The 42,756-nt window shown below is 61.0% G+C and carries 30 protein-coding genes and 1 pseudogene; 10 read left to right on the forward strand and 21 right to left on the reverse strand.

Going from position 1 to position 42,756, the window contains the following annotated elements; translation table 11 throughout:
• Window positions 1-194 (reverse strand): annotated as a pseudogene (locus AC1DX3_RS24035) (UDP-glucose 6-dehydrogenase); the annotation flags it as partial.
• Between the two features lie 178 nt (window positions 195-372).
• Between AC1DX3_RS24035 and AC1DX3_RS24040 the strand changes: the two are divergent.
• The gene (locus AC1DX3_RS24040) at window positions 373-1,137 is read left to right on the forward strand and encodes a hypothetical protein (RefSeq protein WP_476991897.1); all 765 of its coding nucleotides are present in this window, start codon (window positions 373-375) and stop codon (window positions 1,135-1,137) included.
• Between the two features lie 20 nt (window positions 1,138-1,157).
• On the opposite strand, the gene AC1DX3_RS24045 is transcribed toward AC1DX3_RS24040, so the two are convergent.
• The 9 genes from AC1DX3_RS24045 to AC1DX3_RS24085 all read right to left on the reverse strand — a co-directional run bounded on the left by AC1DX3_RS24045 (window position 1,158) and on the right by AC1DX3_RS24085 (window position 10,500).
• Window positions 1,158-2,084, reverse strand: coding sequence for an RDD family protein (locus tag AC1DX3_RS24045; protein ID WP_476991898.1), 927 nt, complete (start codon window positions 2,082-2,084; stop codon window positions 1,158-1,160).
• Window positions 2,077-3,114 (reverse strand): stage II sporulation protein M, encoded by a 1,038-nt coding sequence (locus tag AC1DX3_RS24050; protein ID WP_476991899.1) that lies wholly within the window; start codon window positions 3,112-3,114, stop codon window positions 2,077-2,079. Before AC1DX3_RS24050 ends, AC1DX3_RS24045 begins: the two co-directional genes overlap by 8 nt.
• Before the next feature lie 12 nt (window positions 3,115-3,126).
• Window positions 3,127-4,446 carry a DUF58 domain-containing protein gene (locus AC1DX3_RS24055; RefSeq protein WP_476991900.1) on the reverse strand — a complete coding sequence of 440 codons (1,320 nt, stop codon included), beginning with the start codon at window positions 4,444-4,446 and terminating at the stop codon, window positions 3,127-3,129.
• Complete coding sequence (locus AC1DX3_RS24060; protein WP_476991901.1) at window positions 4,446-5,402, reverse strand: AAA family ATPase; 957 nt, start codon at window positions 5,400-5,402, stop codon at window positions 4,446-4,448. Before AC1DX3_RS24060 ends, AC1DX3_RS24055 begins: the two co-directional genes overlap by 1 nt.
• Window positions 5,389-6,924, reverse strand: a complete 1,536-nt coding sequence (locus AC1DX3_RS24065; RefSeq protein ID WP_476991902.1) for a hypothetical protein — start codon at window positions 6,922-6,924, stop codon at window positions 5,389-5,391. The genes AC1DX3_RS24060 and AC1DX3_RS24065 overlap by 14 nt, the downstream gene beginning before the upstream one ends.
• Window positions 6,924-7,568, reverse strand: coding sequence for a hypothetical protein (locus AC1DX3_RS24070; RefSeq protein ID WP_476991903.1), 645 nt, complete (start codon window positions 7,566-7,568; stop codon window positions 6,924-6,926). Before AC1DX3_RS24070 ends, AC1DX3_RS24065 begins: the two co-directional genes overlap by 1 nt.
• 773 nt (window positions 7,569-8,341) lie before the next feature.
• Window positions 8,342-9,262, reverse strand: coding sequence for a replication initiator protein A (locus AC1DX3_RS24075; protein ID WP_476991904.1), 921 nt, complete (start codon window positions 9,260-9,262; stop codon window positions 8,342-8,344).
• A 195-nt stretch (window positions 9,263-9,457) separates the two neighbouring features.
• Window positions 9,458-9,811 carry a ribbon-helix-helix domain-containing protein gene (locus tag AC1DX3_RS24080; protein WP_476991905.1) on the reverse strand — a complete coding sequence of 118 codons (354 nt, stop codon included), beginning with the start codon at window positions 9,809-9,811 and terminating at the stop codon, window positions 9,458-9,460.
• On the reverse strand, window positions 9,808-10,500 hold the full coding sequence (locus AC1DX3_RS24085) for an AAA family ATPase (protein ID WP_476991906.1): 693 nt from the start codon (window positions 10,498-10,500) through the stop codon (window positions 9,808-9,810). Before AC1DX3_RS24085 ends, AC1DX3_RS24080 begins: the two co-directional genes overlap by 4 nt.
• Window positions 10,501-11,225: 725 nt before the next feature.
• Here AC1DX3_RS24085 and AC1DX3_RS24090 point away from each other — a divergent pair.
• Entirely contained in the window at window positions 11,226-11,924 is a 699-nt protein-coding gene (locus AC1DX3_RS24090) for a FadR/GntR family transcriptional regulator (RefSeq protein WP_476991907.1), read from the forward strand.
• A gap of 100 nt (window positions 11,925-12,024) precedes the next feature.
• Here AC1DX3_RS24090 and AC1DX3_RS24095 read toward each other — a convergent pair whose 3' ends face one another.
• From AC1DX3_RS24095 to AC1DX3_RS24105, 3 genes are all read right to left on the reverse strand, one after another.
• Window positions 12,025-14,823, reverse strand: coding sequence for a bifunctional diguanylate cyclase/phosphodiesterase (locus AC1DX3_RS24095; protein WP_476991908.1), 2,799 nt, complete (start codon window positions 14,821-14,823; stop codon window positions 12,025-12,027).
• A 102-nt stretch (window positions 14,824-14,925) separates the two neighbouring features.
• Window positions 14,926-15,327 carry a type II toxin-antitoxin system death-on-curing family toxin gene (locus AC1DX3_RS24100; protein ID WP_476991909.1) on the reverse strand — a complete coding sequence of 134 codons (402 nt, stop codon included), beginning with the start codon at window positions 15,325-15,327 and terminating at the stop codon, window positions 14,926-14,928.
• A gap of 2 nt (window positions 15,328-15,329) precedes the next feature.
• Entirely contained in the window at window positions 15,330-15,551 is a 222-nt protein-coding gene (locus AC1DX3_RS24105; protein WP_476991910.1) for an AbrB/MazE/SpoVT family DNA-binding domain-containing protein, read from the reverse strand.
• 111 nt (window positions 15,552-15,662) lie between these two features.
• Here AC1DX3_RS24105 and AC1DX3_RS24110 point away from each other — a divergent pair, with 111 nt between their 5' ends.
• Window positions 15,663-17,537, forward strand: a complete 1,875-nt coding sequence (locus AC1DX3_RS24110; RefSeq protein ID WP_476991911.1) for a sensor histidine kinase — start codon at window positions 15,663-15,665, stop codon at window positions 17,535-17,537.
• Between the two features lie 17 nt (window positions 17,538-17,554).
• Window positions 17,555-18,244, forward strand: coding sequence for a response regulator (locus AC1DX3_RS24115; protein ID WP_476991912.1), 690 nt, complete (start codon window positions 17,555-17,557; stop codon window positions 18,242-18,244).
• A 3-nt stretch (window positions 18,245-18,247) separates the two neighbouring features.
• Here the strand turns inward: AC1DX3_RS24115 and AC1DX3_RS24120 are convergent, their stop codons facing one another.
• From AC1DX3_RS24120 to AC1DX3_RS24145, 6 genes are all read right to left on the reverse strand, one after another.
• Window positions 18,248-18,673, reverse strand: coding sequence for a hypothetical protein (locus tag AC1DX3_RS24120; protein WP_476991913.1), 426 nt, complete (start codon window positions 18,671-18,673; stop codon window positions 18,248-18,250).
• Between the two features lie 24 nt (window positions 18,674-18,697).
• A complete protein-coding gene (locus AC1DX3_RS24125) occupies window positions 18,698-19,063 on the reverse strand; it encodes a hypothetical protein (RefSeq protein WP_476991914.1) in 366 nt (121 codons plus the stop codon).
• Window positions 19,064-19,162: 99 nt separating this feature from the next.
• Complete coding sequence (locus tag AC1DX3_RS24130; protein ID WP_476991915.1) at window positions 19,163-19,558, reverse strand: hypothetical protein; 396 nt, start codon at window positions 19,556-19,558, stop codon at window positions 19,163-19,165.
• 111 nt (window positions 19,559-19,669) lie between these two features.
• Window positions 19,670-21,037 (reverse strand): efflux transporter outer membrane subunit, encoded by a 1,368-nt coding sequence (locus AC1DX3_RS24135; RefSeq protein WP_476991916.1) that lies wholly within the window; start codon window positions 21,035-21,037, stop codon window positions 19,670-19,672.
• Window positions 21,034-24,231, reverse strand: a complete 3,198-nt coding sequence (locus AC1DX3_RS24140) for an efflux RND transporter permease subunit (RefSeq protein ID WP_476991917.1) — start codon at window positions 24,229-24,231, stop codon at window positions 21,034-21,036. The genes AC1DX3_RS24135 and AC1DX3_RS24140 overlap by 4 nt, the downstream gene beginning before the upstream one ends.
• A gap of 6 nt (window positions 24,232-24,237) precedes the next feature.
• Window positions 24,238-25,392, reverse strand: a complete 1,155-nt coding sequence (locus AC1DX3_RS24145) for an efflux RND transporter periplasmic adaptor subunit (protein WP_476991918.1) — start codon at window positions 25,390-25,392, stop codon at window positions 24,238-24,240.
• A 486-nt stretch (window positions 25,393-25,878) separates the two neighbouring features.
• Between AC1DX3_RS24145 and AC1DX3_RS24150 the strand changes: the two genes are divergently transcribed.
• The 5 genes from AC1DX3_RS24150 (at window position 25,879) to AC1DX3_RS24170 (ending at window position 36,732) form a co-directional block, all read left to right on the forward strand.
• Window positions 25,879-27,912, forward strand: coding sequence for an alpha-amylase family glycosyl hydrolase (locus tag AC1DX3_RS24150; protein WP_476991919.1), 2,034 nt, complete (start codon window positions 25,879-25,881; stop codon window positions 27,910-27,912).
• Window positions 27,913-28,114: 202 nt separating this feature from the next.
• Window positions 28,115-31,483: a glycosyltransferase gene (locus AC1DX3_RS24155; protein WP_476991920.1), complete on the forward strand. Its 3,369-nt coding sequence runs from the start codon at window positions 28,115-28,117 to the stop codon at window positions 31,481-31,483.
• Between the two features lie 92 nt (window positions 31,484-31,575).
• The gene (locus AC1DX3_RS24160; RefSeq protein WP_476991921.1) at window positions 31,576-33,747 is read left to right on the forward strand and encodes a glycosyltransferase; all 2,172 of its coding nucleotides are present in this window, start codon (window positions 31,576-31,578) and stop codon (window positions 33,745-33,747) included.
• A gap of 123 nt (window positions 33,748-33,870) precedes the next feature.
• Complete coding sequence (locus tag AC1DX3_RS24165) at window positions 33,871-34,938, forward strand: SGNH/GDSL hydrolase family protein (protein ID WP_476991922.1); 1,068 nt, start codon at window positions 33,871-33,873, stop codon at window positions 34,936-34,938.
• Window positions 34,939-34,989: 51 nt separating this feature from the next.
• Entirely contained in the window at window positions 34,990-36,732 is a 1,743-nt protein-coding gene (locus AC1DX3_RS24170; protein WP_476991923.1) for an HAD-IIIC family phosphatase, read from the forward strand.
• A 120-nt stretch (window positions 36,733-36,852) separates the two neighbouring features.
• On the opposite strand, the gene AC1DX3_RS24175 is transcribed toward AC1DX3_RS24170, so the two are convergent.
• On the reverse strand, window positions 36,853-38,016 hold the full coding sequence (locus AC1DX3_RS24175) for a glycosyltransferase (RefSeq protein WP_476991924.1): 1,164 nt from the start codon (window positions 38,014-38,016) through the stop codon (window positions 36,853-36,855).
• Between the two features lie 53 nt (window positions 38,017-38,069).
• Here AC1DX3_RS24175 and AC1DX3_RS24180 point away from each other — a divergent pair, with 53 nt between their 5' ends.
• A complete protein-coding gene (locus tag AC1DX3_RS24180; RefSeq protein WP_476991925.1) occupies window positions 38,070-39,716 on the forward strand; it encodes a glycosyltransferase family 2 protein in 1,647 nt (548 codons plus the stop codon).
• Here the strand turns inward: AC1DX3_RS24180 and AC1DX3_RS24185 are convergent.
• Window positions 39,713-42,756: glycosyltransferase (locus AC1DX3_RS24185; protein ID WP_476991926.1), on the reverse strand; the 3,044-nt coding region annotated here is incomplete at its 5' end. The genes AC1DX3_RS24180 and AC1DX3_RS24185 overlap by 4 nt on opposite strands.

The following is a 42,756-nucleotide window of genomic DNA, read 5'->3' on the forward strand; positions in this document are numbered from 1 at the left end:
GTCAGGCGGCCCGCCTTGACATTGTCATGGACCATTTCTTCAAGGCCAGGCTCGAAGATCGGGATCTTGCCCGCCCGAAGCCCCTCGATCTTGGCCACGTCCTTGTCCATACACACGACCTCATGGCCGTACTCAGCCAGGCAAACACCCGAGACAAGGCCAACATAACCAGAACCAATCATCGTAATCTTCATAAAATACAGCCCTCTTCAATAGGTCTGGCGCTGCTACGCCCTAAAAAGCATCGCCGGCACAAAGCCCAAAAACCGCGGCCAAGGCAAGCTAAAAATCGTGACAGTTTTGCTTTTGCTAACGGGGTTGGCAAACCGGACGATGCGGTCTAACCTGCCTCTATTCCAAGGGGGAAGGCTAATGACGGCATTTAGCTTCGGCGGGGTTTTCAACCGCTTTTTCAAAATCATCGGCGAGAATTTTCTGCTGTTCCTGGGCCTGGGCCTGATCGCCTACGTTCTGCCGGCCGCGATCATCAATTACGGTCTGTTCAATTTCGCGGGTGTGACCCAGGTCGACTGGCCCCAAAAAGTCCAGGGCATGGCGCCCGTCTATTGGGCCTGGATCGCCGGCGCCGGCATCCTGTTGGCCGCGTTTCAGCTCTTCAACCTGGCCGCCATTACCGAAGTCGCCATCCTGCGCGCGGTCGGCAAACCGGTCACCGCGGGTACCGTCATCGCCCACGCCCTCGGCAATATCATCCCCATCCTCATCATCTCGCTCATGGTCGGATTCCTTATGGCGCTGGGTTTCGTCCTTCTGGTCGTACCTGGGGTTATGTTCATGCTGGCCGCCTATGTCGCCATTCCGGCACGTGTCGGCGAACCCGGACTTGGCCTGTGGGGCAGCGTCCAGCGTTCGTTCGACCTTACACGTAATCACCGCTGGATGATTCTTTTGTTGCTGGTCGTCTTCGGTATGTTGATTGGCGCCGTCACCAGCGCCGCCACCATGACGATCATGCAGTTCAGCACGGTCGGCAGCCTGACCGCGACCATGGCCCAGGTCGTCGTCAACGGTGTCCAGAGCGTTCTCGACAACGTCCTGGTTGTCGCCATCTACGTCTCATTGCGTGAAAGCAAGGACAAGTCGACGCCGGACCAGACCGCCAATGTCTTTGCCTGATCAGGCCCAAGCTACGTCGGTCAGGACAGTGCCGGCTCGGTCTTGTCCTTGCGCCGCTTGCCCAGCAACATCTTGCTTTCCAGCCAGGCCCGCAAGGCGCCATAATAGGCCTTGAGGAAGACCTCGTCAGACGGTGCGTAGATATCGTTCTTCGGCGTCTGCCAGTGGATCCGCGCCTTGATCTTCTCGGCGACGGCGCGCATGACGGCGGGCTTGCGGTCGCGCAACACCTGCTCCAGCACGCCCAGCTCCATCTCACCATAGGCCAGTTGTTCCGGCGTGAAGGTCAGGCCCAATTGACGGTCGCTGTCCATATCGACAAGATCGTAGCTCAAGGCTGCCTTCGGCATATGGACGACGCGCGTGCCCGCCAGGAAGTCGCCCAGCCGCGCATGTTGTTTGTTGAACACCGGCAGCAACAGCAGAGCCAGGGCCCACAGAAACGAGATCAGCCCGATCCAGCCGCGGCCGGGCGTCCCGGCACCGGCCATCAGGATGCCGATCGGCATGAACAGCTCGACCTCACGCAAGGCGTTGCGGGTGAAAATCGCCGCCGGCGTCAACTGACCGCCATCATGGGCGATGACGCGCAGTTTCATAATGCGCTTGCCTGGCGTGGCGGCGTATTTGCCCATCTCGAAAGCCATGAAATAGCCCGAGCGCAGGAAGAAAAAGAAGGCATAGAGCGCCATGCCAAGAATCGACGCCGCGATCTTATGCTCCTTCATGAACTCTTCGTGGAAGGGCAAGGCAATATAGACGATAAAGACGACGATCGGTAGAACGGCCAGGATGATGAAATCGATGACGATGGCGCCGACGCGTTCGCCGAAACTGGCCTTGATGAAGGGCAGAACGATGCCTTCCGGGGTCAGGATTTCCGTCGCCGAACGACCGTATTCGCCATAGGGCGCGTCGGCCAGCAGGTCGCGTTTCGCCTTAGCCATCGACGGCCTCATCTTTTTTGCCGACGAAGAGGAAGTATACACACCACAAAGTCAGCATGGTGATGCCGATGGCGATACGGACAAACGGGTCGAGGATGGTCTGGCGTCCGATGCCTTCCAGGCAGCCGGCGATCGTCAGCATCAGGGCGACCCCGATCATCACCGTGCCGGTCAGTCGCCCGGCGTCGGCCATGGCGCTAAGGCGGGTGGCGTCGCCTGGGAAGACCAGTCGCCGGGCGATGTGGAACCCGCAACCACCGGCGACAATGATGGCGAGCAGCTCGGTCGTGCCGTGGATCGTCAGCCAGGCGGCGAATTCGAATCCCACCCCCTTGCTGAAAAACAGCCACAGCATGGCGCCCATGGTGACGCCGTTTTGCAGCAGCAGGACGATCGTCGGTAGGCCGAAAATGGCGCCCAGGGCAAAGGCCATGATGGCGACCTGGGTATTGTGCGTCATCAGGAAGACAGCAAACGGCGACAACAAGGCATCCTTGGGCGCACCGCCCAGGGTCTCACGCAACTGCTGGGCAGTGCTGGTAAGGTCGCGACCCTGGCTGTAACCGGGTGGGATAAAAATGTCGTACCAGGTGGATGAATGGGCGCATAGCAGCCAGCCCAATACCACGCCGGCGACGGTGAGCACGAAGGCCAAGCCAATTTCCATGCCCAGGGCGCGCACGCTTTTAGGCCAGTTACGCACGAAGAAGCTGTTGAGCACGTCTTTCAAGCGGGTGTGCGGGCCGTAGATATAGACATAGGCGCGGGCGCACAGAGCCTGCAGATAGGTGATCATGTTGCGGTCGAGTGAGATCGACTGCGCCATCGACAACGACGACATGGCCGAGCGGTAGAGCACCGGCAGATTCAGTAACTCGTCGATGCTGAAACTGCCCAGGCCCTGCTTTTCGACCTTGTCGAGCTGACTGTTGAGCGCCTTCCAGTCGGCCTGTCGCGCTTCGCGGAATTTTTGGCTCTTGAGCTGGAGGACGGGTTTCGGAGGCTCGGGCCTCAGCGGTTCGTCTAACATCTGACCCCTCCCCTACAATCGATCGGCGCGTTTAAGCGCCAGATATTTGCTGACGATCGCCGTCGCCATGGCTTCGGTCGGCGCTTCCAGCACCTCGACACCCTGACGGCGCAGTTGCGCAAACACGCGCTCGCGCTGGTTCGACAGGCGTTTGGCGAAGACGGCCCGCGTCACGTCCTCGGGCTGTTTCGGCGCGCGATTGAGCAGGTCGTCAACGACCTCGTCCTTGAAGGCGACGAACATGACCAGGTGCTTGCGACTGAGGCGGTTAAGGCCCTCCAGCATCAGGTCGGCGCTGATCTCGTCGATGAAGTCGGTGAAGAGGATGATCAGCGACCGTCGCGCCACCTTGGCGTTGAGATCGGCCAGGGCGAGTGTGTGGTTCGATTCCTCTGTCGAGTCGGTCAGGGACGACAACTGGTGTTTCAGGTTCTCGAAGCCATTGGTGCCGGAAATCATCGGCGCGGCATGATAGGGCTTGGAATCGAAAGCGAAGGTGCGAATATTGTCGCCGATCTTCAACGCCGTATAGCCCAGCAAAAGACCGGCATAGATGGCGCGGTCGATACGCTTCAGCCCGGCCAGGGGCTCGCCCATCAGACGGCCGGTATCGTAGACCAGGACGATATGGTGATTGCGTTCGGCCTGGAATTCGCGGCTGTACAGCTTCATGTGGCGGGCGGATGAGCGCCAGTCGATGCGGCGGTGATCCTGCGAGGCGTCGTATTCACGCAGGGCGTGGTATTCCGAACCGTTGTACAGCTGGTTCTGAACCCGGATGCCATAGATGTTGTCGATCGAGAATAGGTCGGAGGCATCCTGCTCGACGCCTTTCAGGTCGGGCGTGATGACGATCAACTTGTCGAGCTTGATCTTGGTCTGGACATAGACCAGGCCCATAAAGCCTTGCCAGCGGATATAGGCGGCATCGATCTCACCTTGGCCGCGCGCCTTGGCCTTCAGGGTCAAGGTGCCGCGGAAGGTCTTGTCGTCGCCGCGCGTCATGCTGCGGTCGTAATCCGACAGAGCCAGAAGGCCGTTGAGACCCAGGCGCAGTTCGATGCGCTGCGGTTGCCGCCATTTGGTAAAACGCGCAGTAAAGGGCTGGCTCTGTTCGCGGCCGACGCCCATCGACTTCGGCAGCTTGACCTCGAACTCCAGCCCCTGCCCTACCGGCGCGAAAAAGCCGTCCAGTATGGCCAGGACGAACAGCAGGGCCATGATCAGCGGCACCCACGCCCACAGCGACGGCGCATACAGTCCCGCGCCGATGGCAAGGGGTATGCCAAGGCCAAGAATGATCAGCAGTCGCGGGGTGGGATAGATGGACATCAGCGCGGTATTTCAATCCGTTCGAGGAGACCTTGCAGGACGCTGTCGACATTCTGGCCTTCGATTTCGGCCGAAGGCGACAGCAGGACGCGGTGGCGCATGCACGGACGGTAAAGCGCCTTGATATCGTCGGGCAGGACATAGTCGCGGCCGTCGAGCGTGGCCTTGGCCCGGGCGGCGCGCGCCAACAGGGCGCCGGCGCGCGGACTGGCCCCCACCGACAGTTGCGGCGCTTCACGGGTGGCGCGGATCAGGGCAACGATATAGTTGAGATTGGCGTCGTTCAGCTTGACGCCCGCCACCGTATTGATGGCTTCGGTCAATTGGGCGGCACTGAGCACGGCGGTGACGCCAGCCGTCACCGGATCGTTCGCGGCCGAGGCATTGCCCGAGGTGTCGACGATGCGCTTTTCTTCCTCCAGGCTGGGGTAGCCCAGGATGTGTTTGAACAGAAAGCGGTCGAGCTGCGCTTCCGGCAGCGGATAGGTGCCCTGTTGCTCGATCGGGTTCTGGGTGGCGATGACGGTGAAGTGGGCGCCGAGATCGTGACGCTTGCCGTCGAGCGTGACGTGGCGCTCCTGCATGGCTTCAAGCAGGGCTGCCTGGGTCTTGGGCGGGGTGCGGTTGATTTCGTCAGCCAGTAGCAGGTCGCAGAAGATCGGCCCCTTCGACAGCGAGAAGGCCGAGGTCTGGAAGTTGAACAGGTTCGAACCCAGTACGTCGCCCGGCAGCATGTCGGGGGTGAACTGGATGCGGCCGAATTTCAACGACAGGCTTTGGCAGAAGGTACGCGCCAGCAGGGTCTTGGCGGTGCCAGGCGGCCCTTCGAGCAGGACGTGGCCGCCGGAGAACAAGGCGGTCAGCAAGAGATCGACGGTATCGGTCTGGCCGACAATGACCTTGCCGATCTCGGCCCGCAATTGGCCGGCCAGGTTTTGGATATCAGATATGAGCACGTTCTATCTCCGTCTTCCAGGCGTGCAGCCGCAGCGTCACGTCAATGAGTTGGTGAACCGTGACGATGCGCGCCGCCCGGTCCCTGAGGTCAAGATAATTATCAGTCGTCCCGTGGCTGCGGCCAATCTTGTCGGCCAGCTCATCGAGCGATGTATTGGGTTGGATTTGCAGGTAGCCGCGATTTTTCAGGACGATATCGCGCATCAGCTGAGCATAGGCGCTGCCGAGTTTCACTTCCTTCAAGGTCATGGCCATCAGGCGGGCCGCATTGTCGGCGAGGACCTTGACACCGCGGCCCAGAGGCGGCTCGACCGGCACTTCGCGTGCCGGACCGAAACGAGCGAAGGCCGCCCACATCAGGCCCAGGCCCAGGACCAGCAAGCTTAAGGGTATGCCGAGATAAGGCGGACGGCTGAGCGCATGCATCAGGTCGTGATCGAAGGATTGACCGTTGAAGACCTGATTGAAGACGACCGAATACGGTTTCTTTTGCACCGGCGCGACCTGGTCGACCAGGCTCAGCGCGGCCACGACCTTGCGTGGGTCGCTGAGTATCTGGTTGTTGAGCAGGTCCGGGTCGCTGAGCAGATAGACTGGGGTCTTAGTCGCCTTGCGCCCGCCGGTAACGATGACGCGCGACAGGACCGCCTCGCCGTTGGGGTCGAACAGCACCGGCACCAGATTGGGCGCAGTGATCGATTGCAGGCTGGCGACCTTGCCGACCGCCATCTCGCCCTTGGCGCCATGCAGTATCAGATCAGCCGCCGCAGGGCTGTGCGTAATGACATAGGGAACATTGTCGTAGATGGTGGTTGTATCCCCCTCGACATAAACGTCCTGACCGGCCGCGACCTTGGGGCGCAGGACCTTGCCCTTGGCGCCCTTGGGCGTCGGCATTTCCGTCATGGGTGACAATTCGGCCAGCATATCGCGGATGGCCGAGTCCTGAGCGATCTGGGGGTCGCTGGCCCAACGCGGATGTTTGAGATAGGGGCTGGCCTGCCATTTCGGCGCCACGACCAGGACCGCGTGCCCCAGCGGGTTATACAACATGTGCTTCGACCGGTCTGGGCTGGGGTAGAAGCCGTCGTCGACACCGTTGGAGGATTCAGACGCGGATGACGCACTATCGGAACTGTCTGATGCCTGGTCCGAATCGTCATCGGAAGCGCTGTCCGAACTATTGCTCGTGTCGAAATCCATCGGGTAGTTGTAAAGCCCAGGCAGATCGAGCGTGATCACCTCAAGATCGCCGCGGGTGACGTCATCGGTGTCTTCCATGCGATTGAGCAAGGTGACATGGCCCTGGGCATCGAGCAAACGGCGCAGGCCGGCATAGCCTTGGGCCGACACGGCTGTGACCGAAGCCGATTGCGGGCTTTCCGGCTCCGAGTTGACATCGAGCAGGACCAGGACGGCGATGGCGAACATGGCCAAGCACAGGAAAGCGATGACAGCGGGCAACCAGCCGGACGCGGGGCCGAGGGTCAGTTTCTTTTTAGGTGTCGCGGGCTTGGCCATCAGCTTATGCCCTCCGCGGCGACAAAGTCCACATAGGCCTGACGACAGGCATCAAAGCCGGCCTTGCCGACCGCCATGCCGGCGAAATAGCTCTTTTCCACCCACCCGACGATACGGACAAAGGCCGGGCGCGCGCCTTCGGGCAACAGAGGGTGTGAACAGATCTCGCGCGCCGAGATGTGCGGACGGACCAGGTCGGGGCGATAGGCGTTGATGTCGGCGACACTGCGTACCAGCAGTAAGTGGACGGCCTCGTCATATTCGCCACGCGCCGCCAGGGCGTCGATGTCGTGCAACAAGGCGACAACGGCTTCGCGTGTCGGCCGCCATGCCGCATCGGCCTTGAGGTTATGACCGGTGAACAAGCGCTCGAAGCGGGTGGTCAGGAACAGGCGCACGACCGGCGACAGTAGAAGCGCCAAGGCGCAGAAACCCAATAGGTAGAGCAGATAAGGCAAGACAGGCCCGAGTGGCGCAAACACCTTGCCGACGGCTTCGAAGAAATGCCCTACGCCTTCGAAGACATGGCGCCAGAAGTCGTTGGCATGCGGGTCCGGCTTGGGCGTCGACACGAAGCTGGTCTGGATATCGTGTTTGGCGTTGACGGCGTCGATCAGCTTTTTGGCGTGCGTGACGTCGGGCACGGAGGGGCTGACACCCGGGACCGGGTGGCCTGTTGCAGGAACTGTCCCGCTGCTAGCCACGATATCTGTTCTCCCCCGGTTATGAAGCCACCCCGTCCCGCCCCCCGGCAATTTACCTTTGGGTCGCGGTGCCTTCGAATTCAGATTAGAGGTCAAATGCAACCGAGGTCAAGGGATAAGCCTTGAATCGCTCTATATCACACACCCTTTGTTACGGAGCGGGTCTGGCCTATCTCAGGGCCAGAGACCCGCTTCATACACCGCCTTTGTCGCATTCGCCGTGTTAAAAAGTCTTTTAGAAGAATCCTTAAGTAAGTTAAGGCGGGTTAATGCGCCTTTTCCCCGTTATAATTAAGGGAGTTAGGTTTTGCTTCAGTGGGTGTTCCCCCGTGGCGCGGTGGGTAATCCCCCGCTTGGTGCGTGTGTGATAACCCGTGGGACAAGTGGGTGAAACCCCGTCTCGAACAACGGGTCCGGCGGTCTTTTCCACTGTTTTATCCACAGAGCGGCGGTGTGCGATACCCCGAGGGTGGGTGAAACACCGTGCCGGCGGGCGCATTTCAGTCGTTTTGTGGCGGATCGGCGCCATAACAGACGGTGTGCGATCCCCCGAAGGCCTGGATGAGTCGCCTGGAATGGCCGGAAAAACGAATCAGGTGTGTAATCCCCCGATGATTCGGGGCAGTTTCCACTCCTCCCCGCCTCTGAATCTTAAGGTCTATAAGGCATCCACAGCTGTGGGCGGGTGTGCGATCCCCCGATAAGGAGGTCTGCTAAGCCCTTGCGGCGGCACGTTTGCGGTTTGGCTTGATCTCGCTTTGGCGGTTGAGCACGTCCAATTCGGCGCTGACGGTCTCGCCCAGGCGGGCTAGGCGCGACACGATGAACAGGGCCGGCGAGCCGTCGGTCGTGGTGGTCAGGGTCAAGTCGTATTCCGGCAGCTGATTGCGCTCGACGATCTTGCGCAGCATGCGGTTGAACTCTTTCAGCGGGCTGTCGGAGCCGGTTTTCTGATGCAGGATCTCAATCCGGCATAGCCAGCCGTCTTCCTGCACACCGGCATGCTTGCGGGCGATACGATAAAGCGCGCGTTCAAGCCCGCCGGTCAGCAGGAAATAGTCCTGATGCATGGTGAGAAGCGATTTCTCGCTGACAATGCCTTCATAGACCCAGTTGCTCAAGGTCAGGGTCATGCCGCGGGGCTGGCCGGTGACCTGGTCGATTTCCAGTGTCCAGCCGTCGAGCCAGCCGAATTGGGCTTCCTGGCGCCGGGTGGGTGCCCGCAGGCTTGTGCGGATGGAAGTGGTCTCCAGTCGTGCGAGGGCAGCCTGCAGCTCCTGATAGGCCTTGCCGCCGGTATCGCGTTTTATGGCGCGCAGGAGATCATAGGTGGTGGTCTTGAGGGTGCGCGGCAGGTCGTTGACGCCCTGGGCCTTCATGCGGTTGAGGGCCGACGCGGCCCAGATCAGGATATYGGCGTCCCAGATGGTGGCCATGCCGTAGGCGGGCATGGACTCGACCTTGACCCAGACATCGCCGTCGGGACTGGTATATTCGATGGGTTTGAGCCGCTTGCGCTTCTGCAACGAGAAGAACGGCCGCTCCATGATCTCGCGCTGGTCCTTCAGCGGCACGTCGTGCAGCAGGGGAATGAAGAAATCCAGCGAAGGATTGGGATCGCGGCGGCGGGTCATGGGGTAAGTTGGCATGATTCCGATAGGGAGGGAAGACGCAGGGGTCGCGGACCCCACACCCCGTAAGTCGTTCAGGATAAGGCCAGTCTTTTCAGCCCTTAAAAAGGGTTCCCGAAGTGGGACCCTTTTTAAGGGCTAAGAAGTTTGATCTGATCTCGGACAATTTACGGGGTGTGGGGGCTGTGCCCCCACGACTTACCTTTCCCCCATCGGATGCTTGCCATACTTATGCAGCACCGCGTCGAGCCCCTCCCCTATCAGCGCCTGCACCGTCGTATCACGTTCGACCGCCAGCAGTTTCACCGACTTGGCCATTTGCGGACTGAAATAGCCGGCGACCATGACCTTGCCAACGCGCGCCGGCGTGGTGGTCGAGGCCGGCGCCGGCACGGCCTCCTGGATCGGCATCTTGGCGGCGGGTTTGGCGACCTTGGGCGCCTGCACCTTCATTTCGGGCGCTGCCTGCTTCCCAATGGTATCGGTGATGGAGACCTGGGGGCCGGCGACGGCGGCGAGTCGTTGAGCGAGGCTGGGGCGGGATGCGGTCATGCGGCACCTTTAAGAGTTTCTTGAGTTGTTGTGTCGGCAGGTTTGGTTGTCGGCATGTCGAGACGTCCACACACCCACGCGTAAAGTTTTTCGACCTCATCGGCGGCCTTGCCGGCGGGTTCGTATTCGCTGGCCGTCAATCCGTTGATGACGGCGTGGCGCAGGGCCGCGCGATCGACCAGGCAGACCGGCGCGATCGACAGGTTGAGCGAATGGATGACGGTCGCCACCTCCTCGATCAGGCTGTTGGCGCGCGGCGGCACCGCATTGAGCAGGACGCTGGCCGGCTTTTGCGCCACACGTACCAGTTCAGCGGTCGTCTTGATGGCGTGAAGGTCGAAGGCCGAGGCCCGGGTCGGGATCAGCACCAAATCGGCCTGCTTGGCAGCAGCAACTGCAGCCGAATCGGCGGCCGGCGGCGAATCGAGAATGACGAGGTCGACCCCCATCTTCTCGGCCTCTTTCAAGGTAGGCACTAGGCGCGCGTGTGGAGCGGCGACGACGACGGGATTTTCCGAAGCGCCCTCCCCTGCCCCGCGCCAGTCGGCCCACTGGGCGGCGGTCGCCTGCGGGTCGAGGTCGATGATAGCGACAGAATAGCCGGAACGGGCGGCAGCGACGGCGATATGGACCGCGATCGTCGTCTTGCCGACACCGCCCTTCTGCGAAACGATAGCCAGGGTCTTCATGGTGAAAAGTCCTCGTTTTTACTTGTAGACGCGTGGATAGGCGGAGGTGCGTGCGGGTGCATAGGGCGACACGGCGGGGTGTAAACGTGGCGACGCGTATGGGTGCGGGTGTGCGGACGTGCGCACGCCACCATAGGTCAGGTTCTGCACAGGTCCGCCTTTCGCCACCTCCGCAACCGGAAATGCGGGCGTGTCGCCCCGCCCGCTTGCCGACGTAGCAACCTGTGGACACGTCGCGGCGTCGGGTTGTGGTCTGGCGGGCGTGTTGGGCGGCGGAATACGCGACATGTTGGAGTGTCCTCAGGTCGAAATGGCTATATGCAGTCATGGCGACAGGTCGCGGCGGACCCATCTCCATCTGTCCACGGGTGGGACGACTTGGCCTGTGCGCCACTTGCATAAAGGACGCGGCCACGTCTTGGCGTGTGGACAGGTGGTGAACCATGAGTCGCCGAGTTTGGTGAATAAAGTGTAAAGGCGGGGTTATCACGCGGCTGTGATCGTATAATATGATAGCGCTCCCATAACGAAATCAAGGACTTGCGGGCGGGGAGGGCAGGGGGACGAAAATGAAATGTGACAAGTCTGAAATTTTCAATTAAATGAAGACCATAGCCGGATTTTAGGTGACAGGTCGACCTGTGGACGTGTCTCACCTATCAAAAAGCCGGTTGATTGGACACCACGCATAAAAACATGTGGGCCAAAAACTGTTGGGAGATATCATGCGTCACACTCCGGGGATAAGTCTAACCTACAGCCTGCTCGAAACCCTGGGCCAGGCTATCGTCATCGGTGAGTTCGAAGAGAGCGGGTTTCCGACCGAAGCCGAGCTCTGCACCCAATACCAGGCCAGCCGCACGGTCGCGCGCGAAGCGGTCAAGATGTTGGCGGCCAAGGGCCTCCTAAGCTCGCGGCCGCGCCAGGGCACTCGTGTCGAAGCCGTCTCGAACTGGAATCTACTCGATCCGGACATCTCGCGCTGGATGATGGAGCGGCCCTATTCCAACACGATCTATCGCGATCTGACCGAGGTTCGGTTGGCGATCGAGCCGACCGCGGCGCACTTGGCAGCCAAACGCGCGACGCGGGCGGACATCAAGGCGATAAGGGCAGGGCTCAATGGGATGCGCGACGAGGCCGATCATCACGACCTGGCTCTGCTGGCGGATATCGATTTCCATGTTGCCATCCTCAAGGCATCTGGTAATCCGTTCCTCATCCAACTGAAGGAACTGATCCACACCGCTCTGACCATCTCGATCGGATTGACCAACCGTATCGCCGGTCATTCGGCCAGCATCGCCGATCATGAGGCTGTGCTGGTCGCCATTGAGAACGGTCAGGCTGAGGTGGCAGAGGCGGCCATGCGCCACATCCTCGCAGAATCCCTGGAGATGATCGACGCATTTCACACCGAGTGAAAAAAGGCATCGCCCGGATGGCATCGAGCGCCTGGTTTCGTGAAACGGGGCAGGGGGCTGATGTCATGTCAAGCTGTGGACACGCCCTCCTGTCTACGCTTCAACCGGCGGCCAGGCGCAATGGCGATGGGATATGTTCGACCGGCCGGCCCAGCAGATAGCCCTGGGCACCCTCGCAGCCTTCTTCCAGTAACAACGACATGTGGCTTTCCGTTTCGACGCCCTCGGCTAGGACCGGAATCCCCAGGGATTTGCCGAGCGCGATAACGGCACGGACAATGGCGCGCGACTGCTGATTCTTGCCTCCATCGCCGCCACCGGTCTCGACCAGGAATGAGCGATCGATCTTGATCTTGTCGAACGGGAAGGCATTGAGTGTATCGAGCGAAGCGTAGCCGGTGCCGAAATCGTCGAGCGCAATGGTCACGCCCAAGGCCTTGATCTGCCGCAAGATGTGCAAGGCGCGCTGCTTGTCGTCGATAATGGTCGATTCGGTGATTTCCAGCTCCAGCCGGCGAGGATCAAGGCCGGTTTCGATCAGGATTCCACGCACAATATCGATCAGGTTGGTGTCATTGAGCTGGACCGGCGACAGATTGACGGCAATCTTGAGGCTGTTCTCCCACTGGGCGGCCTCGGCGCAAGCGGTGCGCAGGACCCAGGCGCCGATATCGATAATGGCGCCGCTTTCCTCGGCCACGGAGATGAAGTCCATCGGGGAGACGAAACCGCGCGATGGGTGCTTCCAGCGGATCAGGGCTTCGTAACCGGTGATTTCGCGCGTCGCGACCGAGGCCTGGACCTGGTAAAAGACGCGGAATTCGTCGTGCTCCAAAGCGTGGAGCAGATCCTTGGCCATGGTGCGGCGGTCGCGAGCGACCTCGTCCATCGTAGCGTCGAAATAGCATGCCTTGTCGCCGATGCTGGTCTTGGCGCGGTAGAGCGCCAGGCCGGCATTGTTGAGCAGGGCCTCGCGCGTCGAGCCGTCCTGCGGATAGAGAGCAACACCGATTGAGCCGTGCGGCACGATCTCGGCGTCATCGACGAGGAGGGGAAGGGCGAAACACTCGCGTACGCGCACCATGAAGTCATGCAGGTCCTGGGGTGTATCGTAACGCAACAAGGCCGCAAATTCGTCGCCGCCGAAACACGCGATGAATTCGTTCTTGCCGCGGATGGCGCTAAGGCGTGCGGCTACGGCTTTCAGCACGGCGTCGCCGGCGGCGTGACCGCGCTGATCGTTGATGTCCTTGAAGCGGTCGAGGTCGATGGCGATGACGGCGACGCGCTGCAGCTGGCGGCCGGCCCAGGCCAGCTCTTCATCGAGATAGTCGTTGAAATGCAACCGGTTGGGCAGGCCGGTCAAGCCGTCGTGGCGCGCCATGTGAGCGATGCGGGCCTCATTGTTACGGCGTTCGGTAATGTCGTCAAAGGTCGAGACCCAGCCACCGTCAGGCATTGGGCGGTGTGAGACTGACATGGCGCGATTGGCGATCATGTCCGAGACAAGAACGCCGCCGTCGGGATGGGCAATCGTGGCACGATGGCGGGCGTGCAGGGTCTCGATGGCATCCTCGTCGGGCGTGCGGCCATCGAGGCGCGTCTTGGCGGCAATCAGCAGATCGCGGAAGCTGACACCCGGCCGGACGACATTTGCATCCAGTTCGTAAAGCTCGCTGAAGCGTGAATTGGCGAGGATCAGGCGTTCGTTACGATCGAACAGGCACAGGCCTTGCGACATGTTGGATAGGGCCGCCTCGAAATTGCGCGAGACCTCGCGCATGCGGTCCTCGGCGGCCTTGCGGGCTGTAATTTCCTGGGTGATATTGGCGAAACCGAGAAGTTTGCCGTCATTGTCGCGAAGGGCGCGCAGCAGGGTATGCCCCCAGAATGTCTGGCCGTCGGCGCGCTTCCCAGGGCCTTCCAACTCGGCGCGGCCGTCGCGTTCGGCAATGGCCAGCGCCTCGCGATACTGTCTGGGGAAGTCGTGGTCGACGGCGCAGATATCACCGTAAACCTGGCCGACGATGTCCTCTGTGCGGTATCCGTTGATGCGGTCGCCGCCAGCGTTCCAGTCGACGATGCGACCTTCGGCGTCGAGCATGAAGATGGCGCAGTCCTCAATGCCTTCGAGCAGGACGCGGAAGCGGCGGTCGCTGTCGGCCCGAACATGATCGAGACGGCGGCCGGACAGGACGGCGAAGACGCAAAGGCTGAAGACGGCGATGGCGGCGAGCGCAAGGATGGCCGACATCGAGGAAGGGGTCACGTCGACCCCGGTAGCAGCGACGCGGCTGTCGGGCAGGATGGTGACGGCGCCCATGGCGGTAAAATGGTGGCTGACGATCGCCAGGACCAGGAGGATGGCGGCGAGCGGATTGGCCAGCCTTGAGGTTTTGAGCTCCAGCGCGCCCATGGCGGCAGCGGCGAAAGCGATGCCGAAAACGAATGACGCCACGACCAGCGGCACATCCCAAATAATATGACCGGGTAAGTCCAACGCCATCATACCGATGAAGTGCATGGAACAGACGCCGGACCCGACAACGGCGCCCCCGGTCAGGCGCGCCAGACGAAAACCGTTGCTGACGGCGATTTCGATACCGCCGGCGGTGACCGCCATGGCGCAGAGGAGCGACAGCAAGGTAAGCCGCAGATCGTAGGTGGCAGCGTGGCCGGAATCGAAGGCCAGCATGGCGATGAAGTGAGTTGCCCAGATACCGAAGCCGGTAGCTGTACCTGCCGTCAATGCCCAGCGCAGGCGGATAGTACCCGTCGTCGCTTCGGCGCGGCGGATGAGCAGGACGGCGACGGAGCAAGCTATGACACAAACCAGCGCCGCCAAGGCAACGAGCCGCCAGTCGTGCTGAGCCTGCAGGCAGTAGAGAACTCTGTACATGTTACGGATCTTCGGCGGGTCGGGTTGCCGAATGTAACAGGACGAGCTTTTTTCGACGTTAAAAGAGTAGGTTAGCGCCGGCTTAACGTGCGCGATATGGCCTTAAGCTGCGGGTTTGCGCGGCACGATGTGCGTGCGTATCCAGCTGGCGAAGGCTTCGGCGCTCAATTCACCGTCGGCGACGACCATCAGACCCAGAAAGCAGGTCGTGTCGTCGGCACTCAATTCGTATCCGTTGAGATTGAGGAAGAGCTCGATAACGACAACGGCGGTCGCCAGATTGCCGTCGTGAAACAGCTGGTCGTGGGCCAGGCCATAGCCGTAACAGGCGGCTAACGACGCCAAATCGGTCGCCGAGCTTTCGTTCAGCGCCCGGGCACGGGCATAGAGCATCTTCATCATGCTCAGTTCACGCAGGCCGACGCGGCCGCCATGTTCGGCCACGACTTCGGCCTGGACCGCCTGGATGATGCCGTCGCGCAGCAGGGTAAACGCCGATTTCATGGCTATTTGGTCAGTTCGTGAACGACGTTGCGGCGCTTTTTCATCAGGGCGCGCGCCGTTTGCATCTGTTCGGCATAGACCGGGTCGTAGGGCGAGATACGATAGCCGTCGGGCGTTTCGGTCAGGAAGACGCTGTCGCCCTTGTCCAGCTTGAGCCGGTTCAGCAAATCCTTGGGCAGGATGACACCCAGCGAATTGCCGATCTTGCTGATCTTCAGTTCCATAACAGCCTCAGTTATATGTATAACTATCGTAATAACACGCACATTTGCCGCAAGGCAAGCGCCAGCCGCGTGCAGACTATTGTCTCAGGGTTAAAGCCGTATTACTGCCTTATGGAACAACGGCGTTATCGGGAGGCGCGATTGGGGGCGGCAGGCAAACTTCGACTGGCGGTCGTGGCCATGGTGGCTACGGCGTTCGCAGCCCTCAGCCTGGGCTTTGCGCTGCACGAAACGCACGGAGCCATGCCGTCGTTCGACTATGTAGCCCCAGCGGTGCTGGGCGTACTCGGCATGGCCATGAGCGGTTGGGTTTGGGCTCTGCGACCGCGTGAAATGGCGACCCAGGTTTTTGCCCTGAACGGCCTGGCCTGGATGGTGTCCCTTTTGTGTATCGCCACCTTTTCCGCCCTGACGTCCTATTCCGATCCGCTGTACGAACGAGTGTTAAGCGCCGGCAACAGCCTGGGCAATCAAGCCTTCTACCTGACCCTGATGACCCTGTTCCTGACCTATCCGGCGCGCCTGGTGCCGGCGCGCTGGGCCTGGGGACTGCTGGGCCTGATCGTACCCTATGCGATCGTTTATTTCGCAGGCTGGGCCGGGCTCCATATCCTGTGGATCATGGTGCCCCTGCTCGAACTGTCGGCCATTATCGCTCTGATCGTATGGCAATGGCTGCGCACGCGGCGTACACCCCGTGAGCGGGCGGCGCTGATGTGGCTGGCCCTGTCGGTCATCGTCGGCGCTTCATTGTGGTGCTGCCTGCTATTGATCGACCTTGTTCGCGGCACCCACGATGGCACAGGCGGCACCTTGCTACTGGTCCTGTTTTTTCCTTTCTATGCCGGCCTTGCCATGGGCGTGGCGCGATTTTGTCTCGTCGAGTTACAGGACTGGACTTTCCGCATCCTGTTTTACCTGATGGCCGCCGTCCTGTTCGCCGCCATCGACGCCGCCCTTGTCATGGCGCTGGGCCTGGGCCGGGGAGGGGCCTTGGGCATCTCGCTGCTGGTTGTCGCCTTCGGCTACCTGCCCTTGCGCGAGATCATCTGGCGCCGCTTTACCCAGGGCTCGACCATGACCGAGACGGCGATGTTTGCCGCTGTCATGGACATCGTCTTCGCACCGACGCCTTTGCAAAGACAGGCGCGCTGGGAAGGCCTGTTGCGTAGCCTGTTCAAGCCGTTGCGCCTGGAAACCATCGAGATGACCGGGGACGCAGTGATCGTCGACGACGGTCTGGCCATGCGGATACCGGCCGTGGCCGACACATCGGCTCTGATGATCGGCCTGGCACGCGAGGGCAGGGGACTGTTCTCACCTTCGCAACTGGCCCTGGTGCGCCAACTCATCGTCCTCTTGCGGACGGCCGCCCACAGCCGCGACGCCTATGAGCGTGGCGCCTCGGAAGAACGTCGTCGCCTGGCCCAGGACCTTCACGATGACGTCGGCGCCCGGCTATTGTCCGGTCTTAACACCGCCGACGCGCGGACACGGCCGGTGTTGCACGCCGCCTTGGCCGACATCCGCAGTATCGCTGGCGGCCTGATGGGCGCCGCGGCCCCGCTCGATCATGCCCTGGCCGATATTCGTCACGAGTGCGTTCGCCGCCTGGAAGCCGCCGATATCGCCGTCGACTGGCCACTGTGGCCGGACGACGCCCCCCTGATCCTGCTCGATTATCGCTTGCAAAAGGCCTTGGGCAGCGGCCTGCGAGAAGCCGTATCCAATATCATCCGCCATGCCGAGGCCTCCGAAGTCCGTATTGCCGTAACCCTGGCCGGTGATGGGTTGGATATCGTGGTGCGTGACAATGGTGTCGGATTTTCCGAAAGTGTCCTGAGCGGCGAAGGTGGCGGCCAACGCGACGGATTGGGCCTGCCGGGTCTGCAGAGGCGGCTGGCTGAGGTCGGCGGTGCGGCGCGCTTCGGTAACCGGCCGGAAGGCGGCGCCGAAATTGTCTTCGATTTGCCTTTAAGTCTGTAAGCCACTAGACTCGCTCCATGCCAGAATCCAAGCCTGACTCCGAGCTGGAACTACCCCGCCTGTGCCTGCTGGTCGAGGACCAGGCTGGCAACCGTCAGTGGCTGGTCGAGGTCTTGCGCACCGCGTTTGCCGCTGTCGACATCGTTGAGACCACCAGCCTGCGCGAGGCCAAGGCCTGGCTGGATAACGATCCGCGCGCCGCGAATCTGTGGCTGTCCCTGATCGATCTCGGCTTGCCCGACGGGTCGGGTATCAACCTGATCCGGGATATGAAACAAGCCTTTCCTGCAACCCTGCTGGTCGTTGCCAGCATCTATAATGACGACCAGCATCTCTTCGATGCCCTGTCCGCCGGGGCACACGGTTATCTGCTGAAGGACGAGGCCAGCGGCGTGATGGCGTCCTATCTCCGCCGCATCGAAAGCGGTGAGCCTGCCCTGACGCCATCGATCGCGCGGCGGCTGCTCGGCTACTTCCAGGCGCCCGAACGGGCCGAGGTGGCCGAGGAGGGCGAGGTGCAGTTGACGGGGCGTGAAACCGAGACCCTGACCCTGCTGGCGCGCGGCCTGACCATTGCCGAGGCGGCGAAGACCCTGGCGTTGAAGCCGCAGACGGTCGCCGGCTATGTCAAGGTCATCTATCAGAAGCTGAATGTGTCGTCGCGCGCCGAGGCCACGCTCAAGGCGGTCAAGCGCGGCTTGGCCTGACCCTTATTGCGGAGACGACGAGCTCGACGCCGGATAGCTGCTCAGCGCGTCGTCGGCGCTTTTCAGGACCTCGTCGATGTCTGCCTCCATCATGTCGAAACAATGGTTCAGTTCCGCGTCGAGTGCCTCATTGCCCTTGCCGGCCCACAGATCGACATCGGCCTGGTCGATGGGCCGGCTCTGATCAAAAAAGGACAGGTAGTCGGTCTCTATGCCTTTGCTCAGGGCCTGCATCTTTTGGATGTCGTCGGCGCTGAATTCGCTCTGCTGATCCGGGCGCTGCATGAAGGCGATATCGGCGTCGACGCTTTGCTTGTCGGCAATGCCGACGGCGCGACAATGCGACCAATCAGTGTCGGTCATGGCGGCCGAGGCCGCGCCGGCGAAGGCGAGGAGAGCGAAGGCCGGCAGGAAATAGTGCGCTTTCATGTCATCGGCTCCGGGCGTGGTTGATCAGTTCAAACAGGTCTGAGACTGGCTGAGCAATTGCTCTTCCGTCATGGCCAGCGCCTGTGACAGTTCATCGTCTCCCGGCTCCTCAGCCGTGGCATAGATGTAAAGGAGACCGAAGGCAGCTTCATTGTAGGTATCGAGGCGTTTGACGTCGGCATCGAGCTGCGCCTTGTTGTCGGCCGAAGGTTGTTCGGCGACGGTTTGACGATCGGCTTCGACGATGCTTTTTTGCGTGTCGGCGACATTGCCCATGGCCATAGCGATGGCTAGGCAATGACTGTCGTGCGTCGCGTCGGCGGCACACGCCTGGGCACCCGCCAGCAAAGCCGCCAAGCCTATGACAATGGAAAGCCGGTATCCCCGCATAACATCCCCTCGCTGAGCCTGCGGTGGCCATATTACGTCATGGGCGCGATGCAGCACACCCCTGAATAGGGGGTTACAACATTTGTAACGGAGAGAGGATCAGTATTGCAAATTGGGCGGCAGGCAGGGATTGGCTTTCTTGATCAGAGCCTTATGGTCCAGGGCGAGGAACGCCTTGACAGCCTCATCATCCGGCTTGGGCTCGCTGCCGCCGGGATAAAAGTCCAGGATCTTGGCCGAAGCCCCCATTTCGTCGAGCGCCAGGGTATGCAGCTCTCCAATGCGCTTGGCGTCGCCGCCCTTGGCTTCGAGCGCGTCGGCCTCTGCCCAGTCATCATCGAAGTTTTTGCCTAAAGCCGCCGACACCGCTTGCGCATTGGCAACGCACCACGCCTTTTGTTCGGCGCTGAGCGCCACGGTTTGAGCCTCGACCGGCGCGGTCGCAGTGAGGGCCGCCACGACGGCTAGCCCACTCCATATGGATACTGAACGCAATTTTGTCTCCTGCGTCTTCAACTCAGGCGCACGAGGCACCCCCCACAATAGCTATACTGCGTTCCACTTTTTGGCGCAAAGGGAAACCTATTCCAACCCGCCGACCAAGGCTTAATTCAAGCTGTCGTCGTCGCCGAGCGCACGATAGAGCGCCACCAGATTGGTCGCCTTCAGGGCTTGCAGACTGACCAGTTGCTGCCGCGACGTATAGGCGGTGCGCTGGGCGTCGAGCAGGGTGAGATAGCCGTCGGTTCCGCTGTCATACCGCGCCTGCGACAAGCGCAAGGACGTCTGCGCCGCGTCGTTGGCCTTCGTCTGGGCATCGAGCCGTTCGTCGATGCGCGCACGCACGGCCAGCGCCTGATTGACATCATTGAAGGCTGACTGAATGGCGCCTTCGTATTGCGCGACGGCGATATCCCGGCCGGCCTTGGCGCCGCGCAGGTTGTTGACATTGGCGCCGCCGGCGAAGATCGGGACGCCCGCTTGCGTGCCGTAGGACCAGGTGCCGTTGCCGGATTTGAACAGGTCGCCCAGCGCACCCGAAGCCGAGCCCAGGGCACCGGTCAGGGAGATGGTCGGGAAGAAAGCCGCGCGCGCTGCGCCGATATCGGCATTGGCGGCCTTAAGACTGTGTTCGGCGGCCAGGACATCCGGACGCTTGAGCAAAACCTCGGACGGCAGGCCGACGGGGAGGGCGTCGGCAACCATGTTGTCGCCCAGGCCGGTTGGCAGCAGGTCTTCCGGCACCGCGGCGCCAGTTAACAGCGTGAGGGCTGACTTGTCCTGGTCGATCTGCGTCTGGGCCGTCGCGACATCGCCGCGCGCCTGTTCCAGCAGGGTCTTGGCTTGGCTCAGGTCGAGGTCGGAGAGGACGCCGATCCTGGCCTGGCCGACGGCGATGTCATAGGCGTCCTGGCGGGTTTGCAGGGTCTGTTGCGCTATGGTCAGTATATCCCGATCCGCCGCCAGACCCAGCCAGGCGTCGGCGGTCGAGGCGATCAGCGAAATGGCAACGGCATTGCGATTTTCCTGGGAGGCGAAGAAGTCCTCCAGGGCGGCTTTTTTCAGGCTGCGGACACGGCCGAACAGGTCGATTTCCCATGACAGGCCGAGATTGGCGTTCCATGTCTCGTTGTCGCCACCGGCGTCGCTGTGCGACTTGGTGCCGGACAGGCTGCCGTCGAGCGCGGGCAGGAGACCGGCGCGTTCGATGCCGAACTGGGCGCGGGCCTGAACGATATTGAGCGCGGCGACGCGGAGGTCGCGATTATTGGCCAGGGCCAGTTCGATTGTCTTTTGCAGGGCCGGATCGGTGAACAGGGCGCGCCAATGCAGGTGGGTATCGGCCGTCGTCGTGACCGGTGCTGACCATGTGCTGGCCACCGGCGCGGCCGGACGATCGTAATGCGGCGCCATCGTGCAAGCCGAAAGGAAGAGCACGGAAGGCAAAAGCAGGAGGGTCGTGCGCGTGATCATTGTCCGCCTCCCGGCTGCGGCCGTGGATTTTTGGCCGCCTGACGCGCGGCGATGTCCTGGGGCAGATTATCCATGCGGAAGAGTTTCTGCACCAGCACGAAGAACAGCGGCACGAAGAAGATGGCCAGGAAGGTCGCGGACAGAACGCCGCCGATCAGGCCCGTGCCGATCGCGTGCTGAGACGCCGAGCCGGCCGAATTGGCCAGGGCCAGCGGCATGATGCCGAAGGTGAAGGCGAGCGACGTCATAATGATCGGCCGCAAGCGGATACGGACGGCTTCCAACGTGGCATCGAGCAGGGTGCGGCCTTCCTCGTGCAGGATCTTGGCGAATTCGACGATCAGGATGGCGTTCTTGGCCGACAAGCCCATGGTGGCCAGCAGACCGACCTGGAAATAGATGTCGTTGTCGAGCCCGCGGATCCAGGTCGCCAATAGCGCGCCCAGGATCCCCAGGGGCACCACAAGAATGACGGCAAACGGGATCGACCAGCTTTCGTAAAGGGCGGCCAGGAGCAGGAAGACGACCAGCAGGGACAACGCATAAAGCGCCGGCGCCTGTTGACCCGATTCCTTTTCCTGCAAGCTGAGACCGGTCCATTCGAAGCCGATACCCTGAGGTAGTTCGCCGGCCAGTTTCTCGACCTCGTTCATGGCTACCCCGTTCGATTGGCCGGGTGCGGCGGTGCCGTTGATTTCCATCGACGAGGAACCGTTATAGCGCTGCAATTGCGGCGAGCCGAAGGTCCAGCGCGAGGTCCCGAAGGTGCCGAACGGCACCATTTCGCCGCTGCTGTTGCGCAGGAACCAGCGATTGATGTCCTCGGGGCGCGAGCGGAACTGGCCGTCGCCCTCGACATAGACGCGCTTGATGCGGCCGCGGTCGATGAAGTCGTTGACATAGGTGCCGCCGAGCGCTGTCGACAACAGGCTGTTGATGTCGGCGACCGAGACACCCATGGCGCCGGCGCGGGCATTGTCGATGTCGATCTTGAGCTGGGGCGTGTCGTCCTGGCCGTTGGCGCGGACATTGGACAGGATGGCGTCGCTGTTGGCGGCCTTGACCAATTGGTCGCGGGCGGCTGCCAGCTGATCGTGGCCGACGCCCCCGACATCCTTCAACTGCAGGTCGAAACCCGACGAATTGCCCAGTTCGCGCACGGCCGGCGGGATGGTCGGGATGACCTGGGCATTATGGATGGAGGCGAAGGCCTTCTTGGCGCGTTCGACGACGGCGAAGACCTTCATGTCGGCGGCGTGGCGCAGCTTGAAATCCTTCATGCGCACGATGACCATGCCCTGGTTCTCGCCCGAGCCGGAGAAGCTGAAACCGGCGATCGAAAAGACGAATTCGACCGCCTTGTCCTTCTGGTAATAGTCTTGAATCCGGTTCAGCACCTTGGTCGTCTGGTCGGTCGTCGAACCGACCGGCAATTGGACGATAGTGGTGACCAGGCCCTGATCCTCGTCGGGCAGGAAAGAGGTCGGCAGGTTCATGGCCAGCATGACGACGGCGGCGATAATACCGGCATAGACGCACAGGAAAAGGCCGGGGACACGCAGGATGCCGCGCACCGATTTCTGATAGCGATGGGCGAAGACCTGGAAGCCGCGGTTGAAGGCGCTTAAGGGGCCGTGGACCTTGACGTCGGGATCGTTCTCTTCGGTCGGCGCCCCCTCGTGCTGGCCTGCCTTGGGCTTCTTAAGCAGGGTGGCGCACAGGGGCGGGGTCAGGACAAGGGCGACGACAACCGACAGGGCCATGGCGGAGACCAGGGTCACCGAAAATTGCCGGTAGATGATGCCCTGGGTGCCGCCAAAGAAGGCCATGGGAATGAACATGGCGGCCAGGACCGAGGCGACGCCGATCAGGGCGCCGGTAATTTCGTCCATCGACCGGCGCGTGGCCTCCAGCGGGTCGAGGCCTTCCTCGTGCATGACGCGCTCGACGTTTTCGACCACGACGATGGCGTCGTCGACCAACAGGCCGATGGCCAGGACCAGGCCGAACATGGTCAGGGTATTCACCGTATAACCGAATACCGCCAGGATGCCGAAGGTGCCGAGCAGGACGACCGGCACGGCGATGGTCGGGATCAGGGTGGCGCGCCAGTTTTGCAGGAAGACGAACATGACGACAAAGACCAGGACGATGGCTTCGATCAGGGTCTTGACGACGTCCTCGATGGCGATCTTGACGAATTGCGTCGAGTCGTTGGGGATGGCGTATTTGACGCCGGCCGGAAAGGTCGGCTCGATCTCCTTGATCTTGGCCTTGATCAGATCGGCGGTTTTCAGCGCATTGGCGCCGGTGGCCAGGTTGATCTGCATGCCGGCGGCCAGATGGCCGTTCATGCGAGCGATATTGCCGTAATTCTGTGGCCCCAGCTCGACGCGGGCGACGTTCTTGAGCAGGACGGGTGTCCCGGCGGGGTTGTTCTTGACGATGATATTTTCGAACTGCGTCGGCGTTTGTAGTTGCGACTGCGCCGTGATGGTGGCGTTGAGAGCGACGTCGTTGGGCACCGGGTCGGCACCGATGGCGCCGGCGGAAACCTGGGTGTTCTGCGCCTTGATGGCAGCGACGACATCGGCCGGCGTCAGGCTGTAGGTCGCCAGCTGGTCGGCGTTCAGCCAGATACGCATGGCGTATTGAGAGCCGAAGATACGAGTATCGCCGACCCCGTCGATACGGGCGATTTCGTCGCTCATGTGCGAAGCGATCCAGTCGCCGAGATCGGCGTTCGACTGGCTGCCGTCCTCGGTATAGAGCGCGATCGCCATCAGCTGCGAGCCGGTCGCCTTGGTGACGCGCAGGCCTTGCGCCTGGACATCGGCGGGCAGGCGGCGGGTAACGGATTGCGCCTGGTTCTGCACCTGGACCTGGGCAAAGTCCGGGTCGGTGCCGGCTTCGAAGACCAGGGTCACATTGGCGGAGCCCGTCGACGAATTCGACGTCATATATTTAAGGTGGTCGAGACCCGTCATGCCCTGTTCGATGACCTGGGTCACCGAATCTTCGACGATCTTGGCCGAGGCGCCGGGGTAGTTGGCCGACACCGTCACCTGGGGCAGGGCGATGCGCGGATACTGCTCGATCGGCAGGGTGAAGACGGCCAAGGCTCCCGCCAGCATGATGACGATAGCGATGACCCAGGCGAAGATCGGCCGGTCGATGAAGAAACGCGATAACATGGCGGATCAGTTCTCCGCCGCTGCGGGCGCCGGCTTGACCGGTTCGGCCTTGATCGCCCCTTCGGGCTTCAGACGCATGGCGCCTTCGACGATAACCTTGTCGCCGGCCTTCAGGCCCGACTGGATCTGCCATTGATTGCCGATCATGTCGCCGGTGATGACCTTCTGACTGTGCGCCTTGCTGTCGTCGCCGGCGATCAGGACGCTGGCCCCACCCTTGGGGTCGAGAATAACGGCGCCTTGCGGAATCAGGATGCCCTGGGCCACCGTGCCCTTGACGATGCGCGCATTGACGAACATGCCGGGCAACAAAAGCCCGTCGGGATTGGCGAAGACGGCGCGCAGGGTCACCGACCCGGTCGACGGATCGACACTGACATCGGAAAACTCCAGGCGGCCGGTTTGGTTATAGGTCGAACCGTCATCCAGGGTCAGGGTCACATTGGCATGGTCGGCCTGGCCCAGTTCGCCGGTGGCGATGGCGCGCTTCAGCTTCAGCACGTCTGCGGCCGACTGGGTGATGTCGACATAGATTTTCGACAAATCCTGGACGGTGGCCAGCGCGGTCGCCTGATTGGCGGTGACCAAAGCGCCAGGCGTTACCGACGACTTGCCGATGCGGCCCGAGATCGGCGAGGCGACCTTGGTATAGTTGAGATTGATGCGGGCGGCCTGGGTGGCGGCCTTGGCCGAGGCCAGGCTGGCGGCGGCGCTCTTTTCGGCGGTCGTGGCGTCGTCGAAGTCCTGCTGGCTGATCGCCTTGATGGTGATCAGCTGCTGGGCGCGTGCCACCTTCTGCTGGGCGGCGTCATAATTGGCCTGGGCCTGCTGTTGCGCGGCCGTGGCGCTGTCGAAGGCCGCCTGATAGGTGGCGGGGTCGATTTGGTACAGCGACTGACCGGCGGTGACCAGGGCGCCTTCGGTGAACTGGCGCGCCTTGATGATGCCGCCGACCTGGGGACGAACATCCGAGACCAGGAAGGCCGAGGTCCGGCCGGACAGTTGCTGGGTGAGATCGAGCGGTTGGGTCTGGACGACGATATAGCCGACCGCGGCCGGACCCTGGGGACCCCGGCCGCCGGCCTTGTCGTCCTTTTTGGTGCAGCCCGTCAGGGCCAGGGCGACCAGCAGCGGGACGATCAGAACGGAAGGTTTCAACATCAGGGCCTCATTCGAATACGCTTCAAACGCCGGCCCACACCGAATCCGGCGTTGCGCCATAGCTATATTTTTGCACTGCACCTTTTCCGGTTCGCGGCGCCGGACAGACGAAGCCCGAGTCGTTAGGCTGCGCTGGTAACAAGCCAGGAACACAGAAATGTGACACGTCTTTCGTGTCATAGAAACATTTCGTTGCGATGGGAACCTGATTCCCCGGGAATATATGAAGTGAGCGCAACAGCCCCGCCGGCGAAACGGAGACGACGTGAATACGTATTCACGTGCCGTGCCCATTTTCCCCTGCAAAAAAGACTGTAAAGTCATGTTTCGAGGATAACGCGCCTAAAAATAATAATATAAAAAGAAACTATTCTGTCATTCGACGAATAGACCCAACTGCACGTCAAGAGGGATATCAGAGAGTCGCCTCTGCATTACTTGTGTGATGCGGAAAAGGTGGCCTGTTGCTTGACCGGGGAGCTTTACATGACCAAACCATCCGTCCTTATGCACGCCGTTCTGTTCGTGATGGCGACCATTTTGGTCACCGCCTGCGGGGGTGGAGGCGGCGGCAGTTATTCGGGCGGGGGAGGCGGCGGGTCCAGTTCCAGTTCCAGCAGCTCGAGCAGTTCGGCCCTGGCTATCACCATTCATTATAAGCGCACAGCCGGGGATTATAGCGGCTGGGGCCTCCATCTGTGGAACGACACGACCGGCACGCCGGCGATCGCCACCGCCACGGCCACCGATTGGGCCAGTCCGCACGCTTTCGACGGCGTCATCGATGGCTGGGACACGGCCGTCATTCCGCTGATCAATGCCGATGCCAATCTCAACTTCATCATCCACAAGGGCGACGCCAAGAGTCCGATGCTCGACCTGCACGTCGACCGGCAGACCTTCGGCGGCGATGTCTGGATCGTCCAGGACACGGCGACCCTCTACGCCAGCAAGACGGACGGCGATGCCGCGGCGGCGCGGGTCGGTCATCAGGCGGACGCGATCGATACGGCGGCGGTCGCCGTGACTTCGACCACTAGCGCCTTGCCGGCCAACTGGAACCAGCGGGGCCAGTTCATGGAGATCTTTGTCCGCTCCTATAAGGACAGCGACGGCGATGGCAAGGGCGACCTCAAGGGTGTGACCGCCTCGCTCGACTATCTGAAATCGTTGGGCGTCACCGGCCTGTGGCTGATGCCGGTCTATAAGAGCCAGGACCACGATCACGGCTATGCCGTCGAGGATTATCGCGCCATCGAGACCGATTACGGCAGCCTGGCCGATTTCGACGAGTTGGTGACCCAGGCCCATGCCCGCGGTATCGGTATTGTGCTCGACTATGTCATGAACCACTCGGCGGCGCAGAACCCGTTGTTTCTCGACGCCGTCAGCGACACCACCAATGCACGGCGCAACTGGTACGTCTTCAATGCTACAGATCCGGGCTGGGGCGGTTTCGGCGGCGCGCCTTCGTGGCGCATTTCCGAAAGCGGCTATTATTACGGGCTGTTCGCCGACAGCATGCCGGACTGGAATCTGAAGAACGCCGATGTCGTCGCCTATCACATGAACAATCTGCGCTTCTGGCTCAATCGCGGCGTCGACGGCTTCCGTTTCGACGCCGTCGAGACCCTGGTCGAAAACGGTTCTTCGGCGTGGTACAATCAGCCGGAAAACCACGCCCTGCTCCTGCAGGCCCAGACCGTCATCACCGGTTATCACAACCGCTTCATGGTGTGTGAAGCCGCTGACCATCCCTCCGATTATGCGGCGATGACCTCGTGCGGCCATGCCTTTGCTTTCTTCCACGGCGGCGATATCAAGACGACGGCGACCAGCGGCACGCTGAACGCCGGTCTGGCCGGCTATCTGACGGCCGCCGACCGTACGCGTCTACCTCTGTTCATCTCCAACCACGACTCGTTTGCCGGTAACCGGCCCTGGCCCGACCTAACGGGCCACGCCGAGGGTGATTACCGCATCGCCGCCGCCATCGAGATCCTGGGCTCCGATACGCCGTTCGCCCTCTATGGCGAGGAAATCGGCATGGCCAATAACAGCGAGTCCGGCGACGGCGGCATCCGCACGCCGATGAGCTGGACCGGGGCGGCGCCGGCTGCCGGCTTCTCGACGGTCGCGCCCTTTCGCGGCCTGTCGACCAACTATACGACCCATAATGTCGCCGCCGAGGACGGTGTGTCTGGGTCGCTGCACGACTGGTATAAATCGCTTTACGCGGTTCGCACGAATTATCCGGTCCTGCAGTCCGGCGATTTGACTCTTCTGTCGCCGGTCGGCGCCTCGCATCTTGTCTTCCTGCGCAAGATGGGCGGCCAGACGGCGGTCGTCCTGATCAACCTGTCATCGGCCGCACAAAGTCTGACCGTCGATACCGGGATCAATCTGGCGACCTTCGGCGGCATCTACCCGACCCTCGGGGGATCATACACCAGCGCGGCCTCGGGTAAGGTAACGGTCAGCGTGCCGGCCCAGGGAGTGGTAATCCTGCTCAATCCCTGACCCCAAAGGCTTGACAGGGCAGGGCGGAAGACCCATTTTTAGTTCAGCGTCCCACCCCGATCGCAGTATGCCGGTGCCGCATCACGACGTGGCGTTTCGTGCTGGCACGCTTCTCGATATTCGGAAATGTTGAGTGCGTAGCCGGTTGACTTGACCTGTGCTCTTCCTATAGTTCGCGGCCAGACAGGTCGAGGACGGATGCGTGGCGAATTTCAAGGGTAAGGTCGAACGCGTTCGCAATAATAAGGTCGAAGGCTGGGCGTGGCATGACGGCCCGGATGCTCCGGAGGTGGCGCTCTATATAGACGGGCAGGTGACGGCGCGGACGGCCGCCGACCGGATGCGTGGCGATCTGAAGGCCGCCGGTATCGGCGATGGCCGCGGCGGCTTTCTTATCGATATTCCCTCGGAACTCTGCGACGGCGGGCTGCACAAGCTATCGGTCAAGATCACCGGCGCGGCTGATTTTCTCAATGCCTACCCGCTGGTCGCCGTCTTACAGAACGCGGCGGAGGCGACGCCGGTGCCGCCCAAATCGTTACCGCCTTCCGAGATCAAGATCGCCGCGGCGCCGGTCCAAGCCGTTGCTCCAACACATCAGGCTGCAACGCATAGGGGTAGTGTATCGGTCGTGCGCGGGCGCGCCCGCGTCGTGGTTTCAGGCTATCTCGCAGATGCCGACCTGCCGGCTCAGATCGTGTTGGGTACGCAGGCGGTCACGGTAACCCAGCTTAATGACGATAGCGGCTTCACCGCTGTTTTTGCCATCGCTGGCGATGCGCTTTTACCTGGTGTAGTGGGCGTCAATGGCGTCGTCTCTGTGATAGCCGTCACCGAGGCCGCCTTTCACGCCGGAATTCGTGCCGGCGACCGAGTCACCGGCCATTATCTGCCGCTCGACAACCTGTCCGTGCCGCAGTCGGTCCGCGTCCGCGCCGCCGAGCGGGTGACGCTCACCCTGGCCGTTAGTGACGCCGGTGCGGTCTTCGACGAGACAGGGCCATTGGCCGTAAGCTTCGGCATTGCTGCCGCTGACTTGGTCCACGCTGCCCAGGCTCGCGACGGCCATTTTGTGCTCGACCGTGGACAGGCGGTCGATATCGCCCTGGTCGACGGTGACGATACAGTCTTGGCCGGCGACTCCGTCCGCTTTTCCGAGCCGGTGACATTTCATCTGGAGCGGGCATCGGCCGAAGGCATTGTCGGTTGGATGGTGCGCGACGACGATAAGACCCGCCTTGCCGAGATCGATATTTTTCTCGAAAAGGTTCGCTACGCGACTCTCATCGGCGATCGTCACCGTCAGGACGTGATTACCGCCGGCCATGCCCTTAAGGGCGGCGGCTTTCACATCATGCCGCTCCACCCCGATGGCGGTCAGGTCCGAATCCAGTTCGCGCCGCGTTTCAGCCGTGACTTTCTCGACCTCAAGACAGGCCCGCTTGACCTGCCGGCACCCGCATCGCGATTGGATCAGGTCTATAGCGGCCTGATCCAGTCCAATGACGTCACCGTGCTGATCCCGGTACGCAATGATGCCAAGGAGGCACGTCAGCGTCTTGAAAACGTCCTGCAGCATAGCGGTGACTGCCGTATCCTGATTATCGACGACGCAAGCAATGATGGCGAGACGGCCGACATGCTGGACAGCTTCCGGGATAAGTCCGGCGTTACCGTCCACCATGAACCGAAAAGCCTGGGTCCGGTGGGGGCACTCAATCGCGGTATCGAACTGGCGGGTGACGACGACGTTGTCATCGTTTCGCCGGGCGTCAGCGTTGGCCACGGCTGGCTGGCCGGCCTGCGCGCCGCCGCCTACAGCGACCCGCGCGTCGCTACCGCGACACCCTGCTCGAACCATGCCGGCGGTTTCAGCGTGCCTGAAGTCCATGCCGACAACGCCTTGCCGACAGGCCTGCGCACCGTCGATACAGTACGCCTTGTCAGGCAAGGGGGAGGAGGGACCTATCCGCGCGTGCCGGTCGGCAGTGGCTTTTGTCTTTATATCCGCCGCGACTGCCTCGAGGCCGTGGGCGCTTTCGATGCAGAAGCCTTTCCCAAGGGCGGCGGTGAGGACCTCGATTTTTGCCTGCGCGCCGCTCGCGTCGGCTTTATCCATGTCATCGACGATCGAACTTTCGTCTATAACCGGCGGTGGGCGCCGGCCATGCCGAACCGCCAGGCCCAGGTCGCCGCCGACCGCAAGATCGTCGACGAACGCTTCCCCGAATACGCCGCTCTTGAAGCCAATTTTGCTACGGAGCCGCCTATACTGGCTATGCGCTGGCGCATACGCAAGGCTTGGTCCGACCACACGCCGGAGAGGACGCCGAGACCGCGCGTTGCCTATGTCATCTCCACCCGCAGCGGCGGCACGCCCCAGACCAATCGCGACCTGATGCAGGCGATCGAGGATCGCTACGAGCCCTGGGTCATAGCCTGTGATTCCCATCGGATCGAACTGATGCGGTTTACCAACGGCCGCGAGGAAACGGTCGAGACGATCCGCCTTGACGCCCCAATCCATCCGGCCAGCCACGCCAGCAGTGACTATGATGACGCGGTCGCTCAGCTCCTGCTCAAATATGGCTTCGAGTTGGTCCATATCCGCCATCTCGGCTGGCACGGTATCGATTTGCCCCGTGTCTGCCGGACCCTGGGCTTGCCGGTTGTACTGTCCCTGCACGACTTCTACAGTGTTTGCCCGAACATCAAGTTGCTGGACCAGGATCAGGTGTTCTGCGGTGGCAAATGCACGGCGACCCCGGGTGACTGTGATGTCGAGCTGTGGCCGCGCGCCGAGCTTCCGCGGCTCAAGCATCATTTTGTCCATCGCTGGCAAGCCATGTTCGGCGAGGTTTTCCCGCAGTGCGACGCCCTGGTCACGACTTCGGAAGGCGCGCGGGATATTGTCCGCAAGGTTTACCCGCAAGCCGCCGACGCCGATTTCCGCGTTATTCCGCATGGCCGCAGCTTCGACACGATCGATCAGCTTGCGGTGAAGCCAAAGCCTGGGGAGCGCCTGCGCGTCCTGGTGCCCGGCAATATATCGCCCGCCAAGGGATCGGACCTGATCAACGCCATCGTTGCCCTGGACACGGACAAACGGATCGAATTCCATTTGCTCGGCGATCCGGGCAAGGTCGTTATGGCCGATACCGTGATCCGCCACGGTCTCTACGTGCGCGACGAGTTCGCAACGAAGGTGGCGGCGATCCAACCGCATATTGGCGCTGTCTTGTCGATCTGGCCGGAGACCTATTGCCATACCCTGACCGAGATGTGGGCGTCAGGCGTGCCGGTCGCCGGAATCGACATCGGTGCGGTCGGAGAACGTTTGCGTATGCACGGTGGCGGCTGGCTGTTGCCTTTCGGTATCGACGCTCGGGCGGCCTGTGAACATCTGTTGGCGGCCGGCAAGGACTGGGATGACCGGACGGCCGAGGTTGTGGCCTGGCAGGGTGGTTACAATATGACCTATGGTACCGCCGAAATGGCCGATGCTTACGATGTCCTGTACCGCGATTTGTGGCGCCGGCAGGTCACAGACCGCGTACCAATTCGTACCTGACAGGTTTTTTAAGTTGCGAAGCCTGGAACGATGTTGTGTAAATAGCCGCATTGCTGACACTTATGAATTTACCGGTCACCGAAAAGATATCCATGTCGGAAAACGTTGATAGCGCCCTGAAAATCCTGCTCGCGCGCAAGCCTTCGGACAAGGCGCGCATCGAACTGGCCTCCCGTCCTGCTGACAGTCTCGTCTATGGCATCCTGCTGAGCGACGAATTTCATGAGAAAATCCTCACCCCGTTGAAAGAGGCGGATACCTTCCTTCACGACGCCAAGAAGGTCCAGCTGACGCGTGACGACGTTCAGTGGATAACGGCCTACCTGCCGTTATCGAGCTTTTTCCGTGACAAGCTGCCGACCGTGGAAAATTGGCGCGACCTGTACGAAATCCTGCTTCGCGACAAGGTCATTCGCGACAACCTGAAGAAGTTGTACCCGACTCATAAGCACTTGCCGCGTTTCACGGCAACGGCCGATGCCATCGCCGAGGTCCTGGTGGCGCGCCGGAAGTCGGGCGATGTCGGTATCAAGGCGGCGCCTGTGCCCCTGCCGGCCGCGAAACCGGCTACGCCGGTGAAGATGCCGGTCGTTACCAAGGGAGCGACCGTGGCCAAGATGATCGCACCCGCTGAGACGACCGCCAAGAAACCTGTAGCCAAGACCTCCGAGGATGCGCCCGACAAGGTGTTGTTTGCCAATCCCGCCGATGAGCTGGTCGAGGCGCGCGAACTTTTGAGCAGTCTGCGCGGCAATGACAGTTTCGAGTCGTTGCGCGGCAAGTTGTTTAAATATTTCGGCAAGGCCCAGGGTGTCGGCCTGGTATGGATCGAAACGCAAATAGCGGAAGAACCGCTCGCGGACGCCTACCTGCAGTATTTTGTCCGTTTCATGGTGTCGCGTGTTTACCTCCGCCATTTCATGAATGAGACCTGCTTCAACCTGGTCGCCGAACTGGTCGCCGACAAGACCCATCTGAAGCGCCTGTCCGACTTTGACCGCTCACGATTGCTCCGCACCTATTTCCTCAGCGCCATGCGTTCCGGCCGCGCCGACCTGGCGGTCAAATGCTATCGCGACGCCATGGTTCGTTATCCGTCTGAATGGGAATATTATTACCAGGTCGCCGACACTATCGCTTTCCAATCGCCCCAGGAAGCCATGGACCTCTACGACTATGCCCTGAAGCTGGGGCCGACCATGAACCCGGCCAACCGCATATCTATGGCCGACTTCTTCGCCCAGGAAGGCCGTATCAAGGAGGCCATGCTGATCCTGTTGGGTGTGCTCAAGGACACCAACATCAATAACGACGCCTATCTCGCCCTCGCTAACATTGCCCTGTTGCAGGGTAATCGCGAGGTCTGGACGGCCCACGTCAGCACCTATTTCGAGAAGCAGGGCCTGTCAGCCGCCGATTTCGCCGTGCCGGATGCCAAGGGGCTCTTCGCTTTCGGACAGGTACTGAGCGATAAGCGTGCCGATCACCCTAAGGTGACGATCGTCATGACCAGCTTCAATGCCTCTGATACCTTGGGCGCCGCCATCGCCAGCATCCAAAACCAGACCTGCGCCAATTTCGAGCTGATCATCGTCGACGATTGCAGCAGCGACGGTACGCGCGCCCTCATCCGAAAGGCCGCGGCAGCCGATCCGCGGATCAGCTTTATCTTCAACGACGTCAATATGGGCACCTATTGTTCCAAAAACAAAGGTGTGCTGATGGCGACGGGCGAATATGTCACCTTCCACGATTCGGATGACTGGATGCATCCGGCGCGACTGGAACGGCACCTCGACGCCATGACCCATGGTTTACAGGCAACGATCTCGTCGTGGGTGCGCATGCGAGCCGACGGCTTTACCGTGACGCGAAAAGGGGGAGGGTATCTGCACCGGAATCCCGCATCGACCTTTATTCGCAAGTCCGTCTTCGACGAAATCGGGCTGTTCGATTCGGTGCGTACCGGCGCCGACACCGAAATGTTGTGGCGGATCAAGAACCGTTACGGCCTGACCTCGGTGAAGGAATTGCAGGACACCCTGGCTCTGGGCTTGCAACGCGACGATTCACTGACGACCGCGGGTGTGGCGGCCTTCGATGAGTATCGTTTCTCACCCGTACGCCTGCGCTATGCCGAGTCCTGGGTTCGGACGCACTTCACCGATATGATAAAGGGCCAGATCGAATATATGCCCTATCCACATCGTGAGCGCGCCTTCGCTGCGCCGGAAGAAATCGCCGTTTCCGTCTTCGACACTTGAGAACGGTGGGCGTCGTCAGGCTATTTATCCGAGTATAACGTCGTTGCCGTGGACTCCCGGCATTGATCTTGCCTCCGCAATTCGTATATGGACATGGCTGATGTCATGTTCCGCGAGCGGGTAATGAAAGTAATCTTCATAGGTGGCTCTAACACCTTCATGACGGGCGGCTATGTCACCCAGACCTTGAAGGCTATGAAGACGCCGGTTACCCGTCTGGAAAATCTGGCCGTCGGCGGAAGCCCGTGCGTTCTCGGTTTCGATCTGCTGCTCGACTATCCCGATCTCGGCGATTTCGACCTCTATGTCATCGAATATATGATCAACGACTATACACTGATCAAACGCCGGCCGGGCGGCGAAGAGACGTGGTATGCCGCCTATGAAGGCATGATCCGCCATATCCTGACACAAAATCCGCGTGCCAGGATTGTCTCGATCCTGTTCGGGCGCCGCGACGATGCCTGCGTTCCGGCGCAGGAGATCCTGCGCAAGGGCATCCGCAAGCTGTCCAAGCATTATGGGCTGTCCGTCATTGATATCGACGGTCAATTCCGCACCCAGTATGAAGGTAATAGCGCCGGCTTCCAGGCCTTGTACCGCGACAGCGCCCATTATTGCCGTCCCGACATTACCCAGATCATCGCCAAGAAAGTGGCCGGCCATCTTGATCGCATGATGGAAAGTGAGCCTATCGTTCAACCCTTGCTGCCCCCCTTCCGGCCGGGCTGTTTCGACAGCTTGAAAACCGTCAACCTTCCGGCGCTCGACATGCCGGGCTTGGAGCGTGGCCACTTCGAGAACTCGCGTTTTAGTCTCGACACCCTGATCCTTCGTCCAGGACACGACCTAGAATTGACCTTGGGAGGCGATTTGGTATCGCTTTCTTATATTACGACGGCGAATGGTTGCGCCCTGAGCCTGATCGAGGACGACCGCGAAACCATGATCGACACGGTGCACGAACGTGTCGCGAATGGCGAGTTCGAATTCATCGTTCGTGGTTTTCCTATGGTTCGCAAAAGCTGGACGGCAGGAAAGGAATCCGTCAAGGTTGTTTTGAAAGCGCTGACCTTGGAAGAACGCGAAGAACGGATGGGGTCCTATCAAAAGATGTATAATATGATCGCGCCCAAAAATACCGGGGCAGATTCGACAATTCATCTGCTCAAGACCGTTTATCTAGATTGACGTCTAGTTGCATAGAGATATCGTGGTCAGCGCGAAGTGTAAGGGAGTAACATGGCGGAAGCCATAAGACTGGTTATCTGGGATCTCGATGACACCTTTTGGAAAGGTACGTTGAGCGAAGGCGGAATGGAATATCTCCAGGCGGCGCACGACATCGTGGTTGCTTTGGCGAAGCGCGGCATTATGAGCTCGATTTGTTCGAAGAACGATCTGGCCAGCGTGCGACCGATCCTCGAAGACAGCGGCCTGTGGGACTATTTCATCTTCCCGTCGATCAATTGGGAGCCGAAGGGCCAGCGGATCGCCCACCTCATCGCGGATGTGCAATTGCGTGCGGCGACGGTGCTGTTCATCGACGATAACCCGATGAATTTGGAAGAAGCCAAGCACTACGTGCCCGGTATCCAGACCGCCGACGAAACCAGTATTCCGAGCCTGCTTGCCGATCCACGACTGGCAGGCAAGGACGATAGCGGCCTGTCGCGCTTGCAGCAGTACAAGCTGTTGGAAATAAAAAAGGCCGATGAGGTCCGTGCCGGCGGCGATAACGTCGAATTCCTGCGCAGTAGCGATATCCGAGTCATCTTCGAATACGATGTCGAGGCCCATCTCGATCGTGCTATCGAACTGATCAATCGCACCAACCAGCTGAACTTCACCAAAAAGCGCTTGTCGGAAGACAGGGAAACGGCGCGCGCCGAACTGCGCGAGCTGTTGTCGCACTATCAGACTCAGGCGGCTCTCGTCCATGTCATCGACCGCTATGGCGACTACGGCTTTGTCGGCTTTTACGCCATTCGCCGGGCACCCAAGACGACCGAGTTGATCCACTACTGCTTCTCGTGCCGTACCCTTAACATGGGTATTGAGACATGGCTGTATCAAAGGCTGGGCGCCCCCAAGCTGGAGGTCGTCGGTGAGGTTTTGACCGACGTCATAAATGACGCCAGCGAGGTCGATTGGATCGAGGTTCGCACCGACGCAGAGTCCGCCCACGAAGAAGCTGCCGGGCACAAGTTCGACACCATTGTTACCCATGGCGGCTGCGATCAACGCGCTGTCRCTCACTATTTCTCGGCGCACACGGAACAGGAGTTCGGCGAGTACAATATTTCGCGCGATGGCATCAATTATCGTATCGACCATACCCAGGTACTGCGCCTTGCCCTGGAGGGACTACCAGAGGAGGCGCGGCGCGACGTTTTCAATCTCGGCTATGTCGAAAGCGACTTCGTTACGGCGCTCAGCGATCTTAAGGGTGATAACAACCTGATCATCCTCAGTTTCTGGATGGATTCGGGCATACCGCTCATGCGCCACCGCCTGACCGGTACGCTCATTCCCTTCGCCGAAGACGCCTTGGCCAAGGCCGAGGAAAAGCGCGATTCACCGGGCCATGCCAAGATTCGGCGCACGATCGCCAATCGTTTCAAATTGGTCGGCAAGGTCAGCGACGAGGCTTTCGGTGATAATCTGCGCGTCATTTTCGCCCATCTGGCCGGCAAGGGGCGCGTCTTCGTCATCAAGGGCAATGGCCAATACGGCTTTACCGGCAATACCTGGATGACCAACAAGATGCGCCTGAACGGCATAATCGACATCGTGGCAGACGAATTCAATCATGTCACAGCACTCGACATCACGACCTATATCAAGGACCAGAGCGAGGTTCAGACGCCGAACCATTTCGATCGCATGGTCTATTTCCGGCTTTATTCCGATATCATGAAATGCATCGACGCTGCGGATCTTCCAGCGGTGAAACCCGCGGTAACAGTCGCCGTTGAAAGCTAAAGCCTGGAAGATCGTCTATTGGGTCTGGTCCGGGGCAAATCGCCTTTCGGACAGCATTTGCCTTAAAGACACCAATGAAATGTTGGGCATGACCCCGCCGGCGACCTGGGGCGGCGCGGGTCAATCTGCTGTTGTGGCCGCTATTCCGACTATGGAGTTGTCATAGGCCTTACGCATATCGGCACGTGCCTGGTCGCCCAAGGCATGACGCCGTGCCGCATCGTGAATGAGACCAGCCAATACCTTGGCGGCAGCCTTGACATCAGGTTCGGCCCACTGGGCGTCCGGCCCGTTGTACATGATTGATGCAGGCACCCGGTGCGATGGAATCAAGATTGAATTATTGTCGGTCATGAAATCGAGATTACCCGACCAGCCGGTGGCGATAACCGGCAATCCGCGCGCCATGGCCTCGGCCAGCGGCAGGCCATAACCTTCGCCGCGATGCAGGGACAGCAGGATGTCGCAGGAATTGAGCAGCCTGGCCTGGGCGTCATCATCGAGGGTCTCGGCAAGAAAGATGATATCGCTGCGGCCGACGGCGCGGTCCTGCAATGCCTTGAAAAGGGGATAGTTCTCCGCGCCAGCCAGCGATTTGACGATCAGTTCGGCACCGTCGCCGGGCTCAAAAAAAGCCTCCAGCCAGGTATCGATGGCGCCCTGAGGGTTCTTGCGGTCGAAACCGCTTCTCGGATCGAACAGGGTAAGCACACGGACGCAGCCGCGCTCGAAACGTGTCTCGACCTGGGGTGGGACCGGTACGGCATGCGGCACAACGCGCAGCTTTGCGGCCGGTAGGCCGGCACGGATCAGGGCATCGGCGACGAAGCGACTGGGGACCCAGATCTCGTGAAACCACCTTGCCACCGATATCCAGGACACCGGCGCCAGATCGCTTTCCCACGCCCAGTAGCCGATACGATAAAGGTGTTTCCAAGCATCGTAGTCATGGCTGAACAGGGCGATTTCGGCCTCCGGCGCATTGGCATGGATCAGCCAGATGTCGGCGCCTTTCGCCATGGAGAAGGACGCTGGCGCGCTGGTAAGCAGGCCACGGTCGAATGGCCGTAAATCTTCGCTCGCCACCTCATAGCCGGCCTCTTTCAAGGCATGGAGCGTGAGGGCGCCGGCACGGCCGATGCCCAGGGCCTCATTGAAAAAACCCGAGACGATGACACGCTTGCCGGCAGGCCGCGAACCTTCCGCCGCGGCCCAACGGCGCCCGCGCAGAGCGAACTTGAGACGAAAAAGACGTTTATGGACGGCAGCAAGCAGGGATTTCATCTTGCGTACTATAGGCGCCATGGCCCAAAGTGCAATTTGTTCAGGAGGCGACCATGGGCGATGACTTGCTGGCCGGTTTGCGCGCGAACAACGGCCTGACAATTGCCCAGGACGGCGCGCTGACCATAACCGGCGCCCTGCCGGAAGCCATATCCCGTGAAGCGATGACACTCGGGGGACAATATGTCATCCGCCCTCGAAATCTTCATGTCGAGGTCGAACTGATCGAAGACACATCGGCCCGGCGCAGCTTGATCTATCTTCGCGACGGCGATATCTACCTGTTTATCCGGCCGGGCGCCTATCGTCTGCGCTACCGATTTTTGATGCGGCCTGGTCAATATCAGGACGCCGGCCTGACTTTGACGCGCCTCGACACGAAAGCGAAATTCGATTTCTATGCCGCCAAGCTACGCGATGTCCTGCGCCGTCCGCCTTCACAATGGCTGGGAGTCTTGCGGCGGCTGGGCAAGCCGTCGCCCGGGATTACCGGCGCCAAACTGGAAACCGCGGCCGTGGCACAGGCCGAGCTCGCGACCAGGTCCGCGCACAATCTTGACGGTTGGACCTTGTCGAATGCCTCGGGGGTTGGTTTTTATGCGGATATCGCTGGTGTGCTGGCGACCCTACCGGCATCGGCTAAAGCAGTGATCGCCGATGTCGATGTCCGCCAGACAGACGGCTCGGTGCGGCCGTCGCTGCAAACTGGTTTTTGTTTCGATCGCTGGCATGCCGGCCCGCCGGCGGATGCCGTGTTGTTGACGCGCGGTGAGATCGATTTGACAAACCAGATCGTCTATCACGTGCCGCTGGCGATCGGCCGCCGCGAGACCGTCCAGGCGGTCCAGGTGAAGGCAAAGGTCTTCGCCGCCGATCGCGACGACGCCGTCTCGGTCATCATCCCGACCAAGACACACGCCGACTTGCTGCAGGCTTGCGTCGATTCGCTCGACCTCAGTTCGGTGACCAAAGAACTGATTATTATCGACAACGGCGCAACGCGACCCGATATGATCGCCTGCCTGCGTGATTTGTCGATGCGTCCGAGTGTTCGCGTTCTGCGCCACGACGCGCCGTTCAATTTCTCGGAACTGTGCAATATCGGCGCGCAGGCGGCGCGCTACCCGACCCTGCTATTCCTCAATGACGATATCGAGGCCCTCGACAGCGGTTGGTTGACCGCCATGTTGGCCTACGCGGCGCGAAAAGACGTCGGTGTAGTTGGGGCGCGTCTGCTCTACCCGTCAGGCGACCTGCAACATGCGGGCATTGCTACTCACCTGATTCCGGGACCCGGCCACCCGTGGCGCAGCCTGCCGGAAACGCGATGGCGCGGCCATCCCATCATCGACGCACCGGGCGAGGTCGACGCCGTGACGGCCGCCTGCCTGATGATCCAGCGCGACCTGTTCCAACAGGTCGGCGGCTTCGATGAGGAAGCCTTCGAGGTTACGCTCAATGATGTCGACCTGTGTCTGAAGGTCAGGGCGCGCGGGTTGAAAATCATGTACGTGCCGCAGGCCACCTTGCTGCACAAGGAAGGTCAGTCACGCGAGGCCGATGACAGCGCCACCCAGACGGCGCGGCGCGAACGCGAGCTAAAAGCCTTTTATCAACGCCATGATGTCCACGCCCATGAATCGCTGTTCTGCTCGGCCAATGTCCGGCGCGACAGCGATACGGGAGAATTTATCTTCTAATCTTCCAGCACCGCCCGCATCACATCCAGACCGGCGCTAAAGCCGTGATAGTTCTGGATATAGTCCTGAGCATCAAGCGAATAGCGATTCCATTCGCGCGGACTGATGCGATACAGGCGCAAGGTTTCTTCCACCAGGCCGTCGGCGCCGTTGGCGATAAAGACGGTTGCCCCATCCTCCATCGGCATGCCTTCGGCGGCGATGTCGGTCGCGATCACGGGTACGCCGTGGGCCAGGGCCGCGAGGACCTTGCCCTTGGCGCCGGCGCCGTAACGCAGGGCGGCGACGAACAGACGCGAACGATCGAACCATGGCGCCAGGTCGTCGACCTTGCCAGGCACCAGCACGCGATCGGAAGCGCGGTCCTTCAGTTCCTGAGGCGGATTGGCGCCGACCAGCAGCAGCTTGGCATCGGGCAATTCCTGGCTCAGTTTCGGCCAGATGTCGTCGAGCAGGAAGCGCGCCGCGTCGATATTGGGCGGGTGATTATAGCCGCCGAGAAACATGATGTCCTTGCGTGCCATGTGGGGCAGGGAGGTGTCGACGACATCCTCGATCAACGGCAAGACCGCGACGGCGGCTTCCGGCACTTCGTGGTGCAGGATGTCGCGTTCGAACTCGGAGTGCACCAGGGTGACGTCGGCGGCTTCGGCGAGAGCGAATTCGCGCGCTTTCATCGCCTTGGCCTCTTCGCGCAAGGCATCGCTGTTCTCTAGGTCGGCCTGCCGCTCCATACGCAAATAATGCAGATCGGCATTGAGATAGATCAGCTTGGCTTGTGGGGCATATTGCCGGATCAGGCTGACATTCTTGAAGCCGACATTGGCGCGGATGACCTGGACGACGTCGTAAAGCGCGCCGTTACCGGACAGAATTTCCGTCACCGAACGCTCGAACGGGGCGTAGAAACATTCGACGCCGGTCGCCTGCATGGCCTGGACCTGGGTGCGTTCGAAGAGGAAATTGTCCTCGGGCACGAAGCTGACATGATAGCCCAGGGCCTGATAATAGCGCATCAGATCGATGGTCGCCTTGGAACCGGCATCCTGGGTCGGTGTCGGGTTGCAGGCATCGAGCACGAGCACCCGTTTCGTCACAGCGCGATCACGTTCCAGCGACGGTTGGTGGCCGTTTTCACGGTGCGTTTCCAGTACCTCTTCCCAGCGCGCGAAGAACTTCTGCTTGTTGACGACCTGATAGGCCTTGGCACCTTCGCCGACATCGGTCCCCGACGTCTTGCCCTCATAATGCACCACTTTCGACAGGGGCTGCATGATGACGGAATAGTCGAGTTCACGGACGCGGAAGGCGAGATCGGTATCTTCGTAATAGGCCGGCTTATAGCGTTCGTCGAAGCCGTCGAGACGGTTCCACAGATCCTTCGTGATCATGAAGGAGGCGCCGGAGACATAATCGACGGCACGGGCATAGCAGTAGGCAGGGCGGTTCGGATCGTCGTGGCGGCCGTAATTCCACGCTGAGCCGTCCTTCCACACGATGCCGCCGGCTTCTTGTAGGCTGCCGTCGGGATAGAAGAGCTTGCTGCCGACCATTCCGGCTTTCGGGAAATGGGAGAAGGTCTCCAGCATACGATCGAGCCAGGATTCGGCGACGCGTGTATCGTTGTTCAGGAATACGAGATATTTGCCGCGCGCCTGTTGGGCTGTCTTGTTGCAGGTCTCGATGAAGCCGCCGTTCTGCTCGTAGCGCGTATAGCGGACGCCGTGAACCTGTTTCAGCCACTGTTCGCTATGGTCGGGCGAAGCATCGTCGCCGATCAGGATTTCGAACGTGTGGTGTGAACCCTGACGCAGCAGGCTATGCAGGCAGTTGAGCGTATAGGCCAGTTGACCATAGATCGGGATGATAACGGAGACGTCCGGGGTTTCTGACAGCGACGGGCGGGGCAGGGCGTTAAGCGCCTTGACGGCGGCATCCCAGCGCGGCGATTTGCCGAGCAGGCCGTACTCATCGAGGAAAGTTTTACCGAGATAGGCGACGTCGAGCACGTCGTCGTCGGGACGGATGTCGTGAGCACTCAGTTCCTGACCCGGCCGATCGCGCTTGGGCCACCCGACGGTCGCTGACGTTCCGCCGGCACTGCCGCCAGCGCTGCCTAATAACAAGTGTGCCGTGCTCAGCGGATCGTGGCTGCCGCCACCGAAACGAGCGCGGGCTTCGAGGAACAGGCCGACCTTGGATGAAGGTTCAATTCGCCGGCTTTCGCGCACACCATGGCGCAGATAGTGGAAGAACGGGTTGACGCCCGATCGCTTCAGGTCATCGTGCGCCGTCAGGTAGAATTCCGTCGAGAAGCCCGGCACCGGGTCGTAACCTTCATTGGCGCCGAAGACGACATAGTGATTGACCGGATCCATCAGCCGGCGCTCATTGCCGCCCAGCTGCAGGCGATAGAAGGTGTCGTCGAAGGCCGAGCGGCGCAGAGCGCGCATGGTGGCGAAGGATTTTACGGCATTTTTCGGGCCCTGGCGGCGGCCGATCCGGGCCGACCACATCAGGTCCTTGGCCAGACCCTTGGCCTCGGTCAGCAGGGAAGGCTTCTGCTGGAACAGAGTGTAGGCGGCGACATCGCGGTACATGGTCTCCAGCTTGCCGCTGGTATCGACTTCGTCGAGATCTTCCAGGCGGATATCCGGTGTCGGGCGCAACCGTGTGCTGAGTGGATTGGGGCGGAAGTCGGTAACCGGCTCGTCGCTATAGTCGAAATTGACGGCGCCCAGCTTGGCGGCACCCATGCGTTCGTCGGGCGCCGGCAGGCGGTGGGTAAAGCTGAAATCGAGACGGACCTTGATCAGGCCGCTCAGCGGTCGCGTTGCGATATCGATGCGGCGGGCGGCATCCTCGGCCGGCAGGTCGAGCAGGCCGTAATCCTCGCCATTAATATAGGCGCGGACCTGCTGGGGCCCGAAATTCTGCGGGATATAGAGATCGATGCGCAGGCGATTGACCTTGCGGCGGGAGGCAAAGGCCAGATCGACTTCGGGCGTTGCCCAGTTGTCGTCATGCATGCCCTTGGTCG

Source organism: Asticcacaulis sp. P2_B1 (assembly GCF_056404915.1).

Bases quoted from the DNA above. Each gene is read 5' to 3' on its own strand.
- AC1DX3_RS24040 (WP_476991897.1), top strand. From the start codon at position 373: ATGACGGCATTTAGCTTCGGCGGGGTTTTCAACCGCTTTTTCAAAATC.
- AC1DX3_RS24050 (WP_476991899.1), bottom strand. From the start codon at position 3,114: ATGTTAGACGAACCGCTGAGGCCCGAGCCTCCGAAACCCGTCCTCCAG.
- AC1DX3_RS24140 (WP_476991917.1), bottom strand. From the start codon at position 24,231: ATGTTATCGCGTTTCTTCATCGACCGGCCGATCTTCGCCTGGGTCATC.
- AC1DX3_RS24105 (WP_476991910.1), bottom strand. From the start codon at position 15,551: ATGGAACTGAAGATCAGCAAGATCGGCAATTCGCTGGGTGTCATCCTG.
- AC1DX3_RS24055 (WP_476991900.1), bottom strand. From the start codon at position 4,446: ATGTCCATCTATCCCACCCCGCGACTGCTGATCATTCTTGGCCTTGGC.
- AC1DX3_RS24180 (WP_476991925.1), top strand. From the start codon at position 38,070: ATGGGCGATGACTTGCTGGCCGGTTTGCGCGCGAACAACGGCCTGACA.
- AC1DX3_RS24095 (WP_476991908.1), bottom strand. From the start codon at position 14,823: ATGTACAGAGTTCTCTACTGCCTGCAGGCTCAGCACGACTGGCGGCTC.
- AC1DX3_RS24135 (WP_476991916.1), bottom strand. From the start codon at position 21,037: ATGATCACGCGCACGACCCTCCTGCTTTTGCCTTCCGTGCTCTTCCTT.
- AC1DX3_RS24165 (WP_476991922.1), top strand. From the start codon at position 33,871: ATGAAAGTAATCTTCATAGGTGGCTCTAACACCTTCATGACGGGCGGC.
- AC1DX3_RS24160 (WP_476991921.1), top strand. From the start codon at position 31,576: ATGTCGGAAAACGTTGATAGCGCCCTGAAAATCCTGCTCGCGCGCAAG.
- AC1DX3_RS24150 (WP_476991919.1), top strand. From the start codon at position 25,879: ATGACCAAACCATCCGTCCTTATGCACGCCGTTCTGTTCGTGATGGCG.
- AC1DX3_RS24125 (WP_476991914.1), bottom strand. From the start codon at position 19,063: ATGCGGGGATACCGGCTTTCCATTGTCATAGGCTTGGCGGCTTTGCTG.
- AC1DX3_RS24100 (WP_476991909.1), bottom strand. From the start codon at position 15,327: ATGAAATCGGCGTTTACCCTGCTGCGCGACGGCATCATCCAGGCGGTC.
- AC1DX3_RS24120 (WP_476991913.1), bottom strand. From the start codon at position 18,673: ATGAAAGCGCACTATTTCCTGCCGGCCTTCGCTCTCCTCGCCTTCGCC.
- AC1DX3_RS24045 (WP_476991898.1), bottom strand. From the start codon at position 2,084: ATGGCTAAGGCGAAACGCGACCTGCTGGCCGACGCGCCCTATGGCGAA.
- AC1DX3_RS24090 (WP_476991907.1), top strand. From the start codon at position 11,226: ATGCGTCACACTCCGGGGATAAGTCTAACCTACAGCCTGCTCGAAACC.
- AC1DX3_RS24175 (WP_476991924.1), bottom strand. From the start codon at position 38,016: ATGAAATCCCTGCTTGCTGCCGTCCATAAACGTCTTTTTCGTCTCAAG.
- AC1DX3_RS24085 (WP_476991906.1), bottom strand. From the start codon at position 10,500: ATGAAGACCCTGGCTATCGTTTCGCAGAAGGGCGGTGTCGGCAAGACG.
- AC1DX3_RS24145 (WP_476991918.1), bottom strand. From the start codon at position 25,392: ATGTTGAAACCTTCCGTTCTGATCGTCCCGCTGCTGGTCGCCCTGGCC.
- AC1DX3_RS24115 (WP_476991912.1), top strand. From the start codon at position 17,555: ATGCCAGAATCCAAGCCTGACTCCGAGCTGGAACTACCCCGCCTGTGC.
- AC1DX3_RS24080 (WP_476991905.1), bottom strand. From the start codon at position 9,811: ATGACCGCATCCCGCCCCAGCCTCGCTCAACGACTCGCCGCCGTCGCC.
- AC1DX3_RS24065 (WP_476991902.1), bottom strand. From the start codon at position 6,924: ATGGCCAAGCCCGCGACACCTAAAAAGAAACTGACCCTCGGCCCCGCG.
- AC1DX3_RS24110 (WP_476991911.1), top strand. From the start codon at position 15,663: ATGGAACAACGGCGTTATCGGGAGGCGCGATTGGGGGCGGCAGGCAAA.